At 47.2% G+C, this 41,746-nt stretch carries 35 protein-coding genes and 1 other annotated feature; of the genes, 31 read left to right on the top strand and 4 right to left on the bottom strand.

The features are described 5' to 3' along the window. Positions 1 to 233 precede the first annotated feature (233 nt). From OCU21_RS09040 to pgmB, 9 genes are all read left to right on the top strand, one after another. Positions 234 to 1,220, top strand: a complete 987-nt coding sequence (locus OCU21_RS09040) for a LacI family DNA-binding transcriptional regulator (RefSeq protein WP_261807088.1) — start codon at positions 234 to 236, stop codon at positions 1,218 to 1,220. Between the two features lie 898 nt (positions 1,221 to 2,118). Beyond that, a complete protein-coding gene (locus OCU21_RS09035) occupies positions 2,119 to 3,813 on the top strand; it encodes an alpha-glucosidase (protein WP_261807085.1) in 1,695 nt (564 codons plus the stop codon). A gap of 43 nt (positions 3,814 to 3,856) precedes the next feature. Beyond that, positions 3,857 to 5,620: a glycoside hydrolase family 13 protein gene (locus OCU21_RS09030; protein WP_261807084.1), complete on the top strand. Its 1,764-nt coding sequence runs from the start codon at positions 3,857 to 3,859 to the stop codon at positions 5,618 to 5,620. Positions 5,621 to 5,741: 121 nt separating this feature from the next. Next, positions 5,742 to 7,013 (top strand): extracellular solute-binding protein, encoded by a 1,272-nt coding sequence (locus OCU21_RS09025; protein ID WP_261807083.1) that lies wholly within the window; start codon positions 5,742 to 5,744, stop codon positions 7,011 to 7,013. Positions 7,014 to 7,086: 73 nt separating this feature from the next. After that, positions 7,087 to 8,391 carry a carbohydrate ABC transporter permease gene (locus tag OCU21_RS09020; protein ID WP_373875481.1) on the top strand — a complete coding sequence of 435 codons (1,305 nt, stop codon included), beginning with the start codon at positions 7,087 to 7,089 and terminating at the stop codon, positions 8,389 to 8,391. A gap of 1 nt (position 8,392) precedes the next feature. After that, positions 8,393 to 9,259 (top strand): sugar ABC transporter permease, encoded by an 867-nt coding sequence (locus OCU21_RS09015; RefSeq protein ID WP_373875480.1) that lies wholly within the window; start codon positions 8,393 to 8,395, stop codon positions 9,257 to 9,259. A gap of 28 nt (positions 9,260 to 9,287) precedes the next feature. After that, positions 9,288 to 10,127 (top strand): DUF1189 family protein, encoded by an 840-nt coding sequence (locus tag OCU21_RS09010; RefSeq protein ID WP_261807080.1) that lies wholly within the window; start codon positions 9,288 to 9,290, stop codon positions 10,125 to 10,127. Next, the gene (locus OCU21_RS09005) at positions 10,108 to 12,399 is read left to right on the top strand and encodes a glycoside hydrolase family 65 protein (protein ID WP_261807079.1); all 2,292 of its coding nucleotides are present in this window, start codon (positions 10,108 to 10,110) and stop codon (positions 12,397 to 12,399) included. Before OCU21_RS09010 ends, OCU21_RS09005 begins: the two co-directional genes overlap by 20 nt. 21 nt (positions 12,400 to 12,420) lie before the next feature. Further along, positions 12,421 to 13,098: a beta-phosphoglucomutase gene (pgmB, locus tag OCU21_RS09000; RefSeq protein ID WP_261807078.1), complete on the top strand. Its 678-nt coding sequence runs from the start codon at positions 12,421 to 12,423 to the stop codon at positions 13,096 to 13,098. 1,067 nt (positions 13,099 to 14,165) lie between these two features. Here the strand turns inward: pgmB and OCU21_RS08995 are convergent. Next, on the bottom strand, positions 14,166 to 15,050 hold the full coding sequence (locus tag OCU21_RS08995; RefSeq protein ID WP_261807077.1) for a LysR family transcriptional regulator: 885 nt from the start codon (positions 15,048 to 15,050) through the stop codon (positions 14,166 to 14,168). Positions 15,051 to 15,153: 103 nt separating this feature from the next. Here OCU21_RS08995 and OCU21_RS08990 point away from each other — a divergent pair, with 103 nt between their 5' ends. The 7 genes from OCU21_RS08990 to OCU21_RS08960 all read left to right on the top strand — a co-directional run bounded on the left by OCU21_RS08990 (position 15,154) and on the right by OCU21_RS08960 (position 25,199). Next, positions 15,154 to 16,776: a malolactic enzyme gene (locus tag OCU21_RS08990; protein WP_261807076.1), complete on the top strand. Its 1,623-nt coding sequence runs from the start codon at positions 15,154 to 15,156 to the stop codon at positions 16,774 to 16,776. 23 nt (positions 16,777 to 16,799) lie between these two features. Continuing rightward, a complete protein-coding gene (locus OCU21_RS08985) occupies positions 16,800 to 17,762 on the top strand; it encodes an AEC family transporter (protein WP_261807075.1) in 963 nt (320 codons plus the stop codon). A gap of 221 nt (positions 17,763 to 17,983) precedes the next feature. Beyond that, positions 17,984 to 18,562 (top strand): restriction endonuclease subunit S domain-containing protein, encoded by a 579-nt coding sequence (locus OCU21_RS08980; protein ID WP_261807074.1) that lies wholly within the window; start codon positions 17,984 to 17,986, stop codon positions 18,560 to 18,562. Beyond that, positions 18,555 to 21,770 (top strand): type I restriction endonuclease subunit R, encoded by a 3,216-nt coding sequence (locus OCU21_RS08975; protein WP_261807073.1) that lies wholly within the window; start codon positions 18,555 to 18,557, stop codon positions 21,768 to 21,770. Before OCU21_RS08980 ends, OCU21_RS08975 begins: the two co-directional genes overlap by 8 nt. A 29-nt stretch (positions 21,771 to 21,799) precedes the next feature. Further along, on the top strand, positions 21,800 to 23,029 hold the full coding sequence (locus OCU21_RS08970; RefSeq protein ID WP_261807072.1) for a restriction endonuclease subunit S: 1,230 nt from the start codon (positions 21,800 to 21,802) through the stop codon (positions 23,027 to 23,029). Between the two features lie 15 nt (positions 23,030 to 23,044). Beyond that, on the top strand, positions 23,045 to 24,679 hold the full coding sequence (locus OCU21_RS08965) for a type I restriction-modification system subunit M (RefSeq protein ID WP_261807071.1): 1,635 nt from the start codon (positions 23,045 to 23,047) through the stop codon (positions 24,677 to 24,679). Positions 24,680 to 24,797: 118 nt separating this feature from the next. Beyond that, a complete protein-coding gene (locus OCU21_RS08960; protein WP_261807070.1) occupies positions 24,798 to 25,199 on the top strand; it encodes a restriction endonuclease subunit S in 402 nt (133 codons plus the stop codon). Here OCU21_RS08960 and OCU21_RS08955 read toward each other — a convergent pair. The 3 genes from OCU21_RS08955 to OCU21_RS08945 all read right to left on the bottom strand — a co-directional run bounded on the left by OCU21_RS08955 (position 25,185) and on the right by OCU21_RS08945 (position 27,309). After that, on the bottom strand, positions 25,185 to 26,111 hold the full coding sequence (locus tag OCU21_RS08955; RefSeq protein ID WP_261807087.1) for a site-specific integrase: 927 nt from the start codon (positions 26,109 to 26,111) through the stop codon (positions 25,185 to 25,187). The genes OCU21_RS08960 and OCU21_RS08955 overlap by 15 nt on opposite strands. 209 nt (positions 26,112 to 26,320) lie before the next feature. Next, complete coding sequence (gene rpiA / locus OCU21_RS08950; protein WP_261807069.1) at positions 26,321 to 27,007, bottom strand: ribose-5-phosphate isomerase RpiA; 687 nt, start codon at positions 27,005 to 27,007, stop codon at positions 26,321 to 26,323. After that, positions 27,004 to 27,309, bottom strand: coding sequence for a GNAT family N-acetyltransferase (locus OCU21_RS08945; RefSeq protein ID WP_261807068.1), 306 nt, complete (start codon positions 27,307 to 27,309; stop codon positions 27,004 to 27,006). The genes rpiA and OCU21_RS08945 overlap by 4 nt, the downstream gene beginning before the upstream one ends. Before the next feature lie 364 nt (positions 27,310 to 27,673). Here OCU21_RS08945 and OCU21_RS08940 point away from each other — a divergent pair, with 364 nt between their 5' ends. From OCU21_RS08940 to rplL, 15 genes are all read left to right on the top strand, one after another. Next, the gene (locus OCU21_RS08940) at positions 27,674 to 28,213 is read left to right on the top strand and encodes a dCTP deaminase/dUTPase family protein (RefSeq protein ID WP_125598908.1); all 540 of its coding nucleotides are present in this window, start codon (positions 27,674 to 27,676) and stop codon (positions 28,211 to 28,213) included. A 1,283-nt stretch (positions 28,214 to 29,496) separates the two neighbouring features. Further along, positions 29,497 to 30,903: a DNA repair protein RadA gene (radA, locus tag OCU21_RS08935; protein ID WP_261807067.1), complete on the top strand. Its 1,407-nt coding sequence runs from the start codon at positions 29,497 to 29,499 to the stop codon at positions 30,901 to 30,903. 90 nt (positions 30,904 to 30,993) lie between these two features. After that, complete coding sequence (locus OCU21_RS08930) at positions 30,994 to 32,124, top strand: PIN/TRAM domain-containing protein (RefSeq protein ID WP_261807066.1); 1,131 nt, start codon at positions 30,994 to 30,996, stop codon at positions 32,122 to 32,124. 179 nt (positions 32,125 to 32,303) lie between these two features. Then, on the top strand, positions 32,304 to 33,794 hold the full coding sequence (gltX, locus tag OCU21_RS08925) for a glutamate--tRNA ligase (protein ID WP_261807065.1): 1,491 nt from the start codon (positions 32,304 to 32,306) through the stop codon (positions 33,792 to 33,794). A 109-nt stretch (positions 33,795 to 33,903) separates the two neighbouring features. Continuing rightward, entirely contained in the window at positions 33,904 to 35,310 is a 1,407-nt protein-coding gene (gene cysS, locus OCU21_RS08920; RefSeq protein WP_261807064.1) for a cysteine--tRNA ligase, read from the top strand. Then, a complete protein-coding gene (locus OCU21_RS08915; RefSeq protein WP_261807063.1) occupies positions 35,307 to 35,732 on the top strand; it encodes a Mini-ribonuclease 3 in 426 nt (141 codons plus the stop codon). Before cysS ends, OCU21_RS08915 begins: the two co-directional genes overlap by 4 nt. 4 nt (positions 35,733 to 35,736) lie before the next feature. Then, positions 35,737 to 36,684: a 23S rRNA (guanosine(2251)-2'-O)-methyltransferase RlmB gene (rlmB, locus tag OCU21_RS08910; protein WP_261807062.1), complete on the top strand. Its 948-nt coding sequence runs from the start codon at positions 35,737 to 35,739 to the stop codon at positions 36,682 to 36,684. A gap of 143 nt (positions 36,685 to 36,827) precedes the next feature. Further along, on the top strand, positions 36,828 to 37,394 hold the full coding sequence (locus OCU21_RS08905; protein WP_261807061.1) for a sigma-70 family RNA polymerase sigma factor: 567 nt from the start codon (positions 36,828 to 36,830) through the stop codon (positions 37,392 to 37,394). Between the two features lie 228 nt (positions 37,395 to 37,622). Further along, entirely contained in the window at positions 37,623 to 37,772 is a 150-nt protein-coding gene (gene rpmG, locus OCU21_RS08900; protein WP_125598882.1) for a 50S ribosomal protein L33, read from the top strand. Positions 37,773 to 37,812: 40 nt separating this feature from the next. Continuing rightward, positions 37,813 to 37,992, top strand: coding sequence for a preprotein translocase subunit SecE (gene secE, locus OCU21_RS08895; protein ID WP_261807060.1), 180 nt, complete (start codon positions 37,813 to 37,815; stop codon positions 37,990 to 37,992). A 127-nt stretch (positions 37,993 to 38,119) separates the two neighbouring features. Beyond that, the gene (gene nusG, locus OCU21_RS08890; RefSeq protein WP_261807086.1) at positions 38,120 to 38,668 is read left to right on the top strand and encodes a transcription termination/antitermination protein NusG; all 549 of its coding nucleotides are present in this window, start codon (positions 38,120 to 38,122) and stop codon (positions 38,666 to 38,668) included. A gap of 162 nt (positions 38,669 to 38,830) precedes the next feature. Further along, the gene (gene rplK / locus OCU21_RS08885; RefSeq protein ID WP_125598873.1) at positions 38,831 to 39,256 is read left to right on the top strand and encodes a 50S ribosomal protein L11; all 426 of its coding nucleotides are present in this window, start codon (positions 38,831 to 38,833) and stop codon (positions 39,254 to 39,256) included. Positions 39,257 to 39,354: 98 nt separating this feature from the next. Next, positions 39,355 to 40,044: a 50S ribosomal protein L1 gene (gene rplA, locus OCU21_RS08880; RefSeq protein WP_125598870.1), complete on the top strand. Its 690-nt coding sequence runs from the start codon at positions 39,355 to 39,357 to the stop codon at positions 40,042 to 40,044. A gap of 45 nt (positions 40,045 to 40,089) precedes the next feature. Next, positions 40,090 to 40,212, top strand: a sequence feature (ribosomal protein L10 leader region). 39 nt (positions 40,213 to 40,251) lie between these two features. Next, positions 40,252 to 40,758, top strand: coding sequence for a 50S ribosomal protein L10 (rplJ, locus tag OCU21_RS08875; protein ID WP_261807059.1), 507 nt, complete (start codon positions 40,252 to 40,254; stop codon positions 40,756 to 40,758). A gap of 45 nt (positions 40,759 to 40,803) precedes the next feature. Beyond that, positions 40,804 to 41,172 (top strand): 50S ribosomal protein L7/L12, encoded by a 369-nt coding sequence (rplL, locus tag OCU21_RS08870; protein ID WP_125598864.1) that lies wholly within the window; start codon positions 40,804 to 40,806, stop codon positions 41,170 to 41,172. Positions 41,173 to 41,746: the final 574 nt, after the last annotated feature.

Here is a 41,746-nt window from a genome sequence, read left to right as displayed (position 1 = left end):
TTGAGATTTTCGGCGTCCTTCCGAAAAGCTCAAAGTGACGCCCACAGCGAGCTCACCCCGAATTTCGCAGCGCAAGCCGTGGCTAAACTATTTTTTACCCCACCAACTTACTCCACAGCCCCACACGTCGTCCAACGAAATCAGCGCTCAACAGTCACCGCGCCTTGTTATCTCAGATTAATATCAATATAATAAGAACGTGTACCTGAAAAACACTAGAGAAGGTGAGTCAGATCGTTACATTGAATGACGTGGCAAAATCAGCAAATGTTTCCAAGATGACAGTTTCCCGAGTGATCAATCATCCCGAACAAGTGACGGATGAACTTAAGCAATTGGTTTTCAAGGCGATGAATGAACTGGATTATCATCCCAATTTGGCCGCTAAAGCCTTGGCTGCCAATGCGACTAGGATCATCAAGTTGGTGATTTTGGAGAAAGTCGACACAGTCGAGCCCTATTACGCGACGCTCTTGATGGGAGTGGCTCAATTTCTAAACGCGCATCAGTACGCATTGCAAGTGGTGACCCAGAAGAACGCCGATATTGGTGAGTGTGATGGCTACATCATTACAGGTGCCCGTAACGATGACTTCACCTGGATCCAGGAGTTGCGGAAACCGGTGATTTTGTATGGTGAGAATCGCCATCACTATGACTTTGTTGATTCCGATAATAAATACGGTACCTTTTTATCCACCGGCGCGGCGATCAAAGATGGCTATGACCAAATCATTTTCTTGGGGATTGAATTGAAGGAATCCTTCGAATATTCCCGTGAACGGGGTTACATGGATACCATGCAAAAATCTGGGCTGCAGCCACAAATTATTCGTTTCGGCAATCATTCTTCAGAGTCGCAACAATATATTGAAGATCATTGGCATGAATTTAAGCCCAATACTTGTTTTGTTTGTTCTAGTGATCGTTTGGCGATCGGCGTGGAGCGGGGGATCCAACGCATGGGTGGCGCGATTCCAGAGGATTTTGGGATCACCGGCTTTGATGGGGTTTTCTTGGATCAGATCGCGGAGCCAAAATTGACCACGGTCAAGCAGCCCGTGATGGCCATGGGCAGTAAAATCGCCGAATTATTGATGCAAAAAATCAATCACGGCGTCACCACCAATGACCAAAGCCCCGAACGCGATCGCACTGAGGTGATGTTCTCACCGGAGTTGATTCGCCGCAATACCACCCGCAATTATCATTTAAATTAAATCTGATTACTTGCTTTTTGGAGTCCATTGTTACGTAACAATGGACTTTTTTGTTGCCATTTGGCCACGATCCGCTCCCTTGAACATGGGGAAGTAGAGCAGCATGCTGACTAAAGTGGTCGGGCAATTGCAGATCAGATCATGGACTGAAGGTCACGTAAAACCGCCGATTTGACTACCATTGCTCGGCTCGTCGGCAAGAACGTTTAGGCAAATAGGCTAATGTTTTGGAACTGCCCAGACCGGTTCGTACTCTGGGCGTTGGCGGTCTGTTTGCTCGTTTGGCGGAAGGTCGGGCTGGGGGTGAGTCAGCCGCGAGATTATTCTTGGCGGCTCTGCCGCCTAGAATAAGGTCGAGTTTTGAGATTTTCGGTGCACTTCCGAAAAGCTCAAAATCGTGCCCGCAGCGTTCCACCACCCCCAGCCCGACCTGGAGCCTCACTACATCTGCCTGCTGGGGCGGCGTAGGCCGCGGACATAATTGAAACGTGCTACGCGCAACTGACTGCTGTGCTTAACTACGCTAGGCTTCCGGAGGTGAAAACCGGCCTCCAAAATCCTAGCTAGGTTAATGCTCGCAGTCAACCCGTTGCGCTCCGCACTCTTTTGAAACGTGTTGCGCGCCCCAGCTTCCTGCGCTTAGCTACGTCAGGCTTCCGGAAGCAAAACCCAGCTTCCAAAATCCTGACTAGGCTAATGCTCAGAAGCTAATCGGGGCGCTCCGCACTCTTGTTCCCCTGTTATGTCAATGTTCTGGCGTCTGATACACGGTCAAACTTGTTACCGATAACATCGGCTAGAAAGCTTGTTGTTTCGGCAGTTCTTCCATAAGATAGGCAGTGGAAGTATTGCAGTTCCACGCTCGTTTGTAGCTTTTTCAGAAAGGAACCGACTTATTATGAAGCAATGGTACGAAAACGCGATCATTTATCAGGTCTATCCTCGCAGTTTTCAGGATAGTGACAATGATGGCCTTGGTGATCTGCAAGGCTTATTAGATCGCTTAGATTATATCAAGTCGTTAGGGGTCAATACGATTTGGTTGAACCCGGTGTTTACCTCACCACAAGTTGATAATGGTTATGATGTTTCCAATTATTTCACGGTTGATCCACATTTCGGCACGATGGCGACCATGGACGCGTTGATCCAACGGGCCCATGAACTGGATCTCCACATTTTGCTGGATTTCGTGCTCAATCACACCTCGGATCAACATCCTTGGTTTCAAGACGCGCTGAAAAGTCCAAAGAGTCTATTTCACGACTATTATATTTGGCAAGACACGCCCAACGGCCAGGTGCCGAACAATTGGGGTTCCTTCTTTGGCGGTTCGGTTTGGGAACAAGTGCCGGCCGAACCCAATACGTATTATTTCCACCTTTTTGACAAGCATATGCCTGATTTGAATTGGGCCAATCCAGAAGTACGGCAAGCGATGATCGAGGTCGCTAAGTATTGGGTGGAAAAAGGCATTGACGGCTTACGCTTAGACGCGTTCATTCATATTGCTAAGGCGGATCTAGGCCAGAATTTCCCGACGGATCAGACCGGGCCAGTGATTGCGGAGCCAATGTACGCCAACTTGCCCAATGTTGTGACCTATTTGCAAGAATTCATTGATGAACTGCGAAAAATCAACCCAGACCTGTTCATTCTTGGTGAGGGCGCTTCGGCGGATCCAGCGTTGGCGGCGCTTTATACGCGGACTAACCGGGGCAGTGCTTTGTGCGACGCCATCGTTAGTTTCCGCAATTTGCCGAAACAGGCGGTTCCTGCGCCGAAGTTAACGGCGGCGGTCAAGTTGCCCCTAGCTGAGCAACTAGATACGGCGGCGTTACCAGCCAGTATCGTGCAATGGCAGACCGCGTTGGCGCAAACGACCCAACCAACTTTGTATTTCAGCAACCACGACTTGCCGCGAATGGCCACCGTTTATGCTGATCGTAAATTTGAAAGTCGCAGTTTGAAGACCTTGGCCACGATGCAGTATTTGCAACGGGGTATCCCGATCATTTATTATGGCGAAGAATTGGGGCTGCATAACGCGGAACTGGCCCGCGCGACAGCTTTCCAAGACCAAATGACGACCACCTTGATCGATCAGGTTCCTGAAGCGGAACGGCCAGCTGTCTTGCAGTATTTGTCTGGTTTGCACAAAACCCCGGCGCGTCAGGCGATGCCATGGGATGACAGTGTCCATCAGGGCTTTTCGGAGCACGAACCTTGGTTACGGACGCAACCAGCGCCGATCACCGTGGCGGCTGCTGAGGCGGATCCAGACAGTATTTTAAATTTCTACCGGAAGTTGTTCCAGTTGAAGCAACAGCCGTTGTTCGCCACTGGTAAATTCAGGTTGTTGTTGGTCAAAACCGCCGGCCTAATTGTTTATCAACGACAATTAGGACAAAAGAGTGCCTTGGTCTTGACCAACTTGACCAGCGAAACGGTCACTTACCAAAATGACGATTGGCTGAACGCCGACATTACCTTCACGGTAGGTCAAGTGACCTTAGATGAAAACTCCTGGCATTTGGCGCCTTGGTCAACCTTGGTCTTGCAGCAAGATCAAGTAGCTTGGCCGGCCGAATAAAATAAGCGCAACAATCAAATCAAGAAAGTAGGTTATTGAATTTATGGAAGCAGCAGCAATTTATCACCGCCCAGATAGTGAGTTCGCCTATTTATATCAGCCAGACGACTTTCGGGTGCGTTTACGGACCAAACGCGACGATGCTCAAGCTGTCGACTGTTTTTATGGCGACCCTTATGATTCCGAGAAGGGGCAATGGCCTTACGAAACGATCGCGATGAGTAAAATCGCCAGCACCGAGGCCCATGATTATTGGGAAGCCGCGTTAGAAGTGCCCCACAAGCGGGTCCAATATGATTTCCGCGTTGTCGGCACGGATGGCTCGGAATTATTGTATGGCGATCGGGGCTGTTTTCCGTTTGACCCTAGTCTGATCGGTGGTGGCGGCAATCCATTCCGACAGCCGTATTTCCACGAGATCGATCGTTTTCAGGAACCAGACTGGGTGCGCCACACCGTGTGGTATCAGATTTTTCCAGAGCGGTTCGCTAATGGCGATACCAGCAATGATCCTGCTGATGTTAAGCCGTGGGATAGCACGGTCAGCCCCGGACGGACTGATTATTATGGTGGCGACCTTCAGGGCATTCTTGATCATCTCGATTATTTACAGGATCTGGGCATCAATGGCCTCTATCTCTGCCCGGTTTTCAAAGCCTATTCTAACCACAAGTATGATACGATCGACTATTTGGAGATCGATCCTGACTTTGGCGATAAAGAAGTCTTCCAGAAATTAGTGGCTGCAGCGCATCAACGGGGCATGAAAGTCATGCTGGACGCGGTCTTCAACCATATTGGCGATCGCTCCGTTCAATGGCAGGATGTGTTGACGAACCAGTCTAAATCTCGTTTCGCCAACTGGTTCCACGTCAATAAATTCCCGATCAGTTACCAAGAAACCACTGACTTCGAACACGCCAACGAATTAAGCTTCGACACCTTCGCTTATACCCCACATATGCCTAAGCTGAATACCGCTAATCCAGAAGTTCAAGCCTATCTTTTGGATGTGGCGACTTATTGGATCAAAGAATTCGATATCGACGCTTGGCGGTTGGACGTGGCCAATGAAGTCGGCCATCATTTCTGGCGCCAATTCGCGGCGGCTTGCCATGCGGTCAAACCTAATTTTTATATTCTGGGTGAGGTCTGGCATTCTTCCCAACCTTGGTTGCAGGGCGATCAATTCTCAGCGGTGATGAATTACGCCTTTACGGAAACCGTGATCAAAGGCCTGGTGGATAAAAGTTTACAACCGACACGGATGGTCGCCGGTTTGAACTACCAACGGATGTTGTATCAACAACAAGTCAATGAAGTCATGCTGAACACCTTGGATTCCCACGATACGGCGCGGCTATTGACTTTGTGTCAAGGTGACAAAGCGCTGTTACGGCAGACCGTGGCGTTCACCTTCCTGCAAGAAGGTGAGCCTTGTATCTATTATGGTAGTGAAGTGGGGATGGACGGCGGGAATGATCCCGACTGTCGCAAGCCAATGAATTGGGACCCAGCCACTCAGGACCAAGAATTGTTTGCTTTTTACCAGAAGTTGATCAAATTCCGGTTGCAACACGCCGATTTGATGACGCAAGGCGCGTTGACTTGGCAAGTCGTTGATGATGATCAAGGCTTAGTCAAAGTCGTGCGCGATGATGGGGCGACTTTTGTTACAGGTATCTTCAATTTAAGCGGACAAGCGCAAAAGATCGGGGCGCTCCAAACCGCGGATTCAGTGGTTCTTAGTCAAGGTTTGACCAACGACGAATTGGCCGCTTCAGGTTTTGTGATCAGTCAACGCTAAAGTTGGCTTAGGTTTTCTGTTATCGGTAACATTGATTTATCGCTTGCTAAAGCCCTTACAAGAAACCATAATGTGGTTGTAAGCGAAATCAATAAATTACGTTTCGAGGAGGAAACAAGTAATGAATTTGAAGAAATGGCGTTATGTAGGTTTAGCTGCTTTGACTGCCACGGTTGCTTTATCATTAGCTGCTTGTGGTAATTCATCAAGTAGTGATAAGAAATCGGCAACGAGTTCGGAATCGAAGACTTTGACGATTTCCGTTGATAAGGGTTATAAGAAGTATGTCAACAAAATCAAGGGTAAGTTCGAAAAAGATAACAATGTGAAGATCAAGATGGTCAACAAAGATATGTTGGATCAACTTGAAGCTTTACAATTGGATGGGCCTGCTGGTAAAGCGCCAGATGTCATGATGGCACCATTCGACCGGGTCGGCGGATTAGCGCAGCAAGGTCAAGTCGCGGAATACAATCCAGTTTCAGGTCGCTATGCGTCAACTGGTGAAGATGCCGTTAAGTATGATGGCAAGCATTATGGCGCGCCAGTGACGATCGAATCGATCGTCATGTACTATAACAAGAAGTTGATCGACAAAGCGCCAACCACTTTTGATGAGATCGAAGCGATCAGCAAAGATTCCAAGTTTGCTTATGAAAATGACAAAACTAAGAACGTTGGTTTCTTAGCGCAATGGACGAACTTCTACATTAGCTATGGTGTCTTCAAGGGTTACGGTGGTTACGTTTTCGGCGATGACAACTCAAATCCTAAGAAGATCGGCTTGAACAACGCTGGCTCTGTTGAGGCATTGGACTTCATGACCAACTACTTCAAGAATGTTTGGCCTAAAGGGATGCAAGATATTCAAGCAAACCAGAACTTCATCGACGATCAATTCACCAAGGGTAAAACCGCAGTTGTCATCGATGGCCCTTGGAAGGCATCTTCTTATAAAGAAGCTGGCATTGATTATGGCGCTACTGTTTTACCTACTTTGCCAAATGGTAAAGATTATCAAGCCTTTGGTGGTGGCAAGTCTTGGGTCGTTTCAGCTTATTCTAAGAACCAATCATTAGCGAAGAAATGGTTAGACTATGTCTCAAATGACGCTAACCAGAAGACCTTCTTCACGATGACTGCTGAAATCCCAGCTAACTTAAAAGCTCAAAACGCTGCTAAGGAAGACGGAACTGAATTAACGACTGCCGTTATCGAACAATTCAAGAAGGATGATCCATTGATCAACTTGCCTGAAATGTCTGAGGTTTGGGACGCAGGTCAAACAATCGTGACTAACGCAGCTTCTGGCAAGATGACTTCAAAAGAAGCCGCTGATGCTGGTGTCAAAGTTATCAAACAGAAGATTGAACAGAAATACGGCAGCAAGTAGGCCGCTAGATTGAATTTAAAATGTCGATGGCGACGTACCATCGACATTTTACATAACGGAAAGGAAGGGACCAGTGATGACTGATCCACAAAAGCAAGACCCCAGAAAAGCAAAATTGCTCTCGATTATTCCTGGGTTGGGGCAATTTTATAATCACCAAGTCCTGAAAGGCTCGATCTTCTTAGTGCTCTTTCTAGCGTTTGTCGCTGAATTAGCGCTGGCCGGTGTCCGTCAGATCGTGAATTTGATTACCTTGGGTTCAACCCCAATGATGGATAACTCGCTCTTTATGATGATCGAAGGGACGTTGCAGATCCTTGTATTAGTTGTCGCGATCATTCTTTACGCGGCCAATATCTATGACGCAGGTAACATCGCCAAGCAGGCCAACGAAGGTAAGCAGCCATCGACCAGTTTGGTTCAGATGATCAAAAACATCGGAGATGGCGGCTTCCCATACCTATTCTCGATCCCAGCTTATTTCTTAATGCTGTTTATCATCGTGTTCCCAGTGCTGGTTACTTTATTCATCGCCTTTTCAAACTATGACTTTCTCCATGTTCCACCTGCTCATCTGTTGGACTGGGTCGGCTTCAAGAACTTCACCTCATTGTTCTTCCTAAGCAGTTACCGCCAAACTTTCAACGCGGTCTTCGGCTGGACGATCATTTGGACGGTCGTGGCGACAACACTACAATTGTTCTTGGGAATTTTCACGGCGATCGTAGCAAATCAGGACTTTATTAAATTCAAACGTGCTTTTGGGGTCATCTTCCTTTTACCATGGGCAGTACCTGCCTTCATCTCGATCATGAGCTTCTCCAATATCTTCAACGATTCAGCTGGTGCGATCAATGTTCAGGTCATTCCTTTCTTCAATAAGATCTTGCCATTCTTGCACATGTCCTTACCAGCGTGGAAGACAGATCCATTCTGGACGAAGATTGCGATCATCATGATCCAAGGTTGGTTGGGCTTCCCTTATATCTATGTAATGGTCACCGGGATCCTCCAAGCGATTCCCGAAGACTTATATGAAGCAGCCACATTGGATGGCGCTTCCGCGATTCAAAAATTCAATCACATTACGGCGCCAACGATTTTTACGGTGGCCGCACCAATTTTCATTACGCAATATACAGGTAACTTCAACAACTTCTCAATGATCTATCTGTTTAACAGTGGTGGTCCTGGAGATGTTGGTGGCGGTGCCGGTGGTACTGATATCTTGATTTCATGGATCTATAAATTAACGACGGGTCAATCACCACAGTATTCGATCGCCGCCGCGGTTACCTTGTTGATCTCGGTCATTGTCATTGGTGTTTCCATGATCGTCTTCAAGAAGACGGGCGCATTTGATTTAGGAGATGATTAAGATGGCGCGTAGACAAAAGAAAATCAATGAGAAATCAGCGATCCGTAATCGACGGGTCAAGCATTTCTTCACCTACCTATACATGGTCATTCTGGCGATCATCATTATCTATCCGTTACTGATCACCGTCAGTTCGGCCTTCAAACAAGGTAATGTGCAGTCCTTTACCTTGGACTTCAACTCCAAATGGACCCTGATCAACTTTAAACGTCTGTTCACGGAGACCCTTTATGGGACCTGGTACAAGAATACGGTCATCATCGCCTTCTTCACGATGCTGATCCAAGTCGCGGTCATCACGCTGGCCGGTTATGTATACAGTCGTTACCGCTTCATCGGGCGGCGTTTCAGCTTGATGTTCTTCATCATTATCCAAATGGTCCCAACCATGGCCGCTTTGACTGCCTTCTATGTCATGGCCAATATGCTCAATGCCTTGGACCATTACTGGTTCTTGACGTTGATCTATATCGGCGGTGGAATCCCAATGAACACTTGGCTGATGAAAGGCTACTTCGATTCCGTTCCGTATGACTTGGATGAATCGGCCAAACTTGATGGCGCCGGCAACTTCCGCGTCTTCTGGCAGATCGTTTTGCCGCTGGTCAAGCCAATGATCGCCGTTCAAGCTTTATGGGCGTTCATGGGACCATTCGGCGATTACATCATGTCCAAGTTCTTGCTTCGTTCTGACGAGCATTTGACCGTTGCGGTTGGCTTGCAGCAGTTCATTACCAATACCCGTGATCAACAAGTTGTCTTGTTCGCGGCTGGTGCGATCTTGATTGCCTTACCAATCAGTATTTTATTCTTCTACTTGCAAAAATACTTCACTAGTGGTTTGCTATCAGGTAGTACTAAAGGATAAACCCCAGTAAAGGAATGAAACAATCTTAATGAAGAAAATCGCTTTTCCCGTTCGTTATTTCATGTCGGCTTTTACGCCGACAGCCATGTTCAAAGGACGTCACGCGTTACGTTGGTGGCAACAGATCATTGTCTTCGTTTTCTTGAGCGCACTGATGATCTTGCCGATCCCGATTTTTTACGCCCAACAGACCACCTTCAATTTTCATGCCTTTCTGCCCGACGCCAATGCTTTGCTGGCGCGGCAGGAACTTAAGGATGCCAGTCAACAGCTGACATTTAAGGATGATCGGTTACAGACTTCTGAGAACAAGGTGATTTATCAGACGAAGAAGGCGCTGATCGGAACAAATTTGACCAAGAAGCAATTGAAACAAGTGGACAATGCCGTTGATCTGGCCGAAGACCACTTCACCTTGCAAGAACGCGGCTATCTTTTCCAAGCCACGTATCAACAGAAAAACAATGTTTCACCACAAAAAAATATCACAAAGTTTCTCCAGAACAGTTGGTATCGTTCTAATCATGGTTCGATCATGATGTTGATGTTAGTTTCCGTCGGGTTGATCGTCGTGGGTTCCAATTTGCTCTTGATCTTGGGAGCGGCGTTCTTCTTGTCCTTAATGAAACGTAATCGGCAAGCCTCGATCAAATCCTTTGGAGAAGCCCATAATCTCGTGCTCAACGCGTCGTTATACGGCACCTTGGCGGCAATGGTGACCGGATTAGTTCGGTTTGATTTTTCATTGATGTTTATGGTTTTCTCAGTTGTTCTTGCCCTGATGATTTTGGCGATTTATTGGCGGACACGGTTTAATGACGAATTTACAAACAACAGAGAGGTTCAAAATGACAAAACGATTATTTGAGATCGATCCGTGGATCCTCGCAACGGATCAGTTGGCAGTAGCAGACAAACGTTTGCAAGAAAGTTTGACCTCGATCGGTAATGGTTATATGGGCATGCGCGGTAATTTCGAAGAAAGTTACAGTGGCGATACTCACCAAGGTACTTATTTGGCTGGAGTCTGGTTTCCAGATAAAACGCGGGTCGGCTGGTGGAAGAATGGCTATCCGAAGTATTTCGGTAAAGCCATCAACTCACCGGACTTCTTGAGTATCCCGATCAAGGTCAATGGTGAGACGCTCGATCTTGCTAAAACTGAATTTCATGATTTTAAATTAGAATTGGATATGCATGACGGGGTCTTGCGGCGGTCTTTCATCGCGGAGATCGGCGGCGCCAGTGTGCGCTTCAGTTTCTTGCGCTTCATGAGCAACGTCACCCAAGAATTGGCTTTGATCAATTTAGAAGCTGAAGTTTTATCGGGACAAGCTGAACTGACACTGGAGCCTTTGATCAACGGCAATGTTCATAATGAAGATTCTAATTATGATGAGACTTTTTGGGAGTTGCGGCAACAAGGCCAATTAGCTGATGATAATTATTTCGTCACCATGGAGACCAAAGAAAATCCTTTCGGGACACCACGGTTTACGATCACAGAACAAATGCATGTGGTCGTGGATAGCGCTGTGGCTGTTGACCGTAAACCATTGACTGAAAAATCTGGCCGCGTTGGCGAAGCAATCAGCGCCCATTTGACCACCGGCCAAGTTTTGACCTTACGCAAGCAGGTGGTGGTCGTTACCAGTCGTGATGTTCCTGAGGCTCAGCAGGTGAGCCGTGCAACGACGTTGATCCAAGCGGCCGATCAAACTAGTTTAGTCGCGCAATTAGCGGCGCAAGATCAAGTCTGGGCGCAACGTTGGGCCCAATCGGATGTGCAGATCAACGGTGATCCAGCAGCGCAGCAAGGAATCCGCTTCAACATTTCACAATTATTCATGACTTATTATGGTGAAGACTCCCGCTTGAATGTCGGACCAAAGGGCTTCACTGGTGAAAAATATGGTGGCGCAACTTATTGGGACACTGAGGCTTATATCGTGCCGATGTATGTCTCGGTCACCAAACCACAGGTCACCCGCCAATTGTTGGAGTATCGCTATGACCAATTGGCCGGCGCTTATCATAACGCGCAACAACAAGGACTGAAAGGCGCCTTGTATCCAATGGTGACTTTTGACGGGATCGAATGCCATAATGAATGGGAGATCACCTTCGAGGAAATCCATCGAAATGGGGCCGTAGCCCATGCAATTTATGAGTATACCGATTATACTGGAGATACTGATTACGTTTTGACGAAAGGCATCGATGTTCTCGTTGGCATCGCCCGCTTCTGGGCCGATCGGGTCCACTTCTCCAAACGGCATCAGCAGTATATGATCCACGGGGTCACTGGTCCGAACGAGTATGAAAACAACGTTAACAACAACTGGTATACCAATCAAATGGCTACTTGGGTGCTACGTTATACGTTGGAGATTTTACCACAAGTCTCTGACGCCAAACAGCACGCGTTGGCGGTCAGCACAGAAGAACAAGCTTACTGGCAAGATATCATCGCGCGGATGTACTATCCCGTTGATGACCAGGAAGGCATCTTCGTCCAAAACGATGGCTACCTTGATAAAGATCTGCGGCCGGTTTCTAGCTTGGATCCAAGTGAACGGCCTTTGAACCAACATTGGTCTTGGGATAAGATCTTGCGTTCGCCGTTTATCAAGCAAGCCGATGTTTTGCAGGGAATCTATTTCTTAGATGACCAGTTTACCTTAGCGGAAAAGAAACGGAACTTTGACTTCTATGAGCCGATGACAGTTCACGAGTCCTCTTTATCTGCTTGTATTTATAGCATTATCGCCGCTGAGATCGGTGAAGAAGATAAGGCCGTTGAATTGTACAGTCGGACAGCGCGGTTGGATCTGGATAACTACAACAACGATACTGCCGATGGTCTGCACATCACTTCGATGAGCGGCGGCTGGTTGTCGATCGTCCAAGGTTTCGCTGGTTTGCGCCATCAACATGGTCAATTATCTTTGAAGCCGTTCTGTCCAAAAGATTGGGATAGTTATCGTTTCCAGATCAATTTCCGCGGTCGACTTTTGGCTGTTACTGTGGATCATCACGAGACTAAGTTGGAATTGCTCAAGGGCACCGATTTAGCCTTGACTGTGAATGGTCAACCTCAGATCGTTAAGGCGGACCAAGTTTTAACGGTCACCGATTAAGAAGTGAATGGAGGAACAGCAATGCTAAAAGGTTTTGTATTCGATTTAGACGGGGTGATCACCGACACGGCCCGGTTCCATTATCAGGCCTGGGCGAAAATCGCCCAAGATGATATGGGCATCACGATCAATCCTAGCGTGAACGAACAATTGAAAGGCGTTAGCCGAATGGATTCACTGAATGTGATCCTCAAGTTCGGTCAGCGGGAAAATGATTTTACCGAAGCTGAAAAAGAGGCTTTGGCCACCAAGAAAAATGATTATTACGTTCAATTGATCTCCAACATGACGCCGGCGGATATTCTCCCCGGGATCAAGGACTTCTTGGATCAATTAAAAGCTGATGGCTATCAAATGTCGCTGGCCTCAGCTTCCAAGAATGCGCCGCGGATTTTGAACGGCCTTCAACTGACCGCTTATTTCGACCAGATCGTCGACCCGGCCAGCCTGCATGCAGGTAAGCCAGATCCTGAGATTTTCGCCAAGGGCGCGGCTTTACTTGGCCTCAAGCCGACAGAAGCGGTTGGTTTGGAAGATGCCTTTGCCGGGATCCAGTCGATCAATGGCGCCGGTGAATTCTCAGTGGGGATCGGTGATCCAGCGATCCTGAATGAAGCTGATCTGAACTTCACCAGCACTGCGGAGATCTCTCTCGATCAGATCAAAACTGCCTTTGCTACCTGGGCAGCTAAGCAATAATTGAGTTCTGAGTATGGTTCAAAAAAGAGAGTGTGGCACACAACGGGTTGCTTTTGAGCACGACTAGCGATTTGGTGCAGATTGGCGTCAGACAATCTGTGACAAATCGCGTATCGGCGCAGAAAGCAGTTGTGTGTAACACGTTTCAAAAAAGAGCAATCACATTTTCTTCGTGTGATTGCTCTTTTTTTGATACTTGCTGGATATGGAATAGATTGTCCGCAGCTTGCGCTGCGAAATTCGGGGTGAGATCGCCGTGAAATTGGTCTTAGTGGCTTTGCCACTTAGACCAAGACCTGATTTTGAGACAAGCCGCGTACTTTGCGGATTGGCTCAAAACAGCGCCCACAGCGAGCTCACCCCGAATTTCTCCGCTCCAGCCGCTCAACGTTTTAACAGCCGCTTGAGCACTCACGCCGACGGGCAAGCTATTGCCGATTGCTGGGAATCCACGCAGTTGACGACCATCGTTAGCGGTTACCAGCTTTAAATTGGTGACACCAATGCAGTCTGTCTGATGAACTAAGGCAAGTTCTGGATGAATCAGCTGAATTGGTCGGTTTCCAACCAAGGATTGTTGAGGGAACTGGTAAAGATTTCCAGCCAGAATTTAATTAAATGAGCGAGATGTGCTGTTAAACTATCGAAATATCCCGACCGAATAATCCGCATCAGTTGATATTACCGTACCACCTCAAAAGCGGGCGATTTTTGACCTCTAGCTCGCAAAAGCACTTTGTCAGATACCCAACTTCGATTGCAGATAGGATCAATTCTGCCTAGCAACCGGCTGGGACTGCGCGGCTCAGTGGTGAAATTGTCCTTGGCGGCTTTGCCGCTTAGGACAAGGCTCGATTTGAAGACAAGCCGCCGGGCTTGCGGATTGGCTTCAAACGATGCCCACCACGTTCCAGTCCGCAACAGCAGTCCCAGCCGGTTGCGCTCACGCGCAACACCCACCCAAACCCTGCACTCAAGCAGGGGCTCAAAAAATCACCGCTAGGCTAGTTGCCGCTCGCAGTGTTTAGGCTTTTATTTTCGTGTGATTACGCTTGACTGTTTCGATTCTAGAGAAAGGGGATTCGTTGGAAAATTTCCCGGATCGTGGTCAAGTCAGGATCGGCGGCGGAACTGTGGCGGGTGCCCAACATGATCTTGAATTGTGGCAGGTCGAGGAGGGGGAGGTCCAATTGTTGGACGCCATCGGTATCGTGAAGGGCGGTGGCGGTGATGAAACTAATGCCTTGATCGCGACGCACCAGATCCAGAAGCAGCTTGTAATCATTGGTTTGGTAGATCACCTGGGGGAGAATATTATACTTGCGACAGAACAATTGGAAAACTTGTTGGTGGACTGATTGTTCATCAAGCAAAATAAAGGCCTGTTGGGCAATGAATTCCGGCGTTAACGGCCGCGGGATCTGGCGGTCAGCGGCGGCGATCAGCTTAAAAGGTTGTTGGCGGATCATGATAAAGTCCAAGTCAGCCGCTTCCGGAATATTGGTGGCGCCTAATAAAGATAGATCAAGCGCGCCGCTTTGCAAATGGGCCAGTAGCTCCTTGGAGCCACTGACCACGGGTTCGATGCGGGCGATCAGATCGGCCTGTTCCAATTCATCGAAAACTTTCGGGAAGAGATAATTGGTGATGATCGGCGGCATGCCCATGCGGATCTTTTTTGTTTTGATCCGGTGGAGATCCTGACGGAGCAATTGTTCTTCGTGGAGGATCCGTTGCAGATGCTGCAAGGTCTGGGCACCGGCAGCGGTCAAGGTCAGCGAGTTTGTGAAACTCGTTCGGGAAATCAGACGGCTGCCGTACTCAGCTTCCAGCCGTTTCAGCGCATATGTGACCGTTGGTTGGCTGACCGCGAAAAATTCCGCCGTTTTTGAAAAACTTTTTAATTCAACTAATTTTTGGAAGTAGGCATAATCCTTCAAATACGTTGTCATAGCAACACCTATAATTCTTTTTTATTAATTATAGCATATTTGACTATATTATTTATAGTGGACTATCCTAGCTTTTGTAAGATATTTGAGGAGGTTTTTCAAAATGAAAAAATCTGGGTTAGCATTACTAAATGATCCGTTTTTAAATAAAGGAACCGCGTTTACGGCGGCGGAACGGCAGGAGAATGGCACAGTTGGTTTGTTGCCACCTTTCGTGCAAACCTTGGCGCAACAAGTGGAACAAGCTTATGGTCAGTATCAATTGCGGGAAACTGATTTAGCTAAGCGCTTGTTTCTGATGGATATTTTCAATGAAAATCGGACTTTATTCTATCAATTATTCAGCGAGCACATCAACGAGTTCATGCCGGTCGTTTATGACCCCACCATTGCCGACACGATCGAGAATTACAGCCGCTTGTTCTTAGACCCACAAAACGCTGCTTTCTTGTCCATCGATGATCCGGATAGCATCGAGGCCAGCTTGCGCGCGGCTGCTGGTGAGCGCGACATTCGCTTGATCGTGGTTACTGACGGCGAGGGGATCTTGGGCATCGGTGACTGGGGTGTGCAAGGTGTCGATATTTCCGTGGGCAAACTGATGGTCTACACTGCCGCCGCTGGGATTGATCCTAAATCAGTTTTGCCAGTGGTTTTGGACGTGGGCACCAATAACGAGAAATTATTGAACGATGAGCTTTATCTGGGCAATCATCATCAACGGGTGACCGGTCAACGTTATTATGAGTTTGTTGATCGTTTCGTCGCCACGGCGGAAGGATTGTTCCCTCAAATGTATTTGCATTTCGAAGACTTCGGTCGTGATAATGCTGCCAATATTTTAAACAAATACAAGGATGAGATCTTGACGTTCAATGACGACATTCAAGGAACGGGGATCATCACTTTGGCCGGGATCTTAGGCGCGTTGAATATTTCCCATGAGAAATTGACTGACCAAATCTATTTGAGTTTCGGCGCGGGAACAGCTGGTGCTGGTATCGTGCAGCGAATCTTTGACGCAATGGTGGCAGAAGGCTTGTCACCTGAAGAAGCGAAACGGCACTTCTACTTGGTTGATAAACAAGGCTTGCTGTTTGACGATACGGCAGGCTTGACCCCCGAACAAAAGCCTTTTACCCATCAACGGTCTGAATTCGCCAACGCCGCTGACTTGACTAATTTGGCCTCAGTCGTCAAGGCGGTTCATCCGACGATCTTGGTCGGGACCTCGACACAACCAGGCACCTTCACAGAAGAAATCGTCAAGGAAATGGCGGCGCACACACCACGGCCGATTATTTTCCCGTTGTCTAACCCGACGAAATTGGCCGAGGCTAAGGCGGAAGATCTATTGACTTGGACCAAGGGCCAAGCGCTGATCGCCACTGGGATCCCTGTTAAGCCGATCGAATATCAAGGCGTGACTTATCATATTGGTCAGGCCAATAACGCTTTGGTGTATCCCGGCTTAGGCTTAGGCGCGCTGGCTGTCAACGCCAAGGTGCTAAGCGATGGCATGATCAATAAGGCGGCGCATTCCCTAGGTGGGATTGTCGATCCGACAGAAGCGGGCGCGGCGGTTTTGCCACCGGTCTCGAAATTGGACGCCTTCAGCTTGACGGTTGCCAATGGCGTGGCTCAGCAAGCGATCGACGAACATTTATCGACTGCCAGTGACGCGCAACAAGCTGTCGCGGACTTGAAATGGACACCAGCATACTAATTATTTAGGGGGAATTGAGAAAAATGGCCGCATTTATTACATCATTACAAAGCGTCGCCGAGATCGTCATTGTGATCGCGCTAGGGTACTGGCTGCGAAGTTCCAAACGTTTGGATGACAGTTTCAAAGGCAATATCTCGTTTATCATCATGAACATCGCCTTACCTGCTTCGATTTTCGTTTCTGTTTTGAAATATCTGACCCGCGATAAATTAGCCAGCCTGTCTGGTGGTTTGATCTTCGCTTTTGGCAGTTTTGCTTGCAGTTACTTGCTGGCTTGGTTGCTGACCAAAGCGCTACACATTCGCCAAGGTCGTCGGGGTACCTTCATCAATATGTTCGCCAACGCCAATACCATTTTCATTGGCTTGCCGTTGAACTTGGCCTTGTTCGGCAGCAAAAGCCTGCCGTACTTCCTCGTTTATTATGTGATGAACACGATCTCGACTTGGGCGATCGGTGTCTTCTTCATTTCCAATGACGACCCTACCATTAAAAAGGGCACCAAGAAAGACTTCAACTGGCGCAAACTCTTGCCCGCGCCGTTAGTCGGTTTCCTGGTTTCCTTGGTCTTTTTGCTACTGGCGATCCCTGTACCTGATTGGATCACCAAGACCTTGGACATGGTCGGTGGCATCGTCACACCCATGTCCTTGATCTATATCGGGATCATTCTCGCCGATGCTGGCTTGAAGTCGATCCGCTTCGACCGTGATACTGTTTGGGCGCTGTTAGGCCGCTTTATCTTTGCGCCAGCATTGATGATCGTCATGATCCTCATTGGCAAAAGCATGGGCAACGCCATGCCGGCGATCGAAAGCAGCACCTTGATCATCCAAGCTGGCGCCCCTGGACTGGCAGTCTTACCGATCTTGGTCGGTCAGGCGCACGGCGACGTGGAATACGCCACCAACCTTGTCACCACCTCCACCGTACTATTCGTGATCGTGGTGCCGATCCTGATGCAAGTTGTTAACTTTTTGTAGGAAATTGATTTACATGTTTAAAATAGAATAGGTTTATCGAGAAAAGGTTCTAATCGTGATGTCACGATTAGAACCTTTTTTTGTCAGGCATTATCAGTCTGAAAATGTAATTTACCAAAATTACATAATAGAGCTTCCTTTTTGCGGAAACTATGCTAGAATAAAATCATGATAATGAAAGCGGTCAAACAATAGGGACAAAAGGAAGGACGGAGCGATCAATGAAGAAATTGACAGCAATGATTGAACTGATCAGTGGCACACCTCAATTTCGAATTACGGAGACGACGGATGAGGAAGCACCGCTTTATCAAATCTATGGTCAAATGGAGCTTGAAGCAGACATCGTTGGTCTTGATTCTAATCGGAGCGAGGTGAAGCAAGTGCGCACGTGGGATCAGTTAGTCACAGCCAAGTCAGGTGAGCTTGTGCTAAGTCTGATCTCTGGGCAAGTGGTGTGCGTGCAACCGCGTCACGCTGGTTTTCTCTTGACCCAGAATTATGTCAAGCTACAGCCGATCGTGTCAATTGATTCGAATTATCTGCTTTATCTGTTTAATGAAGACCCCCATATTCTTCGGCAATTACAACAAGGGCTCCAGGGCTCGACTATTCTTCGGTACAGCCTCCGTCAAATCAAAGATCTGATCTTACCGTCATTACCCGATACACAGCAACAAAAAGCAATCGGTGACGTTTACGTCAGTCAATTACGGTTGGCAGCTTTAAAACGACGCGTCGCTACTTCAGAAACCAAGATCATTCTAAAGAAATTAAGGGAGTTAAACACAAATGAATGAAATCAAATTTGAAAACGAACTGATTCAATATTTGACTAGTGGCACGATCACGGATCCTGCTGCAGGGTTGACGATTTCTGATTACCCGGTCAATTACATTTATAAAACGAAATTATGGCAGTATGAACCGGAAATCAAAAGTACTGCACAGCTTTGGGCTAACTTTAAACTGATTTTGGAACAGCATAACCGGAACACTTTAGAGCACCCTCTCAGTGTGGTTGAATTTGATCAGGTCAAGAAGATCATTTCGGGGTTGCGAACCCCCTATGAGGCGGGGCAATTCTTGTACGGCCTCAACGGCGTTTCCCAGATTGAAATTGATCTCGATGATGGCCGACACGTTTTCTTGACGGTTTTCGACCAGAAACAGATTGGGGCTGGAGATACAATTTATCAGGTGGTCAACCAGATTGAACGTCCCGCTGTGATTAGTGGCAAACAAAACCGGCGCTTTGATACAACTTTATTGATCAATGGGCTACCGATCATTCAAATTGAAGAGAAGCGCGATACTCATGATGTCAACGAGGCTCTGAATCAGATGCAGCAATATGCCGATGAGAATCAGTATCATGATATTTTCTCCACCTTGCAGATATTGGTGGCGATTACTCCCAATAATGTTAAGTATATGGCGAATACCACTGCGGACAAATTCAATAAAGATTTCGCCTTTAATTGGCAACGTAATTCTGCGGATAATTCCAAGAATGATGACAGTGGAATTGTGCGGGGTTGGCGGGAATTCGCGGATTCTATGTTATCGATCCCGATGGCGCACCAAATGGCGACCAACTATATGATCCTTGATGGTACTAAGAACAAACAAATGCTAAAAGTCATGCGACCGTACCAAGTTTATGCCACTCAAAAAGTAATCGAAGGTCTGAAACATGCTGATTTCGAGATGGGCGTTAATAGAATTGGCTACATCTGGCACACAACTGGTTCCGGCAAGACAATCACCAGTTTCAAAACCGCCTGGCTGGCCAGTCGCATGCCCAACATTGATAAAGTCGTCTTCGTGGTGGATCGAATCGCACTGACCAAACAGACCAACGAGAATTATCAGGCTTATGATCCTGATGCCAGTGCTGATGCCGTTGGTAGTGTTCAAAGCACCGATAACACCACCGATTTAAGCCGTAAATTACGCTCGAAAGATAATAATATTATCGTCACTTCGGTGCAGAAATTAGATACGCTGGTTAAACGAAAATCCTTTAAATCGCCGAATAAACATATTGTTTTTATTGTCGATGAGGCTCATCGATCTACTGGTGGCGACTCGTTCAAGCGGATCCAGGCGGCTTTCCATCATGCAGCTTGGGTGGGGTATACCGGCACACCGATGTTTGATGAAACGACGACTGGCTTGCGGACGGAAGATATCTTTGGACCATTACTGCATGCCTACACGATTCGCCAAGCAATCGCTGACCACAACGTATTGGGTTTCAAGGTCGATTTTGAGACCACCATCAATGAAGACAAGATGAAAGCGAAATATTTACCCACCTTTTATCATGAGCAACATCCAGACTGGACCGAGGCGGCGATTCAAACTAAAATCGCCAATCTGACCCAAGATGATATGGACGATGCTGTCGAGCCAAGTTTCTACGATGAGAACCTCGAGCATGTGCAGGAAGTTGTCCGTGATATTTATCGGAACTGGTGGAACCGTTCCAGCGAAGGCCGCTACAATGCGTTGCTGACCACTCACGTAGGTGGTGGCAAGGCCAGTACACCAATGGCGATGATGTATTTCAAGGAATTTCAACGGGTCAATCAGTTAAACGCCGCCAAAGGGGAACGCGTCCTGAAAGTTGCCGTGACTTTCAGCCAGAACTCCTCCAATAATGACAGCATGTTGGCCACGAATCGTGGTTTGTTTGATGCAATCAAGGCCTATAATCATGAGTTCGGGACTAGTTTCGAAATGAATGATGTCTCTGGCTATACCCAAGATGTTACTTCACGTTTAAATCGTTCCGCTAGTGACGGTCAATATCTAGATTTGGTCATTGTGGTCGATCAATTGTTGACAGGCTTTGACGCGCCTGAGCTGAATACCCTTTACGTCGATCGGACTTTGAAAGGGGCCGCCTTGATTCAAGCCTACTCACGGACCAACCGCATCGCGGATCTAGAAAAGAAGCCGTGGGGGCGAGTGGTCAATTATCGTTGGCCAGCCCAGAACGAAAAGCTGATGAACCAAGCGCTGGCTATTTATGCCAATAAGAACTCGGCTAGTCTTTCCGATGAAGACCGACGTAAGCAAAACATTGATGACGGGGTGACCGCACCTGATTTCCCTGATGTCTTTGCTAAAGTCAAACAAACAGTTAAGAAATTGGCTGATTTGACCCGTGATTTCACTCAGTTACCACCTTCAGAAAAGCAGAAGGATTACATGTTTGATTTGCTGCGGGATTATAATCAGGGGATGTCTCAGCTAAAGCAATACAATCCAGACGAAAATCCTGATAATGATGATGGCTTTGATTACAGTAATCCAAAGGCCATTTATGATGGCTTAGGGATGACGCCTGAGCAAGAAGTTAGCCTGACCACTGTCCTGGCCAATGAATTGAAGACACATCTTGCTAAGAAGCAGAAGGTTTCGATCCAACAGATTGACTTACAAATGACACACATTAAAGACGTTAAAGTTGATTACGATTATTTGACCGAACTGGTTGAACAATTATTGAATCAAGTTCATGAAGGTAAAACTGAAGAGGCAAAAGAAACCCAAGTCAAAATTACCCAGTTTGCTAATGGCTTGGCTGATCGAACCAACGCGGCGCGAATTATTAATGCCGCGGTTGCAATTATCAATGGCCATTATCCACCTGCTGGCGCGCATTTTAAATATCCGGCCAAGTTGAAGGATAGCGAAGTGATTATTCAAGAAGCCAATACTTTAGTTTTGGAACGTACCTTACTTGATTTCCGGGTCAAATGGGGCATTACTGATATTATTTCTGGACAGGGAATGCGCGAATTATTTAGCCGTCATCATTGGCAGACCCAGGACCTAGATGATACCGGCCAAATCACCACAATCATTTCGCAGGCGTCTCAACAATATCGCACGTTGGCCCACGATCCAGCCGTACAAAAATTATCGAAAATCAAATATCGGAACAAGTTACGCGAAGCTATCTATGCTTTGGCTGATGAACTATTGGAACAATAATTAAGGTCACTTCTGGAAGGAGCACAAAAATGAACGAAAAAAAGAAAAATGTTCCACAACTACGCTTTCCCGGGTTCACTGATGCTTGGGAACAGCGGAAGGTTCTAAGCCTGGCGGATAATACTTATGGCGGTGGTACTCCAAAAACATCTATTCCAGAATATTGGTCAGGTGATATTCCGTGGATTCAGTCATCGGATCTCTCCGAGGGAAAACTATTTGATGTTCTGGTAAAAAAACATATTACCAATATAGCTGTGATAAAATCAGCCGCAAAAATAATTCCTAGCAATTCGATAGCTATCGTTACGAGAGTTGGTGTTGGTAAGCTTGCATTTATCTCACATGAATACTCTACATCTCAAGATTTTCTTTCGCTTAGTAATTTACAGGTCGATGGGAGATTTGGCGTCTATTCGCTTTACAGAAAGATTAATTCCGAGTTGAATGAGGTTCAAGGAACTGCAATAAAAGGAGTTACAAAAACAGAGTTATTGAAAAAAAGTCTCCGCATACCAAAAAATCATAAAGAACAGCAAAAAATCGGCACCTTCTTCCAACAGTTGGATAACCTTATCACCCTTCATCAGCGTAAGCTTTCTGACCTGAAAAAACTGAAAAATGGGTTACTTCAGAAAATGTTTCCCAAAAATGGGGAGAAATATCCTGAGATTCGTTTTCCTGAATTTACTGACGCTTGGGAACAGCGGAAGTTGGGGGAAGTTGCTGATATTCTAGGAGGAGGTACTCCAAGTACTGGGGTATCAGGCTATTGGGATGGAGATATCGATTGGTATTCTCCCAATGAATTAGGCAATGAAATATACTTGCACGCCAGTAAGCGAAAAATCACTAAACTTGGGCTACAAAAGAGCTCGGCACAATTATTACCTTTAGGAACAGTTTTATTTACATCGCGGGCAGGTATTGGAAACACGGCAATTCTCGAAAAAGAGGGGGCAACAAATCAGGGGTTTCAATCAATTGTGCCGCATAAAGATCAACTAGATAACTATTTCATATTTTCACAGTCTCCAACCTTGAAACGTTATGGTGAGACAACTGGAGCAGGTTCAACTTTTATTGAAGTTTCCGGAAAGCAAATGCGACAAATGAATCTAACTATACCTAGCATTGAAGAACAGCAAAAAATCGGCACGTTCTTCCAACTGTTGGACAACCTTATCACCCTTCATCAGCGTGAGCTGGATCATTTGCAATTACAGAAAAAAGCGTTGCTGCAACAAATGTTTGTTTAAAAAAGGAGAATGACAATGAACGATTTACAATCAATCACTTCGAAACTTTGGGCCATGGCCAATGAACTCCGCGGCAATATGGACGCTTCTGAGTATAAGAACTACATCTTGGCCTTTATGTTTTATCGTTATTTATCAGAACACCAAGAGCAGTACTTGATCAACAACCATGTACTTGATTTGGCTGAGGGTCAATCGGTTAATGAAGCTTATTTGGAAGAAGCCAATAACGCAGAGCTGAAAGACTATTTGAAAGACATTTCTTCTAGCTTGGGTTATGCGATTGCGCCGGAGGACACGTGGGCATCTCTGGTGTACAAGATTGACAATAGCCAGGTTATCCCTAGCGACTACCAAACGATCTTCAATAATTTCAATGAGAATGCTGAGCTTAACGCGAATGCTGTTCAAGATTTCCGCGGCGTCTTCAATGATGTTAATCTGGGGGATTCCCGGTTGGGGTCCTCGACCAATGAACGGGCCAAATCTTTGAACCGGATTGTGAAGCTAGTCGATACAATTGAGTTTGTTGGACAAGACGGGGAAGATATTCTTGGTGCGATCTACGAATACCTGATTGGACAGTTTGCGGCCTCCGCCGGAAAAAAAGGTGGCGAGTTCTACACACCGCATGAAGTTTCCAAAATTTTAGCGAAGATTGTCACTGAGAATTTACAGCCGTCAGATCAGACGTTCTCAGTTTATGACCCTACCTGTGGTTCTGGCTCGTTATTATTGACAGTCCAAGGTGAGGTCCCCGGTGGTGATAAGGCCGGCGCCATTAAGTTTTACGGGCAAGAGAAGAATACGACGACGTATAACTTGGCACGGATGAATCTGATGATGCATGGGGTTTCCTTTAATAACATGACTTTGTCTAATGCCGACACCTTGGAAAGCGACTGGCCTGATGGACTTGACGCGAAAGGTGTGGACCATCCACGTAATTTCAACGCTGTTGTTGCTAACCCACCTTACTCAGCACACTGGGATAATAGCGAATCCAAACTGAAAGATCCTCGCTTTAAGGATTATGGCAAATTGGCGCCGAAGACGAAGGCGGATTATGCCTTTGTGCTCCACAGTCTTTATCATTTGAATGAGAACGGCACGATGGCAATTGTTCTACCACACGGTGTTCTTTTCCGTGGTGCGGCTGAAGGTACAATTAGAAAGAACTTGATTGAGCACCAAACGGGTAATCGAATCTATGCCGTAATTGGTCTCCCCGCAAACTTGTTCTATGGTGTGACAATTCCGACAACAATCATTGTGTTTAAGAAGAAGCGAACAACCAAGGATATTCTCTTCATTGATGCCTCGAAGGAGTTTGAAAAAGGCAAGAATCAGAACCATTTGACCGACGAGAATATTGAGAAAATCATTCACGCTTACCACGAGCGAAAAGATGTGGCTAAATATGCCCATTTGGCGCCCATTGAAGAAATTCGGGAAAATGAATACAATTTGAATATTCCTCGCTACGTGGACACCTTCGAAGAGGAGGAACCGATCGACTTAAATGAGGTTAATCGGATGTTGGCTCAAGATAAGCAAGAAATTTCCGATTTGGAAGCCAAAATCGCCGAACAATTGAAGATTTTAGGGGTAGAAACGACCCTCGGTGATCAAGTTAAACCGAAAGAGTAGCACTGACGCTTGGGAACAGCGGAAGTTCGATTCTCTAATCTTACGAGTTTCGAAAGTGTGTGTGGACAATACACTTCCTAGAGTAGAATACGAGGATATCATTCCAGAAATTGGGAAATTGAATAAAGATATTTATTCGAAGCATAGTGAGAAGAGGGGAATAGCATTTGAATTGGGTGACATTCTGTTTGGTAAGCTTCGGCCATATCTAAAGAATTGGTTGCATGCCGATTTTAGTGGAATTGCAGTGGGAGATTGGTGGGTTCTTCATTCCGAGAACGTTGATGATACTTTTCTCTACGTATTGATACAAGGAAATCAATTTCAAATTATTGCAAACCAAACGAAAGGAACTAAAATGCCACGATCTGATTGGAATGCAGTCGCGCAATCAAACTTTTCAATCCCTAGAACTCGCAATGAACAGAAAAAAATCGGCACGTTCTTCCAACTGTTGGACAACCTTATCACCCTTCATCAGCGTAAGTCGTTAGCTAGACTTTATTTAGCTCAAACCTGAAAGGGAACGCATAACGAGGTCAACGTCTTGATTTTCCAATTCTTGAATGATGTGCAGATATGTTTTCTGTGTCGTTGTCATACTGGCGTGGCCCAGTCGCCGCGCGACACTGGCGATTGAAACGCCCGCAAATAGTAAAAGTGAAGCATGGGTGTGACGGAGGCCGTGAATTGAAATAACCGGCACTTGAGCGCGCTCGCAAGCACGTTTTAAAATATCATTTACCGTTGAATTGTATATTTTGCCAGAACCGGTCAAGAAAATGGGTTGTTTCTCAGGAAGCCCTTTGATCAACTCTGAAAATTGGATCACGGTTTGCCAATCGATTTGGATTTTACGAACTGAGGATTGATTTTTCGTCGGTAAGAAGCCACCGCCGCCTTTGTAATTCCAAGTTTTATTTATTGTCAACATTTGGTGGGCAAAGTCAAAGTCCTTAGGGGTCAAAGCCAGTGCCTCCGAGAAACGCATTCCAGTTTTGGCGACCAGGAGGATGAACCAATCCCAATTGACCTCGGCCGTCAGGTGCAAAGTGCTTAGCATTGTTTGCAATTCAAACTGGTTTAAATATTTAGGTTTCTTTTCGCGTGGGGTTTTCCCCTTAATTATCGCCTTGCGCGTTGGATCCCGATCGATGAGACCTTCATCCACCGCATCTAAAATGGCACCTTTAATTTGATGATGGAAATCCATCGTGGTTTGCCGCTCATGTTCCTGGGCATAATCGTTCAACATTTGCTGATAAGCGATTCGCGTTAACTCGCACATCTTCAAGTTAGGAATTAACTTGACCAGCCACTTGTAAGTCATTAAATATTTCGCCATGGTGATTGAGCGAATGGCACCTTCCTTATAGACTGTGATCCAACGTTTATAGTAAAGATGAAACAATTCATTCTGATCATTTTCCATTGTCACAGGTGAATCCTCCTTAGATTGTTAGCTAACGACCTAGGCTGATGAAGGGTTGGATGGTTTTGGAGGGACGGATCAGTAACTTGACCGGCCGATTGCGGATTACTTCTAAAAGGCCTTACAACTGATTGTTATTGAATCGGGTGCAAGGTCTTTTTCAACTAAAAAAACACATCGCGCCGGCGCGATGTGTTTTAAGAATCGAATTAGCGTGGTGCTTGCAGGACTTCGGGGCCAGCAGGATGACCAACGACGACGGTTTTGGCGACGTCCAAGAAGAGGCCGTGTTCTACCACGCCGGTTTGGTGATCCAGCCATTCGCCCAGCACGTGGGGGTGGGGAATATTGCCGATGTGCAGATCAAGAATGTAGTTCTTGTTGTGGGTCAAGAAAAGTTCGCCGTTTGCTTGGCGACGTAGTACGGGGTGCAGATCTTCAGCCTCTAAGCGTTGCGTCAGCTTAGCTAAACCGAAGGGAATCACTTCAATCGGTAACGGGAAGGCGCCCAGTTGGGGCACGATTTTGCTTTCGTCAACGATCCAGAGGTTGCGGCGAGAATTCAAGGCCACGATTTTCTCCAAAAGCAGGGCGCCACCGCCACCTTTGATTCCTTGGAAATCGGCGCTGACTTCATCGGCGCCATCAATGGTCAAATCCAAAGTCGGCGCGTCATTCAGGTCGATCATTTTGATGCCCAATTCGCTGGCTTGCTTGGCCGTGCGCGATGAGGTGGCCACGGCGGTTAGCTGCAAGCCTTCCGCTTGGACTCGGCGTGCGACTGCCTCCACCAAATAAAAAACGGTTGAGCCCGTGCCTAGACCTAACATCATCCCATCTTCAACATAAGTCGCGGCTTTCTCAGCGGCGATTTGTTTCATTTGATCTGCGTTCATTGTTCGTATTGTGCTCCTTCAGGATTTTTATAGTAAACATCAGCGTATTCGGCCAGCCGGTCAAATTCTTTTTTCGCGTAAGGGCACAGCGGCAAAATCTGCTTGCCCTCACGGCGCGCCAGCTCGACTACCGCCGCGACTAATTGGTGGGCCACACCCTGTCCCCGCAGTGAAGGGTCGACAAAGGTGTGATCTAGCGCGTAGACTGCGCCATCCTTAATAGGTTGATAAGTCACTTCTGCCAGTAAATGGTCCTGCTGATCCACTTGGTAGAAACGACCAGGTTCAAATTCGAATGCCATGAAATTCCTCCTTTGAAACGCGATCGCCACCCCAGCCTCCTGCGCTTTGCTACACAATTGGTTCGGAAGCAAAGTTCAGCTTCCAACCCAATTGCTAGGCTAATGCTCAGGAGCTACTCGGGCCGGACTCACGCTCTGGTTTGTAGACAGATCTGACAACGATAATCATGGAGCACGATCAATTGATCTTGATTCCATTTTACCTTAATTTGGAGGTTAACGATAGCGCCAACCTGGGAATAATGGCCACCGCCAACTAAAGTTAAAATTTAGGCAAAGACTGTGACTTGATGCGGTCAAGTTGGCGGTTTCATGGTATGATAAATACTTGGATAGCTATCGATAATGGAGGCGTTTTGGTTTCATGGGTGAACGAAGATTTGAAGTGGTTTCTCGATTTAAAGGCGCAGGGTTGACCTTGCCACAACGGCAAACGACGCATGCGGCTGGGTATGATTTCGCGGCGGCGGAAGACTTTTTGCTGCCATCGATCTGGAAAATGAATTTTGTTAAAATGTTTCGTAAAATCAACAACGAGCATGAATTGATGACCAAGGATTTCCAACGGGCCGAGCAATCCCTGCGGCCATTACTGGTGCCCACTGGGATCAAGGTGACCATGCCGACCGATGAGGTATTGTTGCTGGTCAATCGCTCCAGCAGTCCGTTGAAGCGTTTCTTGAGCTTGCCTAATGGTGTAGGCGTGATCGACGCGGATTATTACAATAATGAAGCAAATGAAGGCGAGATCTTCTTTCAGCTGATTAATTTTGGGATTCGCGACCAGCTGATTAAGAAAGGTGATCGTTTGGGGCAAGGAATTTTCGTTAAGTATTTGACCACCGATGACGATCAACCGGCTGATCAAAAGCGGCAAGGCGGGTTTGGCTCTTCAGGACGTTAGTTTTTGTTTGTTTTGTAGGGGGGGGGTTATTCTTGATTTAATTGCGGGTTTGGTGGGGTGTTGCGCATGAGCGCAACCGGCTGGGACTGCTGATGCGGACTGGAACGTGGTGGGCATCGTTTGAAGCCAATCCGCAAAGAGCGCGGCTTGTCTTCAAATCGAGCCTTGTCCTAAGCGGCAAAGCCGCCAAGGACAATTTCACCACTGAGCCGCGCAGTCCCAGCCGGTTGCTGAACAGAATTGCGGTTATCTGCAATCGACGTGAAGGATTTGACGAAGTGCTTTTGCAAGCGTGATGGTCAAACAATTGCCCACTTTTGGAGATGGCACGGCAATACCAACGGGTTTCGGAAACCTAGACGCCATTCTTGATTTTTTACTTAATGCAGGTTTGGTGGGTTTGAGTGGTGACGCAACCGCCTCCATGACGTTTATCGTGGCTGGAAACGTGCTCCGCGCAACTGACTTCGGAAGCGAAGCCCGCTCCCAAAGCCATCGCTAGGCTAATGCTCGAAGCCAATCCGCCAAGGACAATTTCACCGCTGAGCCACACGTCCTGAGGCGGTTGCTAGGCAGAATTGCGCCTAGCAGCAATCGAAGCGAAGGATTTAACGAAGTGCTTTTGCGAGTGTGGTGGTCAAACAATTGCCCACTTTTAGGGATGGTACGGTAATATCAATAGATTCGGATTAGTTGGTGGGTACAGTTCGTGTGGCTGAACATAATTACTCGCTCCCTAAACAATCCCTGGGTGGAAACCGACCGACTCAGTTGATTCATCAAGCAGACTGCTGTGGTGTCACCAATTTAAAAATTATGACCACTAACCACGGCCGTTAATTCCGTGGATCCCCATCAATCGGCCATAGCTTGTCGGTTGGCGGGAGTGCTCAAACGACTGTTATAACGTTGAGCGGCTGGAGCGGAGCGCTTCGGGGTGAGATCGCCGTGAAATGGGTGAGAGTGTGAACCGACCTGGGTAGCTTCTGAGCATTAGCCTAGCAACTATTTTGGAGGCTGGGTCTTGCCTCCGGAATAGTTGCGTAGCTAAGCGGAGGAAGCTAGGTCGGTGAACACGGTTAGTGGCTCTGCCGCTTAGGACAAGGCTCAGCTTTGAGATTCGCGGGTTTTGCGAAGCTCAAAGTGACGCCCACAGCGAGCTCACCCCGAAGCGCGCAGCGCAAGCTGCGGACAAGCTATTTTCAGATTGCCCCAAGCCAGGCCGTCATCGCGCAACACAAGCTGCGGAGTGATCAGAATACATTAGATAGGAGTTGAGGTCCATGGCTAAAATCAAAACACAGTACGTTTGCCAGAATTGCGGTTACACCGCGCCCCAACATTTTGGCCGCTGCCCGAATTGCGGCGCTTGGAACCAAATGGTCGAAGAAAAAGTCGCGCCGGTCAGCACGCAAGCGACCCCGAGCCGCCGGGCCAGCTCCAACGGCGATAGTCGCAGTAAGCCGCAACTTTTAGGTGAGGTCAGCTTGGCGCAAACGCCACGTGTCACTACCGAAATGCCGGAGCTAAACCGCGTTTTAGGTGGAGGCATTGTGCCCGGTTCGTTGATTTTGATCGGCGGCGATCCTGGTATTGGCAAGTCCACTTTGTTGCTCCAAGTCTGTGGCCAACTGCAAGAAACTGGCGAAAAGGTCCTTTATGTTTCTGGTGAGGAAAGCGCGGCCCAGATCAAGCTCAGAGCTTCGCGTTTAGGGGTCAAAGGTGCTAAGCTGTACTTATATCCAGAGACCAATATGACTCAGATCCGAGCGACGATCGCCGAATTGGATCCGAAGTATGTGGTGATCGATTCGGTCCAAACAATGAACGAGCCGGAACTGAATTCGGTGGTCGGGAGTGTTTCACAGATCCGTGAGGTGACTGCGGAGTTGATGCAGATCGCCAAGAATGAGCAACGGACCGTTTTCGTGGTGGGTCATGTGACCAAAGATGGCGCCATTGCCGGTCCGAAGATCTTAGAGCATATGGTGGATACGGTGTTGTATTTCGAAGGGGACACTCACCACGCGTTTCGAATCTTGCGTTCGGTCAAGAACCGGTTTGGCTCAACTAATGAATTAGGTATTTTTGAAATGCATGAGGATGGCCTGCAAGAAGTGGCTAATCCGTCACAACTGTTCTTAGAAGAACGGCTAGCCGGTGCGACCGGTTCGGCGGTGGTTGTGGCCATGGAAGGGACCCGGCCAATCTTGGTTGAGATCCAAGCGTTGATCACGCCGACGATGTTTGGCAATGCTAAACGGACAGCGGCGGGGCTGGATCATAATCGGGTGGCCTTGTTGATGGCGGTTTTGGAAAAACGGGCCAACTTGATGTTGCAGAACCAAGATGCCTATTTGAAAGCGACTGGTGGGGTCAAATTGGACGAGCCGGCGATCGACTTGGCGATGGCGTTAGCAATCGCCTCCAGCTACCGCAATCAAGAAATCGCGCCAGATGATTGTTTCGTCGGAGAAATCGGCTTGACCGGGGAGATCCGGCGGGTCAATCGGATCGAGGAACGCTTGAAAGAAGCAGCTAAATTAGGGTTCAAGCGGGCTTTCGTGCCTAAAAACAACTTGGGTGGTTTGAAGATTCCTAAGGAAATCACCGCTGTTGGCGTCAGTACAATCAAGCAAGCCATTTATTTGGCATTTCAGGATCAGCCTCGGGGTGACCAAACTGATTAAGCTCGGCTGGTCGCGTCGCGTTGTCTGTTTCAGGTGATAGATTTTTATTTTTAGTGCGGTCAGTCCGCAACTTGAAAGGAGGTGAATGAAATGAAAAGAAAAAGAATCATAACCCAAGTGATCTTAGCCGTTGCCGGCGGTTTTGTCGGCTATTCCTTTCTGCCTTTATTGTGGCAATTATTTGGTTGGCAGAACAGCACTTGGTTGAACACCCCTTGGATGAATTCCTTGATCGGCATCGTTATTTTCTATTTACTGTCTCTAGCAATTATTGATCCTTTACTTGCTTCTTTGGCAAAAACGGAGAAGCAGATCTTGAATGTTAATCCAAGTAAGATTTTGTTTGGTTCTTTGTTTCTGTTGATCGGGTTGTTATTGGCGAATGTTATCTCGATCCCCTTGTACAAAATCAACATCGTCCTGATCAACACGTTCCTGCCGATTCTATTGATGGTCATGTTAGGCTATTTAGGCTTGCGTGTTGGTCTACAAATGGAAGATTGGCGGAAGCTCTTCACCAAGAAGAAACCGAGTAGTGACGTTGAAAATCTGATCTATGATCGCAAACCAGACGATAACTTCCACAAATACAAGTTATTGGATACCAGTGTGATCATTGACGGACGGATTCACGAGCTGGTCAAAACCGGGTTCGTTGAAGGCGTCTTGTTGGTGCCGGTTTTTGTGGTCCACGAATTACAGCTGATCTCCGATTCCGCAGATAGTTTGAAACGGGCGCGGGGGCGGCGTGGTTTGGATATTTTGAACGAAATGAAGGCTGATCCTGAGGTCAAGATCGAGAATTATGATGGCGACTTCGATGATTTGACTGAAGTTGATAGTAAGCTGATCAAATTGGCCAAATTATTGGATGGCATTGTGGTGACCAATGACTATAACTTGAATAAGGTTTCCGAGTTCCAAAATGTGCCCGTTTTGAATATCAATCAACTGGCCAATGCTTTGAAACCCGCTGTTTTGCCAGGTGAAAACATGGTGGTCAGAGTAGTCAAGTCGGGAACCGAGCGCCAACAAGGGGTCGCTTATCTTGAGGATGGGACCATGGTCGTGGTCGAAGATGGTCAGTATTACTTGAATAAAGAAATCAAAGTGGTGATCACCAGCGCTTTGCAAACAGCGGCGGGGCGGATGATTTTCGCCAAACCGCAACACGCGCAACATGGCATCACGGAGCACGGACCAAAGGCAAGCAAAAATTAGGTGAGTCGCTTTTTTCAATGTAAATGATTTTTTAATGGTCAGGATCCAGACGTTAGTCAGTTCACAGACACTTTTTTTGCAACAAGGATCACCGTTTTTTTAAGGGGAGCCTTGTTTTAATCAGTAAAAGTCGTTACACTAGAAACTGGTATTTTTTCAGAAAAGGAAGTATGGCAAACATGGCAAAGGATGAAATTCGCGTTCGTTATGCGCCTAGTCCAACTGGACATTTGCATATTGGCAACGCTCGAACAGCGTTATTCAACTATTTATTCGCACGACACAACAAGGGCAAGTTCATTATTCGGATCGAGGATACTGATACGAAGCGGAACATCGCTGGTGGCGAACAAAGTCAGTTGGAGAACTTGACTTGGTTAGGCATGGACTGGGATGAAGGTCCGGATATTGGTGGCGATTATGGTCCTTATCGGCAATCAGAGCGGATGTCGATCTATCAACCGCTGATCCAGCAACTGATCGACGAAGGCAAGGCTTACGAATCGTACAAAACCGAAGACGAGCTGGAAGCTGAACGGGAAGCACAACGCGCCAACAATGAAATGCCGCACTATGTTTACGAATATGCTGGCATGACCGATGCGGAGAAAGCGGCGAAGATCGCGGCGGCGAAGGCCCAAGGGCTCCAACCAGTGATCCGCTTCCACGTTCCTGAAGGTCGAACTTACCAGTTCAACGACTTAGTTAAAGGAAAAATCAGTTTTGAAGCGGAGACGGTCGGCGGCGATTTCGTGATCCAAAAGCGGGATGGCATGCCAACTTATAACTTCGCGGTGGTCGTTGATGATCATTTGATGAAAATCAGTCACGTGTTACGTGGTGATGATCATATCGCCAACACGCCTAAGCAATTAATGGTCTATGAAGCGTTCGGCTGGGAACCGCCAATTTTTGGACATATGACGCTGATCATTAATGCAGCAACTGGTAAGAAGCTCAGCAAGCGGGACGAAAGTGTTCTGCAATTCATCGAACAATATCGGGAATTGGGCTATTTGCCAGATGCCATGTTTAATTTTATCGCCTTGTTAGGCTGGTCACCTGTGGGTACGAATGAAGTTTTCAATCGTAAGGAATTGATCAAAGAGTTTGACGAGAAGCGTTTGAGCAAATCGCCAGCGGCTTTCGACGCCAAGAAGTTGGAATGGGTCAACAATCAATACGTGAAGAAGGCCGACAGCGAGACAATCACTGATCTGTCACTGCACGCTTTGATCAAGGCTGGTAAAATGCCTGCGGATCCGCAACCTAATGAGATCGAATGGGCTCGGCAATTGATTGCCCTGTACAAGGATCAAATGAGTTATACGGCGCAGATCACGGAATTGTCCGACTTGTTCTTTGAAGAACCTGAACAGTTGGATGAAACGGCGATGCAGGAATTAGTTGATGACAGTGCTTTGCCAGTTTTGCAGGCGTTTCGGGCCGGCGTAACGAAGATCACGCACTTTACTTCCGTGCAGATCATGGCGGCAGTCAAGCAAGTGCAAAAAGATACTGGCGTTAAGGGTCGCAAGTTGTACATGCCGATCCGGATCGCGACGACACGCTCAATGCACGGGCCGCAATTAGGCGAGTCTTTGGAATTGCTAGGCCGTGACAAAACTTTGAAGCACATTGACCAGACTTTGGCGCAAATGAAAGGCTAATGACGGTTTATCTGCCGCAAGTTAAGGTTTTATGATATATTAAAGACTGGAACTGAACAGCATGTTCGGTAGACCAGTCTTTTTTTGTTAGTTGAGTGAGGATGATCGTATGCTTAAAATATATAATACCTTGTCGCGGGAGAAAGAAATCTTTCGGCCGCTGACACCCGGTCGGGTCAAAATGTATGTTTGTGGACCGACCGTTTATAATTACATCCATATTGGTAACGCGCGCAGTGCCGTAGCTTTTGATACGATGCGGCGTTATTTGGAATTTAGCGGTTATCAAGTTGATTATATTTCGAATTTCACAGATATCGGCGAGAAGCTGGCGCGAACAGCGGTCAGTGAACAAACAACTGTGGCGGCGGTGGCAGCCAAGTACATCGCGGCCTTCAATGAGGATACGGCGGCCTTGAATATCGAACCGGCCACCTATCATCCCCGCGCCACCGAGAACATCAGCGGCATCATCGCCTTGGTCAGCGACCTGATTGCCAAGAATTTGGCCTACGAAGTCGCTGGGGACGTTTATTTTCGCGCGCAGCAATTCCCTAACTATGGTCAATTGTCCCACCAGCCTCTTTCTGAGTTAGAGGTGGGCGCCAGTCAACGGACCAATGACGCGGAAACGGCTCGCAAAGAAGATCCGATCGATTTCGCGCTGTGGAAGGCGGCCAAGCCCGGCGAAGTGGCTTGGGACTCTCCTTGGGGTGCGGGTTCCCCTGGTTGGCACGTGGAATGTTCGGTGATGGCGATCAAGTATCTAGGCGCTACTATTGATATTCACGGCGGCGGCGAAGATTTGGAATTTCCTCATCATGAAAATGAGATCGCCCAAAGTGAAAGCTACACCGGGCAAAAGTTTGCCAACTATTGGGTCCACAATGGCTTTGTCACGGTGGGCACCGACGACGAGAAAATGAGTAAGTCTTTAGGGAATTTTGTGACCGCACGGGCAGCTTTGGCCGATTTCGACCATCAAGCGGTTCGGTTCTTTATGGCGGGGACCCATTATCGCCGCCCTTTGCGTTATACCGAGGCCGGCTTGGAAGACGCGCTGAACGAGATCCAACGTTTCAAAGTGGCCCGAGCGAATCTGCTGTACCGGCGCAAGGACGCCACTTCAGGCAGTAGCGCGCCGATTCTGAGCGCGATCGCTGAATTTCGCCAGAATTTCATTGCGGCGATGGATGATGATTTCAATGTTCAAAACGGTTTAGCGGTGGTCCACGAATTTATTCGCAGCGCCAATAAATATGCGGCGGCGCCGGCTGTGAAATTGGATGATCTGATGGCTTATGTGGGTCAACTCGATGAATTTCTGGCAGTTTTCGGCGTGGATCTCAGCCAAACTGAAGGCGTTGATAGCGAGGTCGCTGATCTGATCGTGGCGCGCAATGCGGCGCGGGCGGCCAAAGACTATGCGACCAGCGATCGGATCCGTGACGAGTTGGCCGCGCGCCAGATTATTTTGGAAGATACAGCCCAAGGAACGAGGTGGCGCCGGCAATGAGTCAACCAGTCAATCCAAACTTAGCCCAGCAATTGAATGGGATCGCCTTGGCCTACTTAGGCGATGGGGTTTATGAGGTTTTCGTTCGCCAGCATTTACTTGAGTTAGGCTTGTCCAAGCCCAATCAATTGCAAAAGCGGGCGGTCCACTATGTCTCAGCCAAGGCCCAAGCCTTTTTGATTCAAACGATGTTGGCCCAAGGGGTGCTGACCGCGACCGAGATCAGCATTTTCCATCGCGGACGCAACGCCAAAAGTTACACCAAAGCGAAGAACGCTTCGGTGACAACCTATCGTCAATCCACCGGGTTTGAGGCGGTTTTCGGCTATTTGAAGTTGACCGACGCGACGGAACGGATCACGGAATTGGCCCAATGGTGTATCACCACGATCGAAGCGGCCGAAGTAGCCGAAGGAGAATAAAATCATGAAAAATAAGCGTACAGGGGCGTCACGTCCGGAACGCGGCAAAGATCGGGACAATAGCCGTAATGAACGGCCGGGTCGGCGGCCACCACGGCGGTCAGCCGCTGGTCCTCGGGGAAGCGACCGGAATGATCGGCGCGATCGCCCGCAACGAGCACAACCAGAAGCTGACAACGAACAACAGTCGGATCAGGCTTTGCAGCCGGAAACTGAATTCATTTACGGTAAACACGCGGCTTTGTCATACATTAATGATGGCGCGGCCGATAAGGTCAACAAAATTTTCCTCCAAAAAGGGTTGCATGGCGAGTTAGCTGATCAGGCTCGCGAATTTGCCAGTCAGCATCGCTTGGTCTTGCAAGAGGTTCCCAAGACCCGCTTGGACGAATTGACCGATCAAGGCAATCATCAAGGCATCTTGATCACCGTCGCGCCCTATGATTATGTGCCGGTCAGCACGATCTTGGCTCAGGCAGCTGCGAAAGACGAAGCGCCTTTATTGATCATTTTGGATAATTTGAATGATCCCCATAATCTTGGCTCGATCCTGCGGACCGCCGATGCCATCGGCGCGCACGGGGTGATCATTCCCAAGCGTCGATCGGTGGGGGTCACTGCCGTGGTTGCGAAAACGGCGACTGGGGCGCTGGAACATGTGCCGGTCGCGCGGGTCACCAATCTGGTCGCGACGATCAAGGAATTAAAAGATCAGGGTATTTGGGTCTTTGGGACCGCGATGGCCGGCGAAGATTACAGGCAATGGAATAGTCGGGGACCCATGGCCTTGGTGATCGGCAATGAAGGCAAGGGCATCTCGCCACTGGTTGCCAAAACCGTCGACGGGTTAGTGACTATCCCAATGATCGGTCATGTCCAGAGCTTGAACGCCAGTGTGGCCACCTCGGTCTTGCTTTATCACGTCTTCGATCAGCGTCATCCTTTGGCCTAAAAGGTAATAATATACGCTTTTCAACGTATAATGATTCTCATAATGTGACATAATACACTAATAAACGTACGTTCGCTTTAAATGCTGCATATAATCAATTAGAATGAAAGAGTCAGAAAGTGCCCATAATGGAGCGATCTTTTATGAGCTTTAATCAAGAAGAATTCGAATTGATTACGGCCGTTCAAGAGAACGGCGATTCACAAGCGTTAGAGGCTTTATTGACCAAGTATCAGCCGATGATCCAAAATGTTTCGCGGCAATACTATTTACGCCTGTTTGGACCTGATGAATGGCAACAAGAGGCACGGATCGTTTGTTATCAGACGTGTTTGCTGTATTGTACCCATCACGATTGTCAATTCGGAGCTTTTTTCAAGTTAAGATTCCATAATCATATCCGCAGTTTGGTTCGTCGTGAACTGGCTTTGAAACGCCGTGCGGACACTGAAAGTGTTTCTTATGATTCAAAATTAGGCGAGGATTTCTTGAATTATGATTGGCGGGGGACCGCGACATTTCCTCAAGCGCTTTTCTGGGATTTTCCTAAATTTCTTGATTCTTTATCCTATTTTGAGTTACAGGCCTTTCGCGTGGCCGTGCATGATGCTGAGTCCCAGACGACCTGTCAACGATTAGGTTGCACGCCTAAGCAATTAGAACGGGGCATCGATCGTTGTCGTGTGAAATTGAAACGGTTCTTGACTTGAATGAGCTGGTAAAAAGCTGCTGGAAAGCAGCTTTTTATCTGGCATGAATTCTTGAGCGGCAGAGATAGTTATGCGCTGATATCGGTCTGATCTGTCGCCCGGCTCGAGCGAATTGAGCCTATTAACGCTCATGGGGCTGACCGCAACCTTGTGCTACTTGCCCGGATGACGCTTGCTTTTTTAAGGTGGGTATGCTAAATTTAACCTAGTTTAAAAGGTGGAATCTAGATGGCAGTGAAGAAAGTTGCGCTGGCTTGTACCGTTTGTGGATCGCGAAATTATACGATTTCCGAGAATAACCAACGGACTGAGCGGCTTGAAGTCAAGAAATTTTGTAAACATTGTGGGAAACATACCCTACATAAAGAAACGCGTTAATGGTGTGCGATCCTAGTGAGATGGTTGAGGAGTTAATGAAATGAAACGGTTATTTAAGTTTTTTGGAAGTGTTGGTCAAGAAATGAAGTTGGTCGAATGGCCAACTATGAAGCAGACGCGTCGCGATAGTTGGGTCGTTGTTTCAACGTCGATCTTATTCGCCGCATACTTTGCGCTTTGCGATTTTGTGATTTCCAAATTACTGAAATTGTTGTTCTGAAATAGTTTCAGTAAAAAATAGGTTGTTACTTGCAGCCAGTGCGTTTTTTCAGTATAATCAAAGCAAGCAGAAAACTTCGTGTTGACGGAGTTTTTTTATTTTGGCAAAAAAGAAAGGAATCAGTAAAATGGTTGAATCAGTAGCAAAACAATGGTATGTCCTCCACACATATTCTGGTTACGAGAATAAAGTGAAGGCAAACTTGGAATCCCGGGCCCAGTCAATGGGAATGGAAAATAATATTTTTCGGGTGATCGTGCCAGAACAAAGTGAGCGCGAGATCAAGAATGGTAAGGAAAAAGAAGAAATGCGAAAAACTTTTCCAGGCTATGTTTTGGTCGAAATGGTCATGACTGACCAAGCTTGGTTCGTAGTGCGGAATACACCGGGTGTTACTGGTTTTGTGGGTAGTCACGGGGCCGGTAGTAAGCCTGCGCCATTATTACAAAGCGAGATCGAACATATCCTGCGTGATTTGGGAATGAGTAGTCGTCATGCTGATCTTGATTTCGGTGTTGGCGAAACGATCAAGATCATTGACGGCGCCTTTTCAGGAATGACCGGTAAGATCATTGAAGTCGATCCGGAAAAACTGAAATTGAAAGTCGTGATCGATATGTTCAACCGTGAGACCAACGCCGAACTTGATTTTGATCAGGTCGATAAACTCGTCTAAGCCATTTTCGGAAAAATGACCGGCAATATTTTCTGAATAAAATCTCAAGAATGATTGCCAGAGTCCCGAATAATGTGCTATATTACTCTAGTGTGCTTTTATGTGGGAGGAGAAATCACTGATCTCCATTTACCACAACACGGATTAAGGAGGTTTTATCCCGTGGCAAAAAAAGTAGCAAATGTCGTTAAGTTACAGATCCCAGCTGGTAAGGCAACACCAGCGCCTCCAGTAGGTCCTGCATTAGGTCAAGCCGGTATCAACATTATGGGCTTCACCAAAGATTTCAACGCACGGACTGCTGACCAAGCAGGCATGATCATTCCAGTTGTGATCACCGTTTATGAAGATCGTTCATTCGATTTCGTAACGAAGACCCCTCCAGCTGCCGTTCTTTTGAAGAAGGCTGCTGGTGTGGACCATGGTTCAGGCGAACCGAACACCAAGAAGGTCGCTAAGGTCACTAAAGACCAAGTTCGTCAAATTGCCGAAACCAAAATGCAAGACCTAAACGCCGCTGATGTAGAAGCAGCAATGCGCATGGTTGAAGGTACTGCAAGAAGTATGGGCTTTGAAGTCACTGACTAAACTGCTCGCTGATTGTTAGTCGGATAAACAATGAAAATTGTTTGATCAAGTGGGAGGACTATTAGTCCATTTGACCACATTTGCAAGGAGGAAAAATAATGCCAAAACATGGCAAGAAATACGTTGAAGCACTAAAGCAAGTCGATAAAGACAAACAATACTCAGCTGAAGAAGCTGTTGCGTTATTGAAACAAATCGATTTCGCAAAATTCGATGCAACTGTTGAAGTTGCTTATAACTTATCCGTTGACCCTAAACAAGCTGATCAACAGATCCGGGGCGCTTTGGTTTTACCTAATGGTACTGGTAAGACTCAACGCGTGGTCGTTTTTGCTGAAGGCCCACAAGCTAAAGCTGCAGAAGAAGCCGGCGCTGATGTCGTTGGTTCTGACGACTTAGTTGAACGGATCCAAGGCGGCTGGTTGGATTTTGATGTTGCTGTGGCAACACCACCAATGATGGCTAAAGTTGGTCGTTTAGGTCGGGTCTTAGGACCTAAAGGCTTGATGCCTAACCCGAAGACAGGCACAGTAACCATGGATGTTACCAAGGCTGTTAACGATGTTAAGGCTGGTCAGGTCACTTACCGTGTCGACAAAGCTGGTTTGATCCATGCGCCGATCGGCAAGGTCAGCTTCTCTGACGAAAAATTGTTGGAAAACTTGAAGGCTTTCAATGACCGCATCGTGCGGGTTCGCCCAGCTTCGGCTAAGGGTGTTTACATCAAGAGCTTGACGGTTACAACAACTTTTGGCCCTGGTGTTACGGTTGACGCTAACTCGTTGTAAGCAACGAACAGTGATTGACAAGCATGCCTTGGCGTGCTATCTTATTTAAGAATAGTTTTTCTACCGAAGACTCAGGTGACTCACGTCTTAATATCCTGCCGAGGCCAGATGATGAATGAGCAATCAGGATCTCTGTGTCTTTGGACGCGGAGATTTTTTCTTTCGGGCTCCTCGTAGAGAAATAATGAATATGTGGAGGTGAATCAAATGAGTGAAGCAATTATTGCACAAAAAGCCGTTGTTGTTGATGATGTTTTCGACAAATTCTCACGGGCTAAGTCTGCTGTTGTGGTTGACTATTTAGGTTTGACTGTTGCTCAGGCAACTGAATTACGTAAACAATTACGTGAAGCAGGTGTCGAGATGAAGGTCGTTAAGAATACCTATTTACGTCGTGCCGCTGACAAGGCTGGTTACGAAGGCTTAGACGAAACATTCACTGGTCCAACTGCCGTTGCCTTTTCATATGACGACGTCGTTGCCCCAGCACGGATCATGGCTAACTTTGCTAAGACAGTTGACGCGCTTGAAATCAAGGGCGGCATCATCGAAGGTAAGGTCGCTACTTTGGAAGCGATCAACGAATTGGCTACTTTGCCAAACCGCGATGGCATGCTTTCAATGTTACTTTCTGTATTACAAGCACCTGTTCGCAATGTCGCTTATGCTGTTAAGGCTGTTGCCGAAGCAAAAGACGACGAACCTGCAGCTTAAGTTCCGCTTAAGTTAATCATACCCAACTAATTGGAGGAAAATAAAATGGCTTTAGACACACAAGCAATCGTTGATCAATTAAAAGATGCAACGATCTTAGAATTAAACGATTTAGTTAAAGCAATCGAAGAAGAATTTGGCGTTACTGCAGCTGCTCCTGTAGCTGCTGCTGGTGCTGGCGCAGCTGCTGCTGACGCAGAACCAACTGAAGTCAATGTTGAATTGACCGAAGTAGGCCAAGAAAAAGTTAAGGTCATCAAGGCTGTTCGTGAAATCACTGAATTAGGCTTGAAAGACGCTAAAGGCTTAGTTGACAAAGCTCCTTCGATCATCAAGGAAGCAGTTGCTCCTGAAGATGCAGAAGCAATCAAAGCTAAACTTGAAGAAGTCGGCGCTACTGTTACTTTCAAGTAAGCAGGACAACTTTAAAACAAAAGAAAGCGACCATAATCGCCAATCAAGGCGTTGGTCGCTTTTTTTGTTTGCCTAGTTATCGATTATTTGCGGATTGTTGCGGTCAAGCGGCGGTACATTTTGATTTGTACCGCCGTCAGCGTGATACTAAATCAATTGGCCAGAGCTTGCCTGTCAACGTGGATGTTTAACCTAATAAAATAATGTTGAGCGGCTGGAGCGGAATGTGATGTCGAAACGTGCTACACGTAACTGACTTTTCCGCATAACTACACCAGGATTTCGGAAGCGAAACCCACTTCCAAAATCCTGGATAGGTTAACGCTCAAAGTCAACCCGTTGTGTTCCACACTCAAAACGTGCTCGTCGACCCAGCGCCTTGCACTTAGCTACACAATTGTTCCAAAAGCAAAGTGCGGCTTTCAAAACAATTGCTAGTAATGCCCAGACGCTGACCAGATCGGCTCACACTCTGGCGTTGGTGGGCTGTTTGCTCGTTTGGCGGAAGGTCGGGCTGGGGGTGAGTCAGCCGCGATATTATTGTTGGCGATTTATCGCCTACAATAAGGCCGAG

This window comes from Lapidilactobacillus luobeiensis, assembly GCF_024345205.1.
Classification (GTDB): Bacteria; Bacillota; Bacilli; order Lactobacillales; family Lactobacillaceae; genus Lapidilactobacillus; species Lapidilactobacillus luobeiensis.
Note: the sequence above shows the minus strand (reverse complement) of the source record. Positions and strands in the feature narration are given on the sequence as shown.

Excerpts from the sequence above, each read along its gene's own strand:
- OCU21_RS09035 (WP_261807085.1), top strand. The coding sequence starts at position 2,119 with ATGAAGCAATGGTACGAAAACGCGATCATTTATCAGGTCTATCCTCGC.
- OCU21_RS09030 (WP_261807084.1), top strand. The coding sequence starts at position 3,857 with ATGGAAGCAGCAGCAATTTATCACCGCCCAGATAGTGAGTTCGCCTAT.
- OCU21_RS09025 (WP_261807083.1), top strand. The coding sequence starts at position 5,742 with ATGAATTTGAAGAAATGGCGTTATGTAGGTTTAGCTGCTTTGACTGCC.
- OCU21_RS09015 (WP_373875480.1), top strand. The coding sequence starts at position 8,393 with ATGGCGCGTAGACAAAAGAAAATCAATGAGAAATCAGCGATCCGTAAT.
- OCU21_RS09010 (WP_261807080.1), top strand. The coding sequence starts at position 9,288 with ATGAAGAAAATCGCTTTTCCCGTTCGTTATTTCATGTCGGCTTTTACG.
- OCU21_RS09005 (WP_261807079.1), top strand. The coding sequence starts at position 10,108 with ATGACAAAACGATTATTTGAGATCGATCCGTGGATCCTCGCAACGGAT.
- pgmB (WP_261807078.1), top strand. The coding sequence starts at position 12,421 with ATGCTAAAAGGTTTTGTATTCGATTTAGACGGGGTGATCACCGACACG.
- OCU21_RS08995 (WP_261807077.1), bottom strand. The coding sequence starts at position 15,050 with ATGACAACGTATTTGAAGGATTATGCCTACTTCCAAAAATTAGTTGAA.
- OCU21_RS08990 (WP_261807076.1), top strand. The coding sequence starts at position 15,154 with ATGAAAAAATCTGGGTTAGCATTACTAAATGATCCGTTTTTAAATAAA.
- OCU21_RS08985 (WP_261807075.1), top strand. The coding sequence starts at position 16,800 with ATGGCCGCATTTATTACATCATTACAAAGCGTCGCCGAGATCGTCATT.
- OCU21_RS08980 (WP_261807074.1), top strand. The coding sequence starts at position 17,984 with ATGAAGAAATTGACAGCAATGATTGAACTGATCAGTGGCACACCTCAA.
- OCU21_RS08975 (WP_261807073.1), top strand. The coding sequence starts at position 18,555 with ATGAATGAAATCAAATTTGAAAACGAACTGATTCAATATTTGACTAGT.
- OCU21_RS08970 (WP_261807072.1), top strand. The coding sequence starts at position 21,800 with ATGAACGAAAAAAAGAAAAATGTTCCACAACTACGCTTTCCCGGGTTC.
- OCU21_RS08965 (WP_261807071.1), top strand. The coding sequence starts at position 23,045 with ATGAACGATTTACAATCAATCACTTCGAAACTTTGGGCCATGGCCAAT.
- OCU21_RS08955 (WP_261807087.1), bottom strand. The coding sequence starts at position 26,111 with ATGGAAAATGATCAGAATGAATTGTTTCATCTTTACTATAAACGTTGG.
- rpiA (WP_261807069.1), bottom strand. The coding sequence starts at position 27,007 with ATGAACGCAGATCAAATGAAACAAATCGCCGCTGAGAAAGCCGCGACT.
- OCU21_RS08945 (WP_261807068.1), bottom strand. The coding sequence starts at position 27,309 with ATGGCATTCGAATTTGAACCTGGTCGTTTCTACCAAGTGGATCAGCAG.
- OCU21_RS08940 (WP_125598908.1), top strand. The coding sequence starts at position 27,674 with ATGGGTGAACGAAGATTTGAAGTGGTTTCTCGATTTAAAGGCGCAGGG.
- radA (WP_261807067.1), top strand. The coding sequence starts at position 29,497 with ATGGCTAAAATCAAAACACAGTACGTTTGCCAGAATTGCGGTTACACC.
- OCU21_RS08930 (WP_261807066.1), top strand. The coding sequence starts at position 30,994 with ATGAAAAGAAAAAGAATCATAACCCAAGTGATCTTAGCCGTTGCCGGC.
- gltX (WP_261807065.1), top strand. The coding sequence starts at position 32,304 with ATGGCAAAGGATGAAATTCGCGTTCGTTATGCGCCTAGTCCAACTGGA.
- cysS (WP_261807064.1), top strand. The coding sequence starts at position 33,904 with ATGCTTAAAATATATAATACCTTGTCGCGGGAGAAAGAAATCTTTCGG.
- OCU21_RS08915 (WP_261807063.1), top strand. The coding sequence starts at position 35,307 with ATGAGTCAACCAGTCAATCCAAACTTAGCCCAGCAATTGAATGGGATC.
- rlmB (WP_261807062.1), top strand. The coding sequence starts at position 35,737 with ATGAAAAATAAGCGTACAGGGGCGTCACGTCCGGAACGCGGCAAAGAT.
- OCU21_RS08905 (WP_261807061.1), top strand. The coding sequence starts at position 36,828 with ATGAGCTTTAATCAAGAAGAATTCGAATTGATTACGGCCGTTCAAGAG.
- rpmG (WP_125598882.1), top strand. The coding sequence starts at position 37,623 with ATGGCAGTGAAGAAAGTTGCGCTGGCTTGTACCGTTTGTGGATCGCGA.
- secE (WP_261807060.1), top strand. The coding sequence starts at position 37,813 with ATGAAACGGTTATTTAAGTTTTTTGGAAGTGTTGGTCAAGAAATGAAG.
- nusG (WP_261807086.1), top strand. The coding sequence starts at position 38,120 with ATGGTTGAATCAGTAGCAAAACAATGGTATGTCCTCCACACATATTCT.
- rplA (WP_125598870.1), top strand. The coding sequence starts at position 39,355 with ATGCCAAAACATGGCAAGAAATACGTTGAAGCACTAAAGCAAGTCGAT.
- rplJ (WP_261807059.1), top strand. The coding sequence starts at position 40,252 with ATGAGTGAAGCAATTATTGCACAAAAAGCCGTTGTTGTTGATGATGTT.
- rplL (WP_125598864.1), top strand. The coding sequence starts at position 40,804 with ATGGCTTTAGACACACAAGCAATCGTTGATCAATTAAAAGATGCAACG.